At 74.2% G+C, this 57,671-nt stretch carries 25 protein-coding genes (2 of these 25 running past the window's edge); 7 read left to right on the top strand and 18 right to left on the bottom strand.

Annotated elements, in window-relative coordinates; translation table 11 throughout:
• The 6 genes from ACE4Q9_RS01340 to ACE4Q9_RS01365 form a co-directional block, all read left to right on the top strand.
• Positions 1 to 287 carry the 3' end of an ABC transporter substrate-binding protein gene (locus tag ACE4Q9_RS01340; protein WP_397982327.1) on the top strand. It extends 1,000 nt beyond the left edge of the window, so only the last 287 of its 1,287 coding nucleotides appear in the window; its start codon lies beyond the left edge, outside the window; the stop codon is at positions 285 to 287.
• Positions 288 to 293: 6 nt separating this feature from the next.
• On the top strand, positions 294 to 1,238 hold the full coding sequence (locus ACE4Q9_RS01345) for a carbohydrate ABC transporter permease (protein WP_397982328.1): 945 nt from the start codon (positions 294 to 296) through the stop codon (positions 1,236 to 1,238).
• Complete coding sequence (locus tag ACE4Q9_RS01350) at positions 1,235 to 2,149, top strand: carbohydrate ABC transporter permease (RefSeq protein WP_397982329.1); 915 nt, start codon at positions 1,235 to 1,237, stop codon at positions 2,147 to 2,149. Before ACE4Q9_RS01345 ends, ACE4Q9_RS01350 begins: the two co-directional genes overlap by 4 nt.
• 67 nt (positions 2,150 to 2,216) lie before the next feature.
• Positions 2,217 to 3,473 carry a glycosyl hydrolase gene (locus ACE4Q9_RS01355; RefSeq protein ID WP_397982330.1) on the top strand — a complete coding sequence of 419 codons (1,257 nt, stop codon included), beginning with the start codon at positions 2,217 to 2,219 and terminating at the stop codon, positions 3,471 to 3,473.
• Positions 3,470 to 5,479 (top strand): endo-beta-N-acetylglucosaminidase, encoded by a 2,010-nt coding sequence (locus ACE4Q9_RS01360; RefSeq protein WP_397982331.1) that lies wholly within the window; start codon positions 3,470 to 3,472, stop codon positions 5,477 to 5,479. The genes ACE4Q9_RS01355 and ACE4Q9_RS01360 overlap by 4 nt, the downstream gene beginning before the upstream one ends.
• A gap of 47 nt (positions 5,480 to 5,526) precedes the next feature.
• Positions 5,527 to 8,556, top strand: coding sequence for an alpha-mannosidase (locus tag ACE4Q9_RS01365; protein ID WP_397982332.1), 3,030 nt, complete (start codon positions 5,527 to 5,529; stop codon positions 8,554 to 8,556).
• Between the two features lie 105 nt (positions 8,557 to 8,661).
• Here ACE4Q9_RS01365 and ACE4Q9_RS01370 read toward each other — a convergent pair whose 3' ends face one another.
• The 10 genes from ACE4Q9_RS01370 to ACE4Q9_RS01415 all read right to left on the bottom strand — a co-directional run bounded on the left by ACE4Q9_RS01370 (position 8,662) and on the right by ACE4Q9_RS01415 (position 20,995).
• Positions 8,662 to 10,386, bottom strand: coding sequence for an acyl-CoA dehydrogenase family protein (locus tag ACE4Q9_RS01370; protein ID WP_397982333.1), 1,725 nt, complete (start codon positions 10,384 to 10,386; stop codon positions 8,662 to 8,664).
• Between the two features lie 99 nt (positions 10,387 to 10,485).
• Entirely contained in the window at positions 10,486 to 11,058 is a 573-nt protein-coding gene (locus ACE4Q9_RS01375) for a PadR family transcriptional regulator (protein ID WP_397982334.1), read from the bottom strand.
• 170 nt (positions 11,059 to 11,228) lie between these two features.
• Entirely contained in the window at positions 11,229 to 13,412 is a 2,184-nt protein-coding gene (locus tag ACE4Q9_RS01380) for a discoidin domain-containing protein (RefSeq protein ID WP_397982335.1), read from the bottom strand.
• 50 nt (positions 13,413 to 13,462) lie between these two features.
• Complete coding sequence (locus ACE4Q9_RS01385) at positions 13,463 to 15,106, bottom strand: glycoside hydrolase family 13 protein (RefSeq protein ID WP_397982336.1); 1,644 nt, start codon at positions 15,104 to 15,106, stop codon at positions 13,463 to 13,465.
• 49 nt (positions 15,107 to 15,155) lie between these two features.
• Positions 15,156 to 16,034 (bottom strand): carbohydrate ABC transporter permease, encoded by an 879-nt coding sequence (locus tag ACE4Q9_RS01390; protein WP_397982337.1) that lies wholly within the window; start codon positions 16,032 to 16,034, stop codon positions 15,156 to 15,158.
• A complete protein-coding gene (locus ACE4Q9_RS01395) occupies positions 16,031 to 16,984 on the bottom strand; it encodes a carbohydrate ABC transporter permease (protein WP_397982338.1) in 954 nt (317 codons plus the stop codon). The genes ACE4Q9_RS01390 and ACE4Q9_RS01395 overlap by 4 nt, the downstream gene beginning before the upstream one ends.
• 5 nt (positions 16,985 to 16,989) lie before the next feature.
• Positions 16,990 to 18,342, bottom strand: coding sequence for an ABC transporter substrate-binding protein (locus ACE4Q9_RS01400; RefSeq protein WP_397982339.1), 1,353 nt, complete (start codon positions 18,340 to 18,342; stop codon positions 16,990 to 16,992).
• 131 nt (positions 18,343 to 18,473) lie between these two features.
• Positions 18,474 to 19,472 carry a LacI family DNA-binding transcriptional regulator gene (locus ACE4Q9_RS01405; protein ID WP_397982340.1) on the bottom strand — a complete coding sequence of 333 codons (999 nt, stop codon included), beginning with the start codon at positions 19,470 to 19,472 and terminating at the stop codon, positions 18,474 to 18,476.
• A gap of 98 nt (positions 19,473 to 19,570) precedes the next feature.
• The gene (locus tag ACE4Q9_RS01410; protein ID WP_397982341.1) at positions 19,571 to 20,338 is read right to left on the bottom strand and encodes a dienelactone hydrolase family protein; all 768 of its coding nucleotides are present in this window, start codon (positions 20,336 to 20,338) and stop codon (positions 19,571 to 19,573) included.
• A gap of 189 nt (positions 20,339 to 20,527) precedes the next feature.
• Complete coding sequence (locus ACE4Q9_RS01415; RefSeq protein ID WP_397987083.1) at positions 20,528 to 20,995, bottom strand: alpha/beta fold hydrolase; 468 nt, start codon at positions 20,993 to 20,995, stop codon at positions 20,528 to 20,530.
• A gap of 66 nt (positions 20,996 to 21,061) precedes the next feature.
• On the opposite strand from ACE4Q9_RS01415, the gene ACE4Q9_RS01420 reads away from it, so the two are divergent.
• Positions 21,062 to 22,576: a class I adenylate-forming enzyme family protein gene (locus ACE4Q9_RS01420; protein ID WP_397982342.1), complete on the top strand. Its 1,515-nt coding sequence runs from the start codon at positions 21,062 to 21,064 to the stop codon at positions 22,574 to 22,576.
• Positions 22,577 to 22,664: 88 nt separating this feature from the next.
• Here the strand turns inward: ACE4Q9_RS01420 and ACE4Q9_RS01425 are convergent, their stop codons facing one another.
• From ACE4Q9_RS01425 to ACE4Q9_RS01460, 8 genes are all read right to left on the bottom strand, one after another.
• Entirely contained in the window at positions 22,665 to 23,090 is a 426-nt protein-coding gene (locus ACE4Q9_RS01425; protein ID WP_397982343.1) for a PaaI family thioesterase, read from the bottom strand.
• Positions 23,087 to 24,259, bottom strand: coding sequence for an aromatic ring-hydroxylating dioxygenase subunit alpha (locus tag ACE4Q9_RS01430; RefSeq protein ID WP_397982344.1), 1,173 nt, complete (start codon positions 24,257 to 24,259; stop codon positions 23,087 to 23,089). The genes ACE4Q9_RS01425 and ACE4Q9_RS01430 overlap by 4 nt, the downstream gene beginning before the upstream one ends.
• A 123-nt stretch (positions 24,260 to 24,382) precedes the next feature.
• On the bottom strand, positions 24,383 to 25,006 hold the full coding sequence (locus ACE4Q9_RS01435) for a TetR/AcrR family transcriptional regulator (protein WP_397982345.1): 624 nt from the start codon (positions 25,004 to 25,006) through the stop codon (positions 24,383 to 24,385).
• A 102-nt stretch (positions 25,007 to 25,108) separates the two neighbouring features.
• Positions 25,109 to 26,365 (bottom strand): MFS transporter, encoded by a 1,257-nt coding sequence (locus tag ACE4Q9_RS01440; RefSeq protein ID WP_397982346.1) that lies wholly within the window; start codon positions 26,363 to 26,365, stop codon positions 25,109 to 25,111.
• A complete protein-coding gene (locus ACE4Q9_RS01445) occupies positions 26,362 to 27,180 on the bottom strand; it encodes a GNAT family N-acetyltransferase (RefSeq protein ID WP_397982347.1) in 819 nt (272 codons plus the stop codon). Before ACE4Q9_RS01445 ends, ACE4Q9_RS01440 begins: the two co-directional genes overlap by 4 nt.
• Before the next feature lie 163 nt (positions 27,181 to 27,343).
• The gene (locus tag ACE4Q9_RS01450) at positions 27,344 to 27,547 is read right to left on the bottom strand and encodes an MbtH family protein (RefSeq protein ID WP_397982348.1); all 204 of its coding nucleotides are present in this window, start codon (positions 27,545 to 27,547) and stop codon (positions 27,344 to 27,346) included.
• 125 nt (positions 27,548 to 27,672) lie between these two features.
• Entirely contained in the window at positions 27,673 to 47,682 is a 20,010-nt protein-coding gene (locus ACE4Q9_RS01455; RefSeq protein ID WP_397982349.1) for a non-ribosomal peptide synthase/polyketide synthase, read from the bottom strand.
• A gap of 13 nt (positions 47,683 to 47,695) precedes the next feature.
• Positions 47,696 to 57,671: the 3' portion of a non-ribosomal peptide synthase/polyketide synthase gene (locus ACE4Q9_RS01460; RefSeq protein WP_397982350.1), read on the bottom strand. The gene runs 8,897 nt beyond the window's last position; the window shows 9,976 of its 18,873 coding nt (coding positions 8,898–18,873); the start codon falls outside the window, past its right edge — the gene reads right to left on this strand; its stop codon occupies positions 47,696 to 47,698.

Genomic DNA, 57,671 nt, shown 5'->3' on the forward strand with positions numbered 1-57,671 from the left:
ACCAGATGTCCTTCGCCAGGAAGGTCGCCATCTTCCCGTCCACCGCCGGTTCGCTCGACGACCCGTACTTCACCAAGGAGGACGGCACCGACGAGACGCGGGTGCGCGTCGCCGCCGCCAAGTCGCTGAAGACCGCCATCAATTACACACCCGTCCTGTTCAGCGACCAGATGAAGACCGCGCTGCGCAACGAGGTCGGCAAGGCGCTCCAGGGCAAGCAGAGCCCCAAGACGGCGCTCGACAACGCTGTCAGGGCGTGTGACCGGCTGCTGAAGCAGCAGGGGTGACGCGTCATGGCCACCCCGGCCGTCGCCCGGACGCGCCCGGCGCGTCCGGCGCGCCGCCCGCAGCGGCACCCGGCGATCCGGATCCGCCGCCAACTGCCCACCAGCCCCTGGCTGTTCGCCGCGCCGGGACTGGTGATCACCGGCGCCTTCGTCCTCTACCCGTTCGTCTCCACGGTGGTCAACGCCTTCACCGACCGCCGCACCCTGATCCCCGGCCGGTTCGTGGGCCTCGCCAACTTCCGTGAGCTGCTGCACGACGACATGTTCTGGATCGGCCTGCGCAACAGCGCGCTGTACGTCCTCGGCGTCGTCCCGGCACTGGTGCTCCTGCCGCTGCTGCTCGCCCTGCTGGTGCACAAGGACATCCCCGGCATCGCCTTCTTCCGGTCCGCCTTCTACACCCCGGTCGTCGCCTCCATCGTGGTGGTCGGCCTGATCTGGGTGTGGCTGCTGGACGAGCGCGGCCTGGTGAACTCGCTCCTGGAGACGATCGGGGTGGGCAAGGTCGGCTTCCTCAGCGACCAGTGGCTGCTCCTGCTGAGCGCCATGGCCGTCACGGTCTGGAAGGGGCTCGGCTACTACATGATCATCTACCTGGCGGCACTCGCCAACGTGCCGCGGGAGCTGCACGAGGCCGCCGCCGTGGACGGCGCGGGCCCCATCCGCCGCTTCTGGAGCGTCACCGTGCCGGCCCTCCGCTCCACCATGGTCCTGGTCGCCGCGCTCTCCTCGGTCTCCGCCTTCAAGGTGTTCTCCGAGGTGTACCTGCTGGCCTCGCCGAGCGGCGGCCCCGCGGGCGAGGACACCACCCTGGTGATGCTCGTCCAGCGCACCGGCACCGGCCTGACCGGCCGGGTCGGCTACGCCTCCGCGATCTCCCTGGTCGTCTTCGCCGTCACCGTGGTCCTGATGCTGCTCGTGCTGCGCGCCGACCGGAGGGAGGACTCGTGAGCGTCGCCGGGAAGGTGCCGGAGACCGGTGCACGGCCGGCCAGGGCCCGCGCGCCCCGCTTCCGCTTCACCGACGAGAACGGCCGTCGTATCCGGGTGTGGGAGCTGGTCCTGCGCTACGTGCTGCTGATCGCCGTACTCGCCCTGACCGTCGGCCCGTTCGTGTGGCAGCTGTCCACCTCGTTCAAGGGCCCCACCGAGGACATCTTCAGCTCGCCGCCGGAGTTCCTGCCCAGCCATCCCACCCTGCACAACTACGAGCGGGTGACCGAGACCATCCCGGTGTGGGACTACGCCCTCAACTCGCTGAAGGTCGCCGCCGCCAGCGTCGTCACCAACTGCGTGGGTTCCGCCCTCGCCGGGTACGCCCTGGCCCGGCTGCGCTACCGGGGACGCCGGGTGGCCGCCCTGGTGTTCGTCCTCGCGATGCTCGTGCCCGCGGAGGGCATCATCATCGCCCAGTTCACGACCATGCGGGAAATCGGCCTCAACAACACGCTCATCGGGGTCATGCTGCCCGGCTCCATCGGCGCGCTGAACGTCCTGCTCATGCGCAACGCCTTCCGCAATCTGCCCTACGAGATCGAGGAGGCCGCCTACGTCGACGGCGCCCACGTCTGGCAGCGGTTCCTGCGGATCGCGCTGCCCTCGGTCAGGGGCACCCTCACCGTGGTGGCGATCTTCGCCTTCATGGGCGCCTGGGACGACTTCCTGTGGCCGCTCGTCGTGCTCAGCGACCCGTCCAAGTTCACCCTGACCATCGGCCTCGACTACCTGCACGGCACCTTCGCCAATGACGAACGCCTCGTCGCCGCCGGCACGATCATCGCCGTCGCACCGCTGATCGCCCTCTTCGCCTGCCTCCAGCGCTTCTTCTTCCGCGGGGTCGGCGAGGGTGCGGTCAAGGGCTGAACCCGGCGAGGCCGGCCCAGCCGGTCCCCGGCCCCGTCCCGTATCCGACTTCCGCGAGGACCCCCGTATGCCTTCCGCCGTGCGCTTCGGCGTCAACTACACCCCGAGCCAGGGGTGGTTCCACCACTGGCTCGACTTCGACCTCGACGCCGTACGCGCCGACCTGGACTCCGTCCACGCGCTCGGCCTGGACCACATCCGGGTCTTCCCGCTGTGGCCCTACTTCCAGCCCGACCGGGCGCTGATCCGCCCCCGCGCCGTGGAGCAGCTGGTGCAACTGGTCGACGCCGCCGCCGAACGCGGGCTCGACGTGAGCGTGGACGGTCTCCAAGGGCACCTGTCCAGCTTCGACTTCCTGCCCGCGTGGACCCGCACCTGGCACCGGCGCAACCTCTTCACCGACCCCGAGGTGCTCGACGGCCAGGCCGCCTACCTGCGCACCCTCGCCGCCGCCCTCGCGGGCCGGCCGGGCTTTCTCGGCATGACCCTCGGCAACGAGGTCAACCAGTTCTCCGCCGGCCCCCACCCCGACCCCGACCGGGCCACCACCGGCCAGATCGACGCCTGGCTGGAGCGGATGCTCGCCGCCTGCGAGCAGGGCGCCCCCGGCAAGCTGCACCTGCACGCCGGGTACGACGCCACCTGGTACCAGGACGACATGCCCTTCACCCCGGCCCAGGCGGCCCGGCGCGGCGCGGTCACCGCCGTGCACTCCTGGGTCTTCAACGGCACCGCCCAGCGCCACGGCCGCACCTCGGTGGCCACCGAGCACCACGCCGCGTACCTGATCGAGCTGAGCAAGGCCTGGGCCGGGGACCCGCACCGCCCGGTCTGGCTCCAGGAGGTCGGCGCCCCGGCCCCGCTCATCCCGGCCGGGCACGCCGCCGCCTTCGCCGAGGCCACCGTCGCGAACGCGCTGGACTGCCCCGATCTGTGGGGCATCACCTGGTGGTGCTCCCACGACGTCTCCCGCGACCTCGCCGACTTCCCCGAACTCGAATACGACCTCGGCCTGCTGACCAACGACCGGCGCCCCAAGGACCTCGCCCGCGCGCTGTCCCGCGCCGCCCGCCACCACAGCTACGCGCCGGCCCCGCGCACCACCGCCCTCACCGTCCCCGCCGGCCCGGCCGCCCGGTCCCGCTGCGCGCCCGGCGGCGACGTCTTCGAAGCTTTCTTCCAGCTCACCGCCGACGGCGCCCGCCCCACCACCGTCCTCGACACCCTCGCGGCCGACCCGGACCACCTGGCCGCCCGCGCCGTCACCGAAGTCGTCACGCCCGATCAGGTACTCCGCACTTCCCGAGGAGGCACCCGTCCGTGAACCCCACCCGACGCGCCGTCCTGCTCGCCGGCGCCGCCGCCGCGTTCCTGCCCGCGGGTGCCGCCGGCGCGGTCCCGAAGCCGACGGCCGCGCTCCAGCCGTACGCCTCCTACTGGTACCCGGACTCCCTGCCCTCGGGCAGCCCCGGCCCCGGCGTCACCTGGCGCAGCCTGAAGACCTGGCGGGCCGCCACCGACACCGATCTGCCCTTCAACGCCGCCTCCGTCCCGCTCGCGGCCCGTTTCACGCCGGCCCCCGCGAACTCCACCGCCCGCGCCGGGCAGGCCCGCGTCCAGGCCCTGGTCTCCTTCGGACCCACATCCTCCCACCCCGCCCAGGGCTCGGCCACCGCCGACTCCTACGCCCTCACCCACTGGGCGTACCTGGACGAGCTGGTGTTCTGGGGCGGCTCGTCCGGGGAGGGCCTGATCCTCGCCCCGAACGCCCCGGTCGTGGACGCGGCGCACCGGCACGGCGTGCCCGTCCTCGGCACCGTCTTCCTGCCGCCCGCCGCCTTTGGCGGACAGCTCCGGTGGACCCGCGACCTGGTGCAGCGGGACGCGTCCGGCCACTACCCGCTCGCCGCACAGCTCGTCGCGGTGGCGTCGGCGTACGGCTTCGACGGCTGGTTCGTCAACGCCGAGACGGGCGGCGGCGACAGCGTCCTCGGCACCGCCATGCTCGGCTTCGTCACGGAGCTGAAGCGGCTCGCCTCGGCCGCCGGGCAGCGGATCACCTGGTACGACGCGATGACCGTGAACGGCTCGGTGAGCTGGCAGGGCGCGCTGAACGGGCAGAACCAGGCCCTCTTCCAGGCTGCCGACGACATGTTCCTCGACTTCCGCTGGACCGCGTCCTCGCTCGCCGCCTCCGGAGAGAAGGCCAGCCAACTGGGCCGTGACCGCCACGAGTTGTGGGCCGGTGTCGATGTCGAGTCGGACGGCTGGGAAACCCCGGTGGACTGGGACGCGATCGTGCCCGCCGACCGCCCGCATGTCGCCTCACTCGGGCTGTACCGGCCCGAGTGGACCCACGGCCACCTGCCCGCCGGTCACACCCCGGAGGACTTCCACACCGCCGACGACCGGTTCTGGACCGGCCGCTCCCTCGACCCGTCCCGACCCGACCCCGCCGACGGCTGGCGGGCCCCCGCCGTGTCCGTCGCCGACCGCTCGACCGTCACCGCGCTGCCGTTCGCGAGCGTCTTCAACACCGGGCACGGTCTGCGCTGGTACGAGGACGGCGAGATCGTCTCCGACACGCCCTGGACCCACCTCGGTCTCCAGGACCGGCTGCCCTCCCGGCGCTGGGTGGTGCGCGGCGACGGCCAACGGCCCGCCGTCGGCTTCGACTTCGCGGACGCCTGGCGGGGCGGCAGCAGCGTCCTCGTGGACGGCGCGCTCGACGATCCCGCCGTACTGGACCTGTACGCGACCCGGCTGCCGCTCTCCCCCGGCACCGTGGTCGAACTGACCCACCGCACGGACGCCGGGGCCGTCCGCGTCGAACTGGGCGTGGCGACCGCCGAGCCGGACAGGGCCGGGGCGGCGCCGCCGTACACCTTCCTGCCCGTGCCGGACGCGGCCGGCGGCGGCTGGCGCACCTCGGCCGTCCGGCTCACCGGGCTGTCCGGGACCGTGCACGCGCTCGGCGTCCGGCTGACCGCCACCGGCGGCGGTCCGGTGCGCTGGCGGCTCGGCGGTCTCGCCGTCCACGCCGGCACCGGCACCCCGGCCGCCCCCACCGGCCCGCGTGTCACCGCCGCCTCCGGCGGCGATCTGCGGCTCGCCTGGCACCACCCGGCGCCCGGCACGGTACGCCACTACACCCTGCACCGCGTGCTGCCCGACGGCACCCGCCGCTTCCTGGGCGCGACCGGCCAGCGCGCGTACTTCGCCGGCGGCCAGACGCCCGCACCGGGCGAGCGCGCCGGACGGTTCGAGGTCAGGGCGGTTGGGGAGTTGTACACCTCGTCCGCACCGTCGATCGTCACCCATCCCTGGTGACCGCCCGCCGATCCACCCGCTGACGTACGACCTACGGAGCTTCCCGCATGCATGACGACCGCAGTCTGATCGAGGCGCGCCTCAAGCGTGTCCTGGACGAGCGCATCCGCCCCGCCGTGCACCCCGAGTCCGTCCCCCTCCAGGTCGCCGTGTGGCACGCGCCCGGTGAGCCGGTGCCGGTCGCCGAGGGACTGGCCGCCGAGCCGGAGCCGATCCTGGTGGGCACCCGGTGGGGCGCTCCGTGGGGCACCAGCTGGTTCCGGGTGACCGGCACCGTGCCGCAGGAGTGGGCCGGGCGGACCGTGGAGGCGCTGCTCGACCTCGGGTTCGACGAGAACATGCCCGGATTCCAGTGCGAGGGCCTGGTCTACCGGCCCGACGGCACCCCGGTGAAGGGCCTGAACCCGCGCAACCAATGGGTGCGGATCGGCGCGCCCGTCGCGGGCGGCGAGGAGGTGCGGCTGCACATCGAGGCCGCCTCCAACCCGGTCATCCTCGACTACCACCCCTTCCAGCCGACCCGGCTCGGCGACCGGGAGACCGCGGGCGACGAGCCGCAGTACACCCTGGCCCGCATGGAACTCGCGGTGTTCGACACCACCGTGTGGCAGCTGGTGATCGACCTGGAGGTGCTCGGCGAGCTGATGGCCGAGCTGCCGGTGGACTCCCCGCGCCGGTACGAGATCCTGCGCGCCGTGGACCGGGCGCTGGACGCCGTGGACCTCCAGGACGTGGGCGGCACCGCCGGCCGCGCCCGCGCGCAGCTCAGCGGTGTGCTCTCCGAGCCGGCCGTGCCCTCCGCGCACCGGATCAGCGCCGTCGGGCACGCGCACATCGACTCCGCCTGGCTGTGGCCGCTGCGCGAGACCGTGCGCAAGGTGGCCCGGACCACCTCCAACATGACCGCCCTGCTGGAGGACGAACCGGAGTTCGTGTTCGCCATGTCGCAGGCGCAGCAGTGGGCGTGGGTGAAGGAGCACCGGCCCGAGGTGTGGGCGCGGGTGAAGAAGGCGGTGGCGGAGGGGCGGTTCGTGCCGGCCGGCGGAATGTGGGTGGAGTCGGACACCAACATGCCCGGCTCGGAGGCGATGGCCCGGCAGTTCGTGCACGGAAAGCGGTTCTTCCTCGACGAGTTCGGCATCGAGAACGACGAGGCGTGGCTGCCGGACACCTTCGGCTTCGCCGCCGGGCTGCCGCAGATCATCAAGGCGGCGGGCTCCTCCCGGCTGCTGACGCAGAAGATCTCCTGGTCGCGGACGAACACGTTCCCGCACCACACCTTCCTGTGGGAGGGCATCGACGGCACCCGCGTCTTCACGCACTTCCCGCCCGTCGACACCTACAACTGCTCCATGAAGGGCAGCGAGATCGCGCACGCGGCCCGCAACTTCAAGGACAAGGGCGTCGCCCGGCAGTCGCTCGCCCCGACCGGCTGGGGCGACGGAGGCGGCGGCACCACCCGCGAGATGGTCGCCAAGGCCGCCCGGCTGCGTGATCTGGAGGGCTCGGCGCGGGTGGTGTGGGAGACCCCGCGGGCCTTCTTCGACAAGGCCGAGGCCGAGTACCCGGAACCCCCGGTCTGGGTCGGCGAGTTGTACCTGGAGTTGCACCGCGCCACCCTCACCAGCCAGGCGGGGACCAAGCAGGGCAACCGGCGCAGCGAACACCTGTTGCGCGAGGCCGAGTTGTGGGCGGCGACGGCGGCCTTGCGGACCGGGTTCCGCTACCCGTACGAGGAGTTGGACCGGATCTGGAAGACGGTGCTGCTGCACCAGTTCCACGACATCCTGCCCGGCTCGTCCATCGCCTGGGTGCACCGCGAGGCACGGGCGACCTACGCGCGGGTCGCCGAGGAGCTGAACGGGATCGTCGAGGCCGCGCAGCGCGCGCTGGCGGGCGAGGGCGGCACGCCGCTGGTCTTCAACGCGGCCCCGCACGCCCGCGCCGGCGTCCCGGCCGGTGCCGCCGCCACCCCCGTCACCTCCGTCACCGAAGGCCGCACCCGGCTGATGCCCCGCGAGGGCGGCGGGCACGTCCTGGACAACGGCCTGCTGCGCGTCGGGATCGACGACCGGGGCCTCGTCGTCTCGGCGTACGACATCGAGGCCGACCGGGAGACGATCGCACCCGGCGCGGCCGCGAACCTCCTCCAACTGCACCCGGACTTCCCGAACATGTGGGACGCCTGGGACGTGGACGAGTTCTACCGCAACACCGTCACCGACCTCACCGGCACGGAGTCGGTCACGCCCGGCGAGGACGGCGCGTCGGTGCGGATCGTCCGGTCCTTCGGGTCCTCCCGCGTGACCCAGGTGCTCTCACTGGCGGCGGGTGAACGGCGGCTGCTGCTGGACACGGAGGTCGACTGGCACGAGACGGAGAAGTTCCTCAAGCTCGCCTTCCCCCTGGACGTGCACGCCGAACGGTACGCGTCCGAGACCCAGTTCGGGCATGTCCACCGGCCCACCCACACCAACACCTCGTGGGAGGCCGCCAGGTTCGAGGCGTGCAACCACCGCTTCGTCCACCTGGCGGAGCCGGGCTGGGGTGTGGCGGTCGTCAACGACTCGACATACGGCCACGATGTGACCCGGACCGTCCGCGCCGACGGCGACCGCGGCACCACCACCACGGTCCGGGTCTCGCTGCTGCGCGCCCCCCGCTTCCCCGACCCGGAGACGGACCAGGGCGTGCACCGCTTCCGGCACGCGCTGGTGCCGGGCGCGGAGATCGCCGACGCGGTGCGCGAGGGCTGGCGGATCAACGTGCCCGAGCGGCGCACGACCGGCGCCGGTGCGGTCGCGCCGCTGGTGTCGGTGGACACGGACGCGGTGGTCGTGACCGCGGTCAAGCTGGCCGACGACGGCAGCGGCGATGTGGTGGTGCGCTTCCACGAGGCGCACGGCGGCCGGGTCCGGGCCACGCTGACCGCCGGGTTCGAGGTCGCCGGGGCCACGGTGACCGACCTGCTGGAGCGGCCGCTGGCCGACGCGGCGCCACCGCGGCGGGACGGTGACCGGATCGCGGTGCGCCTGCGCCCGTTCGAGCTGATGACGCTGCGGCTGCGGCGGCCCTGAGTTCCCTGCCGCTTCCTGGAGTCGGGCCGCGAGCCCGGTGCCGCGACGGTGGCGGTGCCAGGCTCACGCCGGTCGCATGCGGAGCCCCCCGCGTCGGCGGAGGGCCTACGGGGCCATCTCGTACGACCCGGACAGCGCCTCGACCCGCTGCCAGACCCGGTCGGTGCGGGCCTGGTCCGGGACCGGCCGGCGGATCGCGGCGAGGGCCCACTCACGCTGCGCCTCGGTCGCCGAGTCCTTGCCGTGCAGTTCGACGGCCTGTGCGGAGAAGTCCCGGACGAGGACGGCGAAGAGTTCGTCGAGCACGTCCGTGTCGAGCCCGGTCAGGGCGGCCTGCTCCAGGACGAGCTGACCGTGCACCACGAGGGCGAAGAGGTGTCCGACCGCGAGGACGAGGTCGAGGTCACGGCTCTGCTCGGCGTCGGGAGCGGCGGTGGCGACGAACGCGCAGAGGGCGTCGGCCTGTTCGCGCAGACGGCTCACGTTGGGCAGGTGCGCGTACGCGTCGAAGGCGGGGCGCCAGTCGTGGAAGCGGACCGCGCCGAGGCCGCGGGCCGGTCCCTGCCGGAACAGGAAGTCGTCGTCCGCGGCGTCGTGGCGGGTCGGCACGGCGGGGTACTCGGCGGGGTCGAGGAGGTGGTTGCGCAGGAACTTCAGGATCAGCGCCAGGTTGACGTGGACGGTGCCCTCCAGCTTGGGCAGGCTCCGGATCTCCACGGCCGCCTGGGCGAAGTAGTTGTCCTTCTCGAAGCCCTTGGCGGCGATGACGTCCCACATCAGGTCGATGACCTTCTCGCCCTCCGTGGTCACCTTCATCTTCGTCATCGGGTTGAAGAGGAGGTAGCGGCGGTCGTCGGGACCCGCGCAGCGGAAGTAGTCGACCGCGCGGTCGCTGAACGCCTTCATGCCGACGAGGCGGACGTACGCGTCGGTCAACTCGCGCCGTACGTGCGGGAACGCGGTGACGGGGCGGCCGTATAGGACGCGGTTGTGGGCGTGGGTGACGGCCTCGTACATCGCGTGCTCGCAGATGCCGATCGAGGCGGTGCACAGGTTGAACTTGCCGACGTTGACGGTGTTCAGGGCGGCGTCGAAGGCGGCGCGGCCCGTGTGCAGGACGTCCTCGGCCGCGACCGGGTAGTCCTCCAGGCGGAACTCGCTGACGAACTTCGAGGAGTCGACGACGTTCTTGACCAGGTGGTAGGCGGGGTGGCGGCTGTCGGCGGCGAAGAACACGTAGCCGTCGGGGCCTTCGACGTCGGTGCGGCGGCCGAAGACGGAGACGAGTCCGGCGGTGTTGCCGTTGCCGATGTAGTACTTGGAGCCGGTGGCCCGGAAGCCGCCGTCGCCGTCGGGTTCGAGCAGCATGTCGGTGGAGTAGATGTCGGCGCCGTGGGCCTTCTCGGAGAGTCCGAACGCGAACACCTCGCCCTGGTCGAGGAGTTCGGCGGCGCGGGCACGGGCGGCGGCGTTGTCGCTCTGCCAGACCGGGCCGAGGCCGAGGATGGTGACCTGCCAGGCGTACCAGTAGTCCAGGCCGTAGAAGCCGAGGATCTCGTTGAGCGCCGCGATGCGGGCGGTGTCCCACCGCTTGTCCGGCTCGTCCGCGCCCGCGGCGCAGGACGGGGTGAGGAAAGTGGCGAACAGGTTCTCCTTCGCCGCGAAGGCGAGGAAGTCGCCGAGCCAGGCGCGGCTGCGGTAGTCCTCGATCAGCCGCCGCTTCCCGCGCTCCTCGAACCAGTCGACGGTGGCGCGCAGCAGGCGGCGCGTCTCGGGGTCGAAGTGCGCGGGGTCGTAGGTGTGCGGGTTGAACAGCAGCTGGTCAGCCATGGGTGAGGGCGCCTTTCGGCTGGGGGGCGGGTGGGAATCGGGTGGCCTGAGGGCTGGACGGGCGGGACCGGTCGGACAGGGGCCGGGGCCGGCCGGAGGTCAGCTGGACGGACCGAATCGGGCCAGCGTGGCGAGCACGTCGTCCAGCCAGCCGATCATCATCCGCTCGTACGCGATGCCGCCGCGCAGTACGGCGTGCTGGAGCTCGCGCTCCGCGTCGGGCGGTGCCTGCGGCCCGGCCGGGCCGGGCTCGGGTGCCGGGAAGTCGCGCGCCTCGCCCGCGAGATAGTGCGCCAGCCGGTCCCGGTGGGCCTGGCGGTGCCGCCGTACCTCGCGGATCAGGGCGGCCGGGTCGTCGAAGGCGGCGCCCCGGATCTTGACGGCCAGGTCGTGGCGGACGCTCTCCGGCTCGATCGGGTCGTGCAGCCAGGAGGAGAGCGCGGCACGGCCGAGGTCGGCGACGCGGAACTCCTTCTTGTCCGGCCGGCCCTGCTGCGGGACGTCCCGCGCCTCGACCCAGCCGTCGTTCTCCATGCGCTTGAGCACGCGGTAGATCTGCTGGTGGGTCGCGGTCCAGAAGTAGCCGATGGAACGCTCGAAACGCCGGGCCAGCTCGTAGCCGGAGCCCGGCTTCTCCAGGAGCGACACGAGGATCGCGTGTTCGAGCGCCATGCCGTCGATCCTGCTATGCAACTCGTTGCATAGCAAGCCCGCCCGCCCCGATGCGACGCGGGTCACCCTCCGGCCGCCGAAGGCGCGTTCCGCAGGTGGGCCAGAGGGCTCGTACGGCGCCGGCGCTCCGGGGACTCCCCCGCGGGCGCCGGCGCCTGTGGTGGACGCGGTCAGGAGGTGAGATAGGCCTCCACCTCGCTGAACTGGCCGGCCGGCCAGCCCGTGTTGGCGCTGACGGACAGGCGCAGGTAGCGCAGGTTCGTGCCGGCCGGCAGGGACACCGTGGCGGTGTTGCCGGTGGCCGGGTCGAAGCGGTAGCCCTGGGCGCCGGCCACGGTGGAGTAGGACGAGCCGTCGGTGCTGCCGAGCACGGTGACGGTCTGGGTGCGGGCGCCCCACGCCGAGGACGGCGGGAGCTTCAGGACCAGCCGGCGTACCGCGTACGACGAGCCGAGGTCGACCGTCAGGGACTGCGGGAAGGCGTTGTTGGTGGACTCCCAGTACGAGTTGGCGTCGCCGTCGACCGCCTTGCCGGGCGTGTAGACGTCCTGGGAGCCGGTCGCGGTGGCCGGGCGGCCCTTGGCGAGGTTGCGGTTGGGGTCGGGCGCCGGGTTGCCCTGGCCGGGCTGGGGCCAGCTGGAGCAGTCCGACCAGGTGCTGGACCAGCCTGAGTTGCCGCCGCCGTCGGTGAGGGCGAAGGAGCCGGAGTTCGCCGGGTAGGGGCAGTTGTACACCCCGGCCGCGCCGACACCGGTGGCGGTGACGTTCTTGAACGTGGCCGCTCCCTGCGCCTCCGCCTGGACCACGACCGTGCCGGTGTTCCGCACCGTCGCGCCGGTCACGTTGACGTTGCGCACCGGGTAGCCCTGCCCGCCGCCGGAGACGAACTCGAAGGCGCTGTACGGGCTGTCGGTGATCGTGGTGTTGGTGATGTTCACGGTGGCGTTGATGGCGCTGTCGTACGAGTCGACGCGCAGCGCGCCCATCGGGTGGTTCCAGTTGGGGTTGAGCGCGCCGGTGCGCACCAGCGTGTTGCCGTCGACCGTGATGGTGCCGGCCAGCGGTGAGAACGGGTCCATGAACTTCTGGTTGGAGATGGCGATGCCGCTGCCGAGGGCGTTGGTGTCGGAGACCAGGTTGCCGCGCACGGTGATGTCGGTGCCGCCGTAGATCGCGATGCCGTTGGCGAGGTTGGGCTGGGAGATGGTGTTGTTCTCGAAGCTGGAGTCGGTGTCCGGGGAGTACAGCGACCACATGGCGAGGGAGTCGTCGCCCTGGTTGCGCAGGAAGTTGTTGCTGACCCGGACGCCCTTGGCGGTGCCGTTGAGGTTGATGCCGTCGGCGGTGGTGTCGAGGATGCGGTTGTTCTCCACGACCAGGTTGTCGTCGGTGCCGGTCAGCCACAGGCCGCACTTGAGGTGCTGGATCCACATGCCGGAGACGGACGAATTCGGTCCGAGGGAGCCGTTGACGAAGTTGTCCGGGCTGGAGTCGACGCGTTCGGTGACCTCGCCGATCACCGCGAAGTCCTTGATGTGGACGTTCCCGGCGGAGCTGGACTGGTCGATGAACCGGGAGGTGTGCACGACGGAGTACCAGCTGCCCGCGCCTTGCAGGGTGACGTTCTGTACGCCGCTGAGGGAGGAGGTGATCTTGTAGTCGCCCGGCGGTATCCACACCGTGCCGCCCTGGGCGGCGGCGATGGCGTCCCGGAAGGCCTGGGTGGAGTCGCCGTTGCCGCTGGGGTCGGCGCCCTTGGAGACGACGGACACCGATCCGGACGGCTGGGTGGCGGCCCCGGCGACCTGCTCGAAGTCGGCTACGTCCACGGTGACTTGGGTGTTGGTCGCCACGAACGCGACCTTGTCGCCGGCCTGGAGGTTCTGCCCGAGCAGCAGCCGGGAGTCATCGAAGAAGTGGTGCGTCTTGCTGCCGGTGATCCAGCCGGTGTCGACGTAGGAGTACTTGGACGTCACCGGGAGGGTCTTGGCCAGCTTGGTGCCGTTGACGTACACGTCGAGCGAGCCGGACTGGCCGTCCGGGACGCTGTAGGAGACGTTCACCGCGTTGGCCGCGCGCGGCACGGTGAACTCCACCCGCTGGCCCGAGGTCAGCTGGACGGCCTGCCGGCCGGACGCCTCCGAGGCGAGGGTGCCCTGGGTGTAGTCCGGGCCGATCTTCGTGCCGGTGGTGGCGGCCGACTCGGCCTCGACCGAGGTGAACGGCAGGGTGGCCCCCGCGGTCGTGGCCGCGTGCGCGGCGGGGGCCAGCGTGACGAGCATGCCGGCGGCGAGGGCGACGACGGCCCCGATCGCCGGCATGCGCCTGGCATATCGGACGGTGCTGGTGTGCATGAGCTGTTCCCTTCCTGGTGGGGGTGCGCGGGACAGCGGTGCGCCGCGGCTCAGGCGCGCAGCCAGGCCGCGGTGTCCTGCGGCAGCCGGCCCGCCTCGTCCAGGGGGCCGCTGCTGAGCAGGAGTTCGGAGTGCGCGGGGAGGTCGGCGGGGGTGGCCGAGAAGTTCACCACGCAGATCACCCGGCTCGCGCCGCTCGGATCGTTAGGGCCGCCCGCGTCGCTCGGGCGGGAGAAGGCGAGGACGTCGTCGGGGGTGGGCAGCCAGTTGAGGGGACCGGTGCCGAAGCGGGGGCGCAGGGCGATGGCCTTGCGGTAGAGGGTGAGCATGGAGCCGGGGTCGTACTCCTGGCGGTCGGCGGCGTACGACGGCCAGTCGGGCGGCTGCGGCAGCCACGGTTCGCCCCGTGAACCGAAGCCCGCGTACGGCAGGTCCGCGGCCCACGGCAGCGGCACCCGGCAGCCGTCGCGGCCGGGGTCGGTGCCGCCCGAGCGGTGGTACATCGGGTCCTGGATGCGGTCGGGCGGGATCTCGGCCTCCGGCAGCCCCAGTTCCTCCCCCTGGTAGAGGTACACCGAGCCGGGCAGCGCGAGGGAGAGCAGGGCGGCCGCCCGCGCCCTGCGGGTGCCGAGGGCCAGATCGGTCGGGGTGCCGAAGGCCTTGGTGGCGAAGTCGAACGCGGTGTCCGCGCGGCCGTAGCGGGTGACCGTGCGGGTGACGTCGTGGTTGCACAGCACCCAGGTGGCGGGGGCGCCGACCGGGGCGTGTTCGGCGAGGGTGGTGTCGATGGCGGTGCGCAGCCGTCCGGGGTGCCAGGGGCAGGACAGGAAGGCGAAGTTGAAGGCGGTGTGGAGTTCGTCGGGGCGCAGATAGCGGGCGAAGCGTTCGGCGTCGGGGAGCCAGACCTCGCCGACGAAGACCCCGCCGTAGGCGTCGGCGACGGCGCGCCAGGAGCGGTAGATGTCGTGGAGTTCGTCGCGGTCGACGAACGGGTGCGGCTGCGGGCGCGTCGCGAGGTCCGGGAGGTCCGGGTCCTTGGCGAGCAGGGCCGCGGAGTCGATGCGGACACCGGCGACGCCCCGGTCGAACCAGAAGCGCAGGACGTCCTCGTGTTCCCGGCGGACGGCCGGGTGGGCCCAGTTGAGGTCGGGCTGTTCGGGGGTGAACAGGTGCAGGTACCAGTCGCCGTCGGGCAGCCGGGTCCACACCGGTTCGGTGGTGCCGGCGAACTGGGACGGCCAGTCGTTGGGCGGGAGTTCACCGTGTGCGCCGCGGCCGGGCCGGAAGTGGAACAGGTCCCGCTCGGGGCCCCCGGGGCCGGCGGCGAGGGCGGCCCGGAACCACGGGTGCCGGTCGGAGACGTGGTTGGGGACGATGTCGATGATGGTGCGGATGCCGAGTGAGCGGGCCTCGGCGATGAGCTTCTCCGCCTCGGCAAGGGTGCCGAACGCCGGGTCGATGGCGCGGTAGTCGGCGACGTCGTAACCGCCGTCCTTCATCGGTGACCGGTACCAGGGGTTGAACCACAGCGCGTCCACGCCGAGTTCGGCCAGGTAGGGCAGCCGGGAGCGGACGCCCGCGAGGTCGCCGGTGCCGTCGCCGTCGCCGTCGGCGAAGCTGCGGACGTAGACCTGGTAGATGACGGCGGAGCGCCACCACTCGTGGTCGCTGAAGGCAGGGGTGGGCTGTCCCACGGGGCTGTGCCTTTCTGTAGACGGGCGGTCGGCTCGGGTGCGGTCGGCGTCAGCCCTTGGTGCTGCCCGCGCTGATCCCGGCGATGATGTGCCGCTGGAAGACGAGGAACAGCGCCACCATCGGGATGCCGGCGATCACCATCGCGGCGAGCAGCACGGTGAGCTGGATGTTCTGCGACAGCTGGACCAGGGCCACGCTGATCGGCTGCTTGTCGGTGTCGGAGAAGACCATCAGCGGCCACAGGAAGTCCTGCCAGACGGCGACCAGCGCGAAGATGGACACGACACCGAGGACCGGCCGGGACATGGGCAGGACGACGGACCACAGGGTGCGCAGCCTGCCCGCGCCGTCGACCTCGGCGGCCTCCAGCACATCGCGGGGCAGCTGGTCGAAGAACCGCTTGAGCAGATAGAGGTTGAAGGCGTTGGCGACGGCCGGGAGCCAGATGGCGAGGGGGTCGTTGAGCAGGCTGGTGTGCAGCAGCGGCAGGTCGGCGACGGTGAGGTACTTGGGTACGACGAGTGCCTGGGCCGGCACCATGAGGGTGGCGAGGATGCCGCCGAGGATCACCTTGCCGAAGGCGGGCCGCAGTTGGGACAGGGCGTAGGCGGCGGCCGTGCAGAACACCAGCTGGAAGGCCCAGGCGCCGGCCGCCTGGACGACGGTGTTCCACAGGTGCTGCGGGAGTTGCATCAGGTCCCAGGCGTCGGTGTAGGCGCCGGTGTGCCAGTGCTCGGGCACGAGGGTCGGCGGGGTCCGTGCCACCTCGTCGGGGGACTTCATCGCGCCGGTGACCATCCAGTAGACCGGGAAGAGGAAGGCGAGCGCGAAGAGGACGACGACGGCGGTGAACACCGTCCAGTAGATCGCCCGGCCGCGGGGGCGGGCGAGGGTGGCCGGGGAGATCAGGGTGCGGGTGGCGGTCATGCGGTGTCCCCCTCCTCGCGGGTGAGCCGCAGGTAGAGGGCGGAGAAGGCGCCGAGCAGCAGCAGGAGCAGGACGCTGAGGGCGCAGGCGCCGCCGAAGTCGTTGTAGAGGAAGGCGTATTTGTAGATGAGGTAGAGGACGGTGACGGTGGCGCTCTCCGGTCCGCCGCCGGTGATGACGAACGGTTCGGTGAACACCTGCATGGTGGCAATGATCTGAAGGAGCATCAGCATCAGGATCACGAAGCGGGTCCCCGGGATCGTGATGTGCCGGATGCGCTGGAGGAGGCTCGCGCCGTCGAGTTCGGCGGCCTCGTACAGCTCGCCGGGGATGGACTGGAGGGCGGCCAGGTAGATGAGGACGGTGCCGCCGAGGTTGGCCCAGGTCGCCACGATCACCAGGGAGACGAGCGCGGTGTGGGTGCCGTTGGACCAGTTGGAGGTGGGCAGGTGGAGGAAGCGCAGCGCCTCGTTGGCGAGGCCGGCTCCGGGGTCGTAGAACCACTTCCACAGCAGGGCGCTGACCACCGGCGGGATCATCACCGGCAAGTAGACCACGACCCTGAAGAAGGCTTTGGCGTGCCGCAGTTCGTTGAGGACGAGGGCGAGCAGGAAGGGCACGGCGAAGCCGATGAGCAGGGCGAGCAGGGTGAAGGTGAAGGTGTTGCGCCAGGCGGCGGCGAATTCCGGGTCGTGCCAGACGCGGGTGAAGTTGGCGGTGCCGACCCACTGGGGCGGGGAGCCGGGGGTGTACTTCTGGAAGGCGATCACGACGGCGCGGATCGCCGGGTACCAGGAGAACAGGACGAAGCAGAGCAGGCCGCCGAGGAGGAAGGCGTAGGCGCGGAGCTGGTCGGTCAGGCGGCGCCGGCCCCGGTCCCCTGCCGGGGCCGGCGCCGGGGCCGTGGGGGCGGGGGCCGCCGCCGGCCGCCGCTCGGCCGTCTTGGTCATGGCGGTCAGCTCCGGGCCAGGATGCTGTCGATCTTGCTGGAGGCGTCCTTGAGGAGCCCGTCGATGTCGGCGTCCTTCTGGGTGAGGACGGCGGAGACGGCGGCGTCGAGGACGGAGTAGATCTGCTGCGCGTCCGGCGGCTCGATCTTCATCCGGAGTTTGGCGTTGCCGTCGAGGAAGCTCTGGTAGTTCTCCACCGGGACGTTGGCGTTGGCCCTCTTGATCTTCTGGTCCTCGGCGTCGGCGGCCCCGGTGAACAGGCGCGGTTCGGGCAGGCCGACGGGGGCGTTGTTGCGCTTGGCGCGGGCGTAGTCGCCGAGGAAGCCCTTGCCGGGGGTGAGGTACGTGTACTCCAGCCACTTGAGGCCGGCGCGGATCTGGGCGGGCGAGTCGTGCTTGCTGAACATGTAGCCGTCGCCGCCGATCAGGGTGGCCTGGCCGCCGGGCATGGGGCCGATGGCGATGTCGTCGTAGCTGGCGCCCTTCTCCTTTACGAGGATCGGGATGTTGTCGGGGGCGGCGAGGTACATGCCGAGCTTGCCGGCGCCCAACATCTGCTGCACGTCGTTGATGACGAGGAGCTGCTTGCTGCCCATGGAGTCGTCGTTCCAGCGCATGTCGTGCAGGTTCTGCAGGACGGCGCGGCCCTCGGGGGTGTCGACGGTGGCCTTCTTGCCGTCGGCGCTGACGACGTCGCCGCCCTGGGAGTACAGCTCGGCGGTGAAGTGCCAGCCGCCCTGGTTCTGGGCGCTGTAGTCGGCGTACCCGACGGTGCCGTTGCCGAGGGCGGCGATCTTCCTGGCGTCGGCGCGGACCTCCGCCCAGGTGGTGGGGGGCTGGTCGGGGTCGAGGCCGGCCTTGCGGAACAGGGCGCGGTTGTAGATCAGGCCCATGCTGTATCCGGTGCGCGGTATGCCGTAGACCTTGCCGTTCACCGTGTAGATGTCCCGCAGCTGCTTCTGGAGGGTGCCGTAACTCTTCATCTCCTTGAGGTACGGCGTGAGGTCGGCGGCCTGGTTGATGCCCACGACGTGCCGGGCGTCGGTGAAGTACGTGTAGAACACGTCTTCCATCTGGCCGCCGGCGAGCTTGGCGTCGAAGGTCTTGGGGTCCTCGCAGGGGAAGGCGTCGTGGGTGACGACGTCGATGTCCGGGTTCTGCTTCTCGAAGGAGGCGACGTCCGCGTCGAAGAACTTCCGGTCGGTTCTGGAACTCTTCGGTGGTTCGCAGTTGACGGTGATGCGTGTCCTGCCGTTCGCCGCGCCGTCGCCGCCCGAACCGCAGGCGGTGGCGGCGAGGGCGAGGGAGGAGCAGACGCCGATCGCGACGAAGGTGCGGCGGAACCCGGTGCTTGTCATTCGTTGGACCCCTCGGTGGCACTCATGGCGGGAGCTGCGGGCGCGGCACACTCAAGCACCGCCGACAAGGGTCCGCAAGATGTCGCGCGAATTCTGTAATTATTTGACAGCGCACCGGGACGCGGCGGGCCTCAGTCGTGCGGTGCCCCTCCGGTCGATCCGCGCACCACCAGTTCGGGCTCGAACAGAAGCTCCTCGACGGGTACGGCGGTGCCGCCGATCTGCGCGTTCAGCAGCTCCACGGCCGCGCGGCCCATGGCCTCGATGGGCTGGCGGACGGTGGTGAGCGGGGGTTCGGTGCAGTTCATGAACGCCGAGTCGTCGTAGCCGACGACGGAGATGCGGCCCGGTACGTCGTGGCCCTTGCGGCGGGCGGCCCGGATCGCGCCGAGGGCGAGGGGGTCACTGGCGCAGATGATGCCGGTGACGCCCCGGTCGATCAGCCGGGAGGCGGCGGCGTGGCCGCCCTCGATGGAGAAGATGGCCCGCGCGACGCGCTCCTCCGGCAGGCCCCCGGTCAGGGCGTGCGCGGCGGCCAGTTTGCGGGCGGAGGGCATGTGGTCGCCGGGGCCGAGGACCAGTCCGATGCGCTCGTGGCCGAGTGAGGCGAGGTGCCGCCAGGCCTGCTGGACGGCGACCGCGTCGTCACAGGACACGGCCGGGAAGCCGAGGTGTTCGATGGCCGCGTTGACCAGGACGACGGGGATGTTGCGGTCGGCGAGCAGCCGGTAGTGGTCGTGCGGGGCGTCGGCCTGGGCGTAGAGGCCGCCGGCGAAGACGACGCCGGACACCTGCTGCTGGAGCAGCAGTTCGACGTAGTCCGCCTCGGAGACGCCGCCCTTGGTCTGGGTGCACAGCACCGGGGTGAGCCCGAGTTGGGCGAGCGCGCCGCCGATGACTTCGGCGAACGCCGGGAAGATGGGGTTCTGAAGCTCGGGCAGGACCAGGCCGACGAGCCGGGCGCGTTCACCGCGCAGCTGGGTGGGGCGCTCGTAGCCGAGGACGTCGAGAGCCGTCAACACCGCCTGCCGGGTGGCGTCGGAGACTCCCGGCCGGCCGTTGAGCACCCGGCTGACGGTGGCCTCGCTGACTCCGACCTTCTTCGCCACTTCCGCAAGTCGTCGCGTCATGCGCGCAAGAATAGCGCGGGATGTGTAAGTGGCTTGCGTGGAGTGATGGAGGTTGAAGACAGCGGTTCCGCCGTGCGGACTTGAGAGAGAGGGGGCTGTCAGTGCCCGGCGTCAGCGTGCTCGCCGGGGTCATGTCCCAGGTCCTCCGTCAGGGGCAGGCACTCGGCGAGCAGGTCGAGGATGTCGCGCCAGGCTCGCCGCGCGTGCCGCGGGTGGTAGCCGACGCCGGGGCGCACGGTGTGGTCGACCGTCGGGTGGTGGAAGGCGTGCAGGGCTCCGCCGTAGACCACGAGGCGCCAGTCGACACCGGCGGCCTGCATCTCGGCGGTGAACGCGTCCCGTTGCGCGGGCGACATGATCGGGTCTTCCGACCCGACCCCGGCCCACACCGGGCAGCGGATGCGCGCCGCCTCGCCCGGCCGGCCCGTGATCAGCCCGTTGACCGTCCCGATCGCGCGCAGGTCGACGCCGGCGCGCCCGAGTTCCAGCCCGACGGCGCCCCCGGTGCCGTAGCCGACGGCGGCGATCCGGTGGGGGTCGGTCCGCGGTTCGGCGCGCAACACGTCGAGGGCCGCGTGGCCGATGTCCCGCATCCGGTCGGGATCATCGAGCAGCGGCAGGCAGCGGGCCAGCATCTCCTCGGGGTCGCCCAGATAGCGCCCGCCGTGGAGGTCGAAGGCCAGCACTACGTATCCCAGTTCGGCGAGCGCGTCGGCCCGGCGGCGCTCGACATCGCTGAGCCCCGTGCCCTCCGGTCCGAGCAGCACCGCGGGCCGGCGGTCGACACCGGCCGGGAGCGCGAGGTGCCCGATCATCGTCAGACCGTCGGCCGGGTACTCGACCGTGCGCGTCGCAATCGTCGTCATGAGACCGAACTGTAGTGATCGTCGAGCCCCGTCCGGCTGGTGTTCCGCCGCCGGCAGAACAGCGCGCGGGTGCCCCGACCTGTGGGCGCCAATGATGCGGCCGGGAAGGTTCGCACCGCCCCGGCTATGCCTGTCGGTCCTCCGCACCGAGGAATGCGCGGGTGATGGTGTTGAAGGCGTGCGGGACCGTCAGGGGCAGGAGATGACCGGCGTGCGAAACCACGCACAGGTGGGCATCCATCCGTGGCGATCGGGCAGGTCGGAGAGCGCGCGGACCAGCCAGCCGGGGCGGTGCCGTTCGGTCCGCAGCCGCCGCTGTGACGTCGTGCCGGCTGCGATCTCAGGTCCCCCGGACAGAATCAGCCGGGCGACGAGGTCCGGGTTCTCGGCCGCGACCCGCGCGGCCACGATCGCCCCGATAGAGTGGCCGCACAGGTGAACCGGCCGCAGTCCTCGGGCGATCTCCGCCATGGACTCGACCGCCGCCGGCAAGCCGAACGGGCCCGGCGTACCACCGAACCCCGGCAGATCAGGCGCGACGACGTGAACGTCATCGGACAACGCTGCCGGCTGACACCGCCACGCCCGACCACCCCGGCCCGCACCATGCAGCAAGACCAGCGCAGTTGCGGCTTCCCCCCGGTTTTGAACGATGATTCAATTCTTGGCGTGGCCGGGTACGGTCGGTGCGGCGGCACCCACGAGGATGCGGAGGTCCCTGCGGTGAACCTGACGTGGATGCTGGAGGCGTCGGCGCGCGGTTGCGGCGGGAAGCCGGCCCTCGTGTCCGATCTGGGGTCGATGACGTACGCCGAATTGCTCGCGGCGTCGAAGCGGGCCGCCGCCGTGCTGCGGGAGCGCGGGGTGCGGCCGGGGGACCGCGTGGGCGTGATGACGTACAACACCCCCGCCTTCGCCGTGGCGGCGTTCGGGATCTGGCGGGTCGGGGCGGCGCTGGTGCCGGTCAACCACAAGCTGACCGCGCGCGAACTGACGTACCTGGTACGGCACTCGAAGCTGCGGGTGGCCGTCGTCGCGGAGGAACTGTCCGGTCGTCTGCGCGAGGGCGCCCCCGAGGTCGATGCGCTGACCACCGACGACACCGGTGGCGGGGAGTTCGACAGGCTGGTCGCGGGGGCGCCGGAATGGGACGGGGTGGAGGTCGGGCCCGAGGCCGTCGCACAGGTGCTGTACACCTCCGGGACGACCGGCGCGCCCAAGGGCTGCCTGCACTCGCACCGCGGGCTGTCCGCCGTGCCCGCGTACACCGCGGCCGCCGCGGGACTGCGCCGCGAGGACCGGTTCCTGCTGGCCATGCCGATCTGGCACGCCTCGCCCCTGAACAACTGGTTCCTGTCGATGATCCACCTGGGCGGCACCGTCGTGCTGCTGAAGGAGTACCAGCCGCTCGCCTTCCTGGAGGCCGTGCGCAAGCACCGGGTGACGGCCTTCTTCGGCGCCCCCATCGCCTATCTCGCCCCGCTGAAGGCGCTGCCCGCGACGGGAGCCGAGCTGTCCGGCTTCGGTCTGTCCGGCGTGCGGCTGTGGGCCTACGGCGGGGCGCCGCTGGGCGCCGAGACGCTACGGACGCTGGAGGCGGCGTACGGCCGGGGCCGCTTCTGCCAGGTGTACGGCATGAGCGAGATGGGGCCGGTCGGTGCCGTGCTCCGCCCGCGGGAGCACCTCGCCAAGGCCGGGTCGATCGGGGCGGGCGGCATGCCGGGCGTGGACATCCGCGTGGTCCGGGACGACGGTGTGGACGCCGGGCCCGGCGAGATCGGGGAACTGTGGCTGCGGTCGGGGACCCGGATGCTGGGGTATCTCGACGATCCGGAGGCGACGGAGCGCGCCTTCGCGGGCGACTGGTACCGGTCGGGGGATCTCGCGCGGGTGGACGAGGACGGCTACCTGTTCATCGTCGGCCGGGTCAAGGACGTCGTCGTCACCGGCGGGGAGAACGTCTACTCCCCCGAGGTGGAGGAGGCGATCCTGGGGCATCCGGCGATCCGGGACGCGGCCGTCGTGGGGCGGCCGCATCCGGACTGGGGCGAGACCGTCGTCGCCGTGGTGGAGGCCGATGCGGCGGTGACGCTGGAGGAGTTGCGCGGGTTCCTCTCCACCAGGCTAGCGAAGTACAAGATCCCGCGGGATCTGGTGGTGGTCCCGGCGCTGCCGCGCACGCCCTCCGGCAAGGTGCAGAAGCACGTGCTGCGCGAGCAGGTGCGCACCGGCCCCTGAGGCGCCCCGCGCCTGGGGCCGACCAACGGTCAGGGGCCGACCAACGGTCAGGGGCCGACCGCTGGGCGGCGGCCGGCCCCCGTACCGCTCAGTCCTCCTGCTTGCCCGCGCGCACGATCGTGCCCTGCGCCACGGCGACCAGGTGCTCCTCGCCCTGCTCCGAGACGACGTAGACCGAGCACTGGCACACGGCCTGACGCCGGGTCGTGGCGGTCGCCTCGGCGCGGGCGAGCACGATGTCGCCCACGGCCGGCCGCACATAGTTGATCTTGTACTCGGCGGTGAGCGCGTCGCCGCCGAGGGCGAGTCCGCCGGCGAAGGTCAGTGCGTTGTCGGCCAGGTAGCTGAGGACCCCGCCGTGGACGAAGCCGTGCTGCTGCTGGATCTCGGGCCGGTTGACGACGCGGATCTCGGCCGAGCCGGGCCCCACGGAGGTGAGTTCGGCGCCCAGGAACATGCTGAACGGCTGGGCCTTGAAGATGCCCTGTGCGAATTCGGTGAGGTCCGTGGTCATGCGTGCCGTCCTGTGGCTCGGGGGGTGGTGGGGGTGGCCGCGTCCGGGTCGGTGAGCCGCTCGTCGATGGTCTGCTGGAACATCGCGAGCAGGCCCTCCGCCAGTCCCAGGACGTGGTGGTCGCTGCCTCCGTGCGGCAGATGGCGCTGCACGTCCTCGGCGATGGCGAAGTCCTCCTGGTCGAAGACCGTGTCATTGGTGAACTCGAAGCGCTTGGCCAGCGCGCTCTGCCCGGCGGAACCGGCGAAGTCGCCGTCGCGGTAGAGCATTTCGTGGGTCCATATCGTGCGGTCCGGCGCCAGGGGCCAGAAGGTGTTGATGGACACGTAGTCGGGGTGCAGGATGAAGAAGGTGTTGGGGAAGAGGGTGTAGTACACCGAGGCGTAGTCCAGGATGCGCCACTCCTCCTCGGGTTTCAGGGCGGTCTCGCCGATGTTGGTGCGCGCCGCCGACAAGCGGATGTGCGGGCCGTCCTCGTCGTGCGCGATCACGCCCTTCTTGAAGGCGAAGGCGAGGGTGTCCCGGTGCAGGTAGGGGACGTGGTAGCCCTCCAGGTACGTCTTGATCAGCAGCTTCCAGTTGGCCTCCTTGACCACCTTGGTCTTCTTGTACCGCACGAGCGAGGCCACGTCGAAGTTCACCAGGTCGTCGTGGAACGTGCCGAGGAAGGCGGGGATGTCGAGCGTCTCGCCGGGGGTGCGGCCGACCCAGATCAGGCCCCCGGACTCCGCGGCGGGCAGTTCGACCAGGCCGTAGTCGCAGGTCTTGACGCCGGGGAAGTCATGGGCGCGGGTGATGCCCTTCAGGGTGCCGTCGAGTCCGTAGACCCAGCCGTGGAAGGGGCAGATGAAGTTCTGCACCGTTCCGGACGGCTGGTCGGCGAGGCGGGCCCCGCGGTGGCGGCACTGGTTGTAGAAGGCGCGGACCCGCCCGTCCTCGCCCCTGACGACGACGTAGGGGAACCGGTCCCAGTCGCTGGTGAGGTAGGCACCGGGCTCGCCGAGCGCGGAGGAGTGGCCCGCGACCAGCGGGTAGCGGGAGAAGGCCGAGGCGATCTCCCGCTCCAGGAGCGCTTCGTCGGTGTACTTGGTGACCGGGATGGTGACGACCTCGTCGAGCATCTTCTCGTCGCGCCGCGTTTCGCGCAGGGCGAGAAGACGCTTGATCATCGCCACTTGTTCACTGTGTCGCATGGGGCCCCCGTCGCAGTTCAAGTTCTGAATCCTCGTTCACTTCATGGTACGGAGGGCACGGCGGGCCTGGCAATGAACGTTCCGGAGTACGAGGGGCGGTCAGGACCGTACACAGCCGAGGGCACGCAGGCAGAAGTCCCGGATTTCCAAGACCAGTTGCCCGTCCGGCACCTGCGGCTGCTGCGCGACCTCCGGCGAGAGTCTGCCGACCAGCGCCTCGGAGATGGCACCGATGACGGCGCCGGCCGCGACCGCCGCGTTCTGCCGGGCGAACAGGCCGGCCGCGATGCCGTCCCGGATGACGCCCTCGCACAGCTGCGCGTACTCGCGCCGGTACACCAGCCGCTCGCGCTCCACCACCGGGGAGACGGGTTCGAACAGCAGGGACCACGCCAGCCGCCGTCCGCGCAGGGCGCGCCGGATGAACGTGTCCGCGAACGCTTCGAGCCGGGCGTCGGGTTGAGCGGGAGCGGCGGCCACCGCCTCGCGTACAGCGGTCAGTTCGCGTCCGGCGGCGCGCCGGAAGACGTGGGCCAGCAGCTCGTCCCTGCCGCCGAAGTACGAGTAGAGCGAGCCCGCGCTCACCCCGCACGCCCCGGCCACCGCGGCGACCTTCGCCCCGGCGAAGCCCTCCCGCGCCACCAGTTCGTGCGCGGCACGGACGAAGGCCTCCTCCTTCGTGCGAGCGTGCCGCTTCGTACGTTCCGTACGCCGATACACCATGGCGGAGCTGGGCCTTCCGTGTTGCTGCCGGGGGCCCCAGTGAATCAGGAAACGGGAGCGGGGCACATGGACGCGTGTCACCAACGTCCCGGGACGACACACCTAGGTCGGCATCGTGCGGATGCCCTTGCTGAAGGTGGCCGTCAGGGCGGCGAGGAGGACCAGGGCAGGGAAGACCAGCATGGCCGGTGCCGGGGGCCAGCGGGACAGCAGGGCGCCGGCCAGGGCGGGGGCCAGGGCGGCGGCCGAGCCGGCGGCGAGCAGGACGCCGCTGACCACGCGGCCCTGCAAGTGGTCGGGGGTGACGGCGGCCTGGTGGCCGAAGAGGGCGGCGTTGGCGGTGGGGCCGAGGAAGACGGCGGCGGCCAGCGGTACGGCGGCCAGCACGGTGCCGGAGAGCAGCGTGCTGACCGCCATCAGCGCGGCGGTCGTCCAGCACAGCAGCGTGATCAGGACGGGCAGCCGCAGCCGCCGCTGAAGTGCCGGAGCGGCGAAGGCGCCGAGGAGACCGCCGAGCGCGAAGACCGTGCCGGCGAGGCCCACCGTGACCGGGGCGACACCGGCCCGGCGCAACGCGAGGGTCATCGCGAAGATCATGCCGGTGAAGGCCATGTTCAGCGGAGCCGCGATCACCAGCAGCGCCCGCAGGAACGGATGCCCCAGCAGGAAGCGAAGGCCCTCCGCGGTGGACGCGCCGACGGGTGCGGCCGGCTCCGCGCGTGGTTGCTGGAGGGGCCGTCCGATGCAGCGGACGGCCACCAGGGACACCAGGAAGCTCAGCGCGTTGCCCAGGAAGGGCAGGGACCGGCCGAGCCCGAACAGCAGGCCGCCCAGCGGCGGTCCGGCCAGCGAGGTGCCGTAGGTCCGCGCCTCGTTGCGGGCGACGGCAAAGGCCAGTTGGTCCGGGCGGACCAGGCTGCGCACCGAGGCGTGCTCGGCGGTGCTGAAGACGGCGGTGGCGGCGGCGCCGGCGATCACGACCACGAGGATCACCGGCAGGCCGGCGGCGCCCTTCAGGACCGCCCAGCCGAGCAGCGCGTACACGGCGAGCCTCAGCAGGTCGCAGACGATCATCAGGCGGCGCCGGTCGAACCGGTCGGCGAGGACACCGGCCGGCAGCCGGCACACCAGGGTGGTGATGAGCCCGGCGGTGCCGACGACCCCGGCCCGTGTCGGGGAACCGGTCTGCTGAAGCACCAGCAGCGGCAGGGCCAGGTCGGCCATGGCGCCGCCCAGGTCGGACAGGCACTGGCCGGTCCACAGCAGGTTGAAGTCACGGTTGCGCCACAGTCCCGGCGGTGCGGGGGCGGCGGTGTCCACGGCCCCGGTCTCCTCCCCCGCGAGCGGCGGCCGGCTCACACCGCCTCCCCGGCACCCGCCACCGCGGCCGCGTCCTCGGCAGCCGGTGAGGGGGACGGGGACGGGATGGAGGAGGCGGATGACGGGGACGGGATCTGCGCGGTGGCCTCGGCGGGCGTCCGCTCCGTGCCGTCCGTCTGTTTCACGACGCCCGTGCCGCCGCGGTTCTGTCCAACGCCGAACGCACCGTCGGCCCCGCCGGCACCTCCCACGCCGCCCGAGCCGTGTCCGGCACCACCAGCACCCCACGTCTCGTCCACGGGCCCCGCGACGCCCACGACGTCCGCGCCCCCCGTACCTCCCACCCCTCCCGCCGCCGTCGGGATGACCAGCAGCTTCGTCACCGAGCCGTCGTCGCCGACGACATCGCGCACGTGGCGGAAGCCCAGGCGGCGGCACATGGCGAGGCTGGCGGTGTTCTCGGCGCCGACCATGCCGTACGCCTCGGTGAGGCCGAGGTTGTCGGCGGCGTGCCGGAGCAGGCCGCGGACCGCCTCGCCGCCCAGTCCCCTTCCCCAGTGGCCGGGGGCGAGGGCGGTGACGAGTTCGTGGCCCTCGACGTTGCCGGTCGGTTTCACCTCGGCGTGGCCGACGTAGCGGCCCGCCAGCCACAGGCCCCAGACGTCGAACCGCCGCTGGGGGTAGACGTCGGTGAGGATGGCGCGGAACACCTCGCGGATCTGGGGTTCGGGCACGAGGTCCTGGCCCATCCAGCGGCACACCTGCGCGTCGCGCAGCAGTTCGACGAAGACGTCCTCGTGCTCGGGCCGGTAGGGGAGGAACTCCAGGCGTTCGGTGCGCAGGACGGGGGTCATGACGGGCTCCTCGGGAGTGATGCGGTGGGGTGAGGGCCGGGGCGGTGGGGCGCCGGTGCGGCGGCGGACCAGTGCGTGGGGGCGTGGGGGGAGCCCTGGGTGGGGCGTGACCGCCGGGCCGGCGCGGGTGCGGCCGGCCCGGCGTGCGGTGCGGGGCGGCCGGTCAGGCGCCGGCGTTCTCCATGCGCTCGCGCAGGCTCTTGGGCCGCATGTCGGTCCACACCTCGTTGACGTAGGCGGTGCACTCGGCCTCGGTGCCCTCCTTGCCGACGGGCTGCCAGCCGGCGGGCATCTCGATGTCGAGGGGCCAGAGGGAGTACTGCTCCTCGTCGTTGCGCAGCACCTGGTAGCGGGTGTTCTCGTCCATGTCGGTCTCCTTCGTGTGCGGTTCGGTCCGGGTGGGTCGGCGATGCGCCGCGGGGGTCGGGGCGCGGGGAGCGCGAGGACCGTGCCGGGCGGGACGCCGGGGCGGTGCCTCGTGGGGGGACGCCGTCATCGGCCTCCCCTGGCGTGCCGGGCGAGGTGGCGCAGGGCCTCGGCGAAGTCCTCCGCGACCCGGCGCACGGTCGCCGTGTCGTGGACGGCGGGCCGGTGGTGCCAGGTGAAGGCGAGCCGGCCGTGCTGGACGGCGCCCACCACCTCCACCAGGTGCGAGCCGGGGTCGCGGGGGTCGTGGTCCTGGCCGAACGAGCCGTGCTCCGCGCGGACCAGGCCGCCGTCCGCGGTCTCGGGGCGGGCGTCCCACTGGCCGAGGTAGTTGAACACCACCTGGCCGTGGGCGTGGGCGCCGAGGCGTTCGCGGACCTCGGGCGGACCGAAGGTGCGCAGCGCGCCGAAGCCGATGCCGTTGCCGGGTACGGCGCGCAGCTGGCGCCGTACCGACTTCACCAGGGACCGCCAGTCGCGGTCGGGGCCGAGGGTGCCGGGGTCGGGCACCTGGAGGGCGACCGGGTAGACGGTGGTGAACCAGCCGACGGTGCGGGACAGGTCGACGCCGTCGAGCAGGTCCTCGCGGCCGTGGCCCTCCAGGTCCAGGCGGATGCGGTCGTGCCCGGTCCAGCGGGCCAGTGCGAGGGCGAGGGCGGAGAGCAGCACGTCGTTGACGCGGGTGCGGTAGGCGGTGGGCGCGGAGCGGAGCAGGGCCGTGGTGTCCTCCTCACCGAGTTCCACGCTCACGGTGGCGGCCGGCCCCGCGTCGGCCGCGGGGGCGGGGTCGGCGGGGGCGGGGGCGGATCGTACGGCCTCTTCCCAGTAGGGCAGTTCGTGGTCGAGGCCGCCCTCGGCGACGTGCGCGGACAGCCGTGTGGACCACTCCCGGAAGCTGGTGCCGCGCTCCCCCAGGGTGACCGGGCCGCCCTCGCGGGCCTGCCGGTAGGCGCTCTCCAGGTCGTCCCGCAGGACGCGCCAGGAGACGGCGTCCACCACGAGGTGGTGGGCGACCAGCAGCAGGAACACGGGCCGGTCCGGGTCGCCGGTGAACAGGGCCGCGCGCAGCTGCGGGCCGTGGGCGAGGTCGAAGCCGGCGTGCAGTTCGTCGGCGGCCTTCGCCATGGCGGCGTCCGCGTCCTCGGCGGACAGCCCGCTCAGGTCGTACCGGACGAGGATGTCCTGGCCGGGGGCGGGCGGCGGGTTGAACTGCCGCCAGCCGTGCTCGTCCCTGGTGAACCGCATGCGCAGCGCGTCGTGGTGGTCGAGCAGCGCGTCGAGCGCGGTGCGCAGCGCCGCCGGGTCGGGGGCGCCGTCGAGTTCGAGCAGCGCCGACTGGTTGAAGTGGTGGTGGGCGGCGCGGGGGGTGCCGAGGAACCAGTCCTGGATCGGGGTGAGCGGCACCTCGCCGGTCACCGGGCCGTCGTCGGACCGCCGGGGCGCGGTGCGCACGACGGCGGCGAGTTCGGCGACGGTCTGGTGGGTGAACAGGTCGCGGGTGGCCACGTGCAGTCCGTCGCGGCGCAGCCGTGAGACGACCTGCATGCTGAGGATGGAGTCGCCGCCGAGCGCGAAGAAGTTGTCGTCGGCGCCGACCTCCTCGATGCCGAGGACGTCCGCCCAGATACGGGCGACGCGGCGTTCGGTGTCGGTGCGGGGCGCGGTGCGCGGTCCGCCGGCTGCCTGGGCAGGGCCGGGGGCCGGCAGGGCGCGCCGGTCGGTCTTGCCGTTCGGGGTGAGCGGCAGCCGGTCGAGCGGGACGAACACCGAGGGCACCATGTGCGGCGGCAGCAGCCCGGCGAGGTGCAGCCGCAGCTCGCCGACGGGCAGGGCGGCGCCGGGGGTGCCGCCGTCGGCGGGGGGCTCGGCCGGTACGACGTAGGCGACGAGCCGGTCCGGTGCGCCGGGCGCCTCGCCCGCGCGTACGGCCACCACCGCGTCCCGCACCAGGGGGCTGGTGCGCAGCGCGCTCTCGATCTCGCCGGGCTCGATGCGGAAGCCGCGCAGCTTGACCTGGTCGTCGGCGCGTCCGGCGAACCGGAGCAGGCCGTCGGCGGTCCAGCGGACCAGGTCCCCGGTGCGGTACATCCGCTCCCCCGGCCCGCCGAACGGGTCGGCCACGAACTGCCGGGCGGTGAGCCCGGGCCGGCCCAGGTAGCCGCGGGCGAGGCCGGGTCCGGCGATGTACAGCTCCCCGGTGACGCCGGGCGGTACGGGGCGCAGGGCGGCGTCGAGCACGCGGACGCGGGTGTGTCCGGACGGGCGGCCGATGGGGGGCGCGCCGGTGCCGGGGGTGAGCGGTCCGGTCCAGGTGGCGACGACGGTCGCCTCGGTGGGGCCGTACGAGTTGATCATGCGGCGGCCGGGTGCCCAGGCGGCGACGAGGTCGGCCGGGCACGCCTCCGCGCCCACGATGAGGGTGCGCAGGCCGGGCAGGGCGGCGGCGGTCTCCGGCCCGACGGTGGCGAGCGCGGCGGGCGGGATCAGGGCGTGGCTGACGCGCCGTACGGCGAGCACCTCGGCCAGCCGCTCCCCGACCAGCGGGCCTTCCTCGCCGGTCACCAGCGCGGCCCCGGCGAGCAGGGAGACGCACAGCTCCAGCACGGAGGCATCGAAGCTGGGCGAGGCGAACTGGAGCACCCGGTCGCCGGGCCCGGCTTCGTACTGCTCGGCGGCCGCGGCGGCGAAGGAGGCCAGTCCCCGGTGGGTGACGACGACGCCCTTGGGTGTGCCGGTGGAGCCGGAGGTGTAGATGACGTAGGCGGGGTGGGCGGGGGTCAGCGCGCGGGCGCGGTCGGCGTCCGTGGGTGCCGTGTCCGGCCCGTCGGCCGTCCAGACCTCGGCCGGGTCGTCGAGGACCAGGTGGGCGCCCGCGTCCCGGAGCATGAACTCCCGGCGCTCTTCGGGGTAGTTCGGATCGACGGGGAGGAAGGCGCCGCCGGCCTTGGTGACGGCGAGCTGGGCCACGACGGTCGCCGCCGAGCGGGGCAGCGCCAGGGCCACCACCCGCTCGGGTCCGACGCCGTCCCGGATCAGCCGGTGGGCGAGCCGGTTGGCCGCCCGGTCCACCTCGGCATAGCTCAGCTCCCGGTCGCCGTCCAGCAGCGCGACCGCGTCCGGGGTGCGGGCCGCCTGCCGTTCGAACAGCTCGGGCAGGGTCCGCTCGGGCACCGGCCGGAAGGTGCCCCGGCCCTGGTCCAGGAGCGCCGTCAGCTCGGCGTCGGAGGCCAGCGGCAGGGCGCCCAGCGGGCGGTCCGGGTCGGCGGCGACGGCGTGCAGCAGGGTGCCGAGCTGGCGGGCCATCCGCTCGGCCGTCGCCGGGTCGAACAGGTCGGTGTTGTAGGTGAGCAGGCCGTGCAGTTCCCCGGAGCCGGTCTCGGCGAACTCCAGGGTGAGGTCGAACGCGGCCTGGTCCGAGTCGGGTTCGACGTCGGTGACGTCCAGTCCCGGCAGGTCGAGGCCTGCGGCGGGGGTGTTCTGGAGGACGACCATGACCTGGAACAGCGGGCTGCGGCTAGTGTCCCGGACCGGCTGCACCTCGTCGACGACCCGCTCGAAGGGCACGTCCTGGTGGGCGAAGGCGTCCAGGACGGTCTCCCGTACGGCGATGAGGAACCCGGAGAAGGGCGCCCCCGCCTCGGCCCGTGAGCGCAGCACCAGGGTGTTCACGAAGAACCCGACGAGGGCCTGCGTCTCGGGCCGGTCGCGGCCGGAGGTGACGGTGCCGACGGCGATGTCCTCGGCGCCGGAGAGCCGGGCCAGGTAGGCCTGGGCGGCGGCGACGAGCGTGGTGAAGAGGGTGGTCCCGTGGTCGCGGGCGAGCCGGGTCAGGCCGTGGACGGTCGGGGCGGGCACCACCAGCCGGGCGGTGGCGCCGGCGCTGGTGCGCACCGGCGGCCGGGGCCGGTCGGTGGGCAGCTCCAGCGGCGCGGTGCCGGCCAGGTGCTCCTTCCAGTAGGCGAGGTGCTCGTCCGCGCCGGCGTCCCCGGTGGTGCGCTGCCAGTGCGCGTAGTCGGCGTACTGCACCGGCAGTGGCGGCAACGGCGGCTGCGGGGCGCCGAGTTCGGCCCGGTAGTAGTGGGCGAGGTCGCCGAGCAGGACGGAGGTGGACCAGCCGTCGGTGACGATGTGGTGCAGGGCGAGGGTGAGCACGTGGTCGTCGTCGGCGAACCGGACCAGGGCGGTGCGCAGCAGCGGGCCCTCGCGCAGGTCGAACGGGCGGGCGCGGTCGGCGGCGAGCAGGCGGCGCAGCTCGGGTTCCCGCGCGTTTGCGGCGAGCCCGGTCAGGTCGTGCACCGGCAGCGGGACCTGACGCGGCGGGTGGACGCGTTGGATGCCGTGTCCGTCGACGCTGTCGAAGGTGGTGCGCAGCGACTCGTGCCGGGCCGTCACGGCGGCGAGGGCCGCGCGGAGCGCGCCGGTGTCCAGGGTGCCGCGCAGCCGCAGGGCGAGCGCGGTGACGTACTCGGCGCCGCCGGGCTCGAACTCGTGCAGGAACCACAGGCGTTGCTGGGCGTGGGACATCGGTGCCACGGCGTCCCTGGTCACGGGGACGAGGGCCGGGCGGCCGGAGCCCTGCCGTTGGCCGAGCAGGCGGGCCAGCGCGGCCGGGGTGGGGTGGGTGAACACCGCGCGGGGGGTGACCTCGGTGTCGAAGACCTCGGCGAGGCGGGAGGCGAGGCGGATGCTGAGGATCGAGTCGCCGCCCAGCTGGAAGAAGTCGTCCTCCGCGCCGGGGGGTTCGCTGCCCAGCACCTCGCCGAAGACGGCCGCCGTGCGGCGTTCGGCCTCGGTGCGGGGTGCCACCCGCGCGCCGTCCGGCCGGGCCTCGGGCGCGGGCAGGGCGGCCCGGTCGACCTTGCCGTTGCGGCTCAGCGGGAGGGCGGCGAGCGGCACGAAGGCGGCGGGGACGAGGTAGTCGGGCAGGGACCGGGCGGCGAAGGCCCGCAGCTCCTCCGGGTCGTGTGCGGCCGGTCCGACGACGTAGGCCACGAGCCGCTTGACGCCCGGCCGGTCCTCGCGGGCCACCACGGTGACGTCGGTGACGTCCGGGTGGGCGGCGAGCGCGGCCTCGGCCTCGCCGGGTTCCACCCGGAAGCCCCGGATCTTGACCTGGTCGTCGGCGCGGCCGAGGAATTCGACGGTGCCGTCCGGGCGCCTGCGGGCCAGGTCGCCGGTGCGGTACATCCGTTCGCCCGGCGCGCCGGACGGGTCGGCGAGGAACCGGGCCGCGGTGTCGCCGGGGCGGCCCAGGTAGCCGCGGGCGACGCCTTCCCCGGCCAGGTACAGCTCGCCCGCGCAGCCCGGCGGTACGGGCCGCAGCCGGGCGTCGAGTATGTGGACGCGCAGGTCGTCCAGCGGGCGGCCGATGGGCACGGTGCCGGGCACCGCATCCGGGTCGGCGAGCGCGAACGACGTCGCGAACGTCGTCGTCTCGGTGGGGCCGTAGCCGTCGACCACGGTCAGGCCGGGGCAGGCGCCGAGGACCCGGCGCACGGCCGTGGCGGGCACCACGTCACCGCCGGTCCACACCTGCCGCAGGCCGCGGAAGCAGTCGGGGGCGTCCTGGGCGAGCAGCCGGAACAGTCCGGCGGTCAGCCACAGCGCGGTCAGCCCGCCGTCGCCGGCGAGCCGGCGCAGCAGGGTGGCGTCCACGCCCTGGGCCGGGGCGACGACCACCCGGCCGCCGTTGAGGAGCGGCGCCCACACCTCGAAGGTGGCGGCGTCGAAGGCGACCGGCGAGTGCAGCAGCACCCGGTCGCACACGCCGTCGGCGAACCGGCTGTCGGTGGCCAGCGCGGCCACGTCCCGGTGCCGTACCGCCACCGCCTTGGGCCGGCCGGTGGACCCGGAGGTGAACATCACGTAGGCCAGCCGATCGGGGTCGGCGTCCGGGAGCGGGTTCGTGGCGGGGCCGGTGCCAGTGAGGCCGGCGGCCGGGGCCGTGGCCGTGGGGTTGGGGTAGGCGGCGGTCACGTCGGTGGTGGTGAGGCGGGACGTCGCGCCGGCCTGCGCGAGCAGGGCCCGGCGGCGGTCCTCGGGGGCGCGGCCGTCGAGGGGCAGGTAGGCGCCGCCGGCCATGAGCACGGCGAGCTGGGCGACGACGAGTTCGGCGGAGCGGTCCAGCAGCAGTGCCACCCGGTCCTCGGCCGCCAGGCCGTCGGCGCGCAGCCGGCCGGCCAGCGCTGCGGCCCAGTCGTGCAGCTGCCGGTAGGTCAGTTCCCGGTCGCCGTCCTGCACCGCGATCGCGTCGGGGCTGCGGCGGGCCTGCTCGGTGAACAGGTCGACCGGGCTGCGCGGGGCGGCCGGGCGGGCGGTGGTGTTCCAGGCGGCGAGCAGTTCGCGGTCGGCCGGGGTGAGCAGGTCGAGGCCGGCCAGGTCGCTGTCGAACCCGTCGGCGAGTTCCGCCAGCAGCGTGGCCAGGCGGTCCGCGGCGCGCTCGGCGGTGCCGGGGTCGAACAGGGCGGGGTCGTAGGCGAGATCGAAGGCGAGCCGTTCGCCGAGGTGGGCGCGCAGGCACCAGGGGAAGGTGGTGGCGTCGTCCGCGCGCACCTCCTCCACCCGGACGCCGGTACGGGCCGTCGCCGACTCGTCCACGGGGTAGTTCTCGAACACCACCATGCTGTCGAACAGCGGCTCGCCGGGCGGGACCTCGCTCACCGCCTGGATGCGCGGCAGCGCGAGGAAGTCGAAGCGGCGGGCGTCGCTCCCCCGCTCCTGGATGGCGCGCAGCCACGGCAGGACCGGCCCGGCGGGCACGCGGACGCGGGTCGGCACGGTGTTGATGAACATGCCGATCATGCCTTCGACGCCGGGCAGTTCGGCCGGGCGGCCGGAGACGGTCGTGCCGAACACCACGTCGTCCCGGCCGCTGGAGCGGGCCAGCAGCAGCGCCCAGGCGCCCTCCAGGACGGTGTTGACGGTGAGTCCGGCGCGTGCGGCGCTCTCCCGCAGCCGGCGCGAGACGTCCGCGTCCAGCTCGTGGTGGACGGCGGCGGCCGAGCGGGCGCGGTGGGCCTCGGCGGGCGTGCGGTCGTACGGCAGCGGGGTGCGGCCGGTGAACCCGGCCAGCGCCTCGGCCCAGTGCCGTTCGGCCGCCGGCTCGTCCTGGGCGGCGAGCCAGTGCAGGAAGTCCGCGAACGGCCGCCTGACCGGGGGCGCTTGGTCCGGGCCGCCGGTGAGGGCCGCGTACCGTTCGCACACCTCGGTGAGGAGCTGCCCGGTGCTCCACCCGTCGAGGACGATGTGGTGGGTGGACCACACCAGCAGCACCTCGTCGCCGGGCAGGGCCGCGAGGGTGAGCCGGGTGAGCGGGGCGGTGGTGAGGTCCATGCCGGCCGCGCGGTCCTCGGCGAGCAGCCGCTCGGTGGCCTCGGCGCGCTGTGCGGGTGTCAGGGCGCGCCAGTCGAGCCGGGTGACGGGCAGTTCGGCGTGCCGGTGGACCACCTGCACCGGGTGGGGCAGGCCGTGCCAGTGCACGGAGGTGCGCAGGGCCGGGGTGCGGTCCGCGACCTGCTGCCAGGCGGCGGCGAAGGCCCGCGGGTCGGCCACGCCGGCCAGGCGTACGGCCGTGCGGTCGGCGTAGGCGTGCTCGGTGTCCACGAGGCCGTGGAACAGCATGCCGGACTGGAGCGGGGTGAGCGGCAGGACGTCCTCGATGTCGCGTCCGGTGCCGACCAGCCGGTCCAGCCGGTCCTGGTCGAGGCCGGCGAGCGGGAAGTCGGAGGGGGTGCGGCCGCCCGCGGTGGGCAGGGCGCAGTGCGCCACGATGTCCCGCAGGGCGGCCAGTGTCTCCTCGGCGAGCCCGCGGACGGTGTCCTCGTCGTAGACCGCCGCCGGGTAGGTCCAGCCGAACTCCAGCCGGCCGTCCTGGACGACTCCGGTGATGTCCAGCAGGTAGGGGCGGGGTTCGTCCGGGTCGGTGTCCCGGCCGGCCGGGGGCAGGGCGCCGCGGACCAGGCCGCCGGAGCCGGTGCCGGTGTCCCATTGGCCGTGGTAGTTGAAGCCGACCTGCGGGGCCGGGGCTGCGGTCAGCGGGCTGCCGGGGACGAGGTGGCGCAGGGCGCCGTGGCTCAGCCCGTGCCGCGGGACCGCGCGCAGTTGCTCCTTGACCGCGCGGAGGGTGTCGTGCCATCCGGCGTCCGGGGCGGCGGTGAGGGCGAGCGGGTACTCGGCGGTGAACCAGCCGACGGTCCGCGACAGGTCGACGTCCTCGAACAGGTCCTCCCGGCCGTGTCCCTCCACGCCGAGCAGCACGGTGTCGCGCCCGCACCAGCGGGCCAGGGTGCGGCCGAGGGCGCTGAGCAGGACGTCGTTGACCTGGGTGCGGTAGCACTCGGGGACCTTGCGCAGCAGCGCGTCGGTGGTCGCGGCGTCCAGGGTGACCGTGAGGGTGGCGGCGGTGCCGTGGGTGTTGGCGCCGGGCCGGCCCGCGGGCAGGGCGGCGGGGGCGGCGGCGGTACGGGTCCAGTAGTCCAGGTCGCCGTCCAGCGCGCCGGAGCGGGTGTGCTCCGCGAGCCGGGTGGCCCAGTGCCCGAAGGAGGTGCCGGTGGCGGGGAGTTCGACGGGGCGTCCGGCCGCCGTCGCACGGTGGGCGGTCTCCAGGTCGGCCAGCAGGATGCGCCAGGAGACGCCGTCGATCACCAAGTGGTGCGCGGTGATGATGAGTTGCGGAGCCCGGCGCGGTCCCCGGTCGAAGAACAGGACGCGCAGCACGCGGCCTTCGCGGGGGTCGAGTCCGGACTGCGCCTCGTCGGTGAGCCGCTGGACCTCGGCCTCCAGCGCGGCGCCGGTGAGCCGGGCCGCGTCGTGGCGGCTGAAGACGCCGTCGGGTGCCTGCGGCAGGGCTTCCTGGCGCCAGCCGTCCGCGGTGTTGCGGAACCGGGTGCGCAGCGCCGCGTGGTGGCGTACGAGGGCGTCGACGGCCGCGCGGACGGTCTCTTCGGCGGTGTCCGGGGCGAGTTCGAGGCGCTGGGTCATGGTGAAACGGAGGGACCCGCCGGGGTCGCGGCCGTCCAGGTACCAGCGCTGGATCGGGGTGAGGGGTGCCTCCCCGGTCAGCTCGGCGGCGGCCGGGCGGGGCGCCGACTCCTCGGTGCGCAGGGCGAGTTCGGCGACGGTCTGGTGGCGGAAGACGTCCTTGGTGGTGAGGGCGAGTCCGGCCTGCCGGGCGCGGGCGACGATCTGGATGCTGAGGATGGAGTCGCCGCCGAGCGCGAAGAAGTTGTCGCGGGCGCCGACCCGTTCGACTCCGAGCACCTGCGCCCAGATCGCGGCCAGGCGCTGCTCAGTGCCGGGCCGGGGGGCGACGTAGGGGGTGGTGCTGTCGGGCTGCGCGGGCGGGGCCGGCAGGGCGCGCCGGTCTGTCTTGCCGCTGGTGGTGCGCGGGATGCGGGCCAGCGGGACGAACGCGGTGGGCACCATGTGGTCGGGCAGGGTGCGGCGCAGCGCGAGGCGCAGGTCGTCGGCGGACGGGACGCGGTCGCCGGCCGGCACCACGTAGCCGACGAGCACGGTGCGTCCGGCGTGTTCGCGGGCGGCGACCGCGGCGTCGGCGATGTCCGGGTGACCGAGGAGGGCGGCCTCCACCTCGCCGGGCTCGATGCGGAACCCGCGGATCTTGACCTGTTCGTCCACCCGGCCGAGGAACTCCAGCAGCCCGTCCCGGTCCCAGCGGGCCCGGTCCCCGGTGCGGTACATCCGCTCGCCGGGCGCCCCGAACGGGTCGGCGAGGAAGCGGGCGGCGGTGAGTCCGGGCCGGTTCAGGTAGCCGCGGGCCACCTGGGCGCCGGCCAGGTACAGCTCGCCGGGCACGCCGGGCGGCACCGGCCGCAGGGCGCCGTCGAGCACGTAGGCGCGCAGGTTGCCGCCGGGGCGGCCGATGACGGGCCGGTCGGGGCGGTCCGCGCAGCGGCCGTAGACGGCGTCGACGGTGCACTCGGTGGGCCCGTACATGTTGTACACCGCGATGTCCAACTCGCGTTCCAGCCGCACGAGTTCGCGCCAGTCGGCCGGGGTGACGGCCTCGCCGCCGACGAGCAGCAGCTCCGGGTGGTGGCGGTCGGCGGCCAGCAGGCCGGCGGAGGTCAGCTCGCGCAGGAAGGACGGGGTGACGTTGACCAGGTCGAGGCGGCGCTCGGCGACGTGGGCGCAGAAGGCCTCGGGGTCCAGGCGTACGTCCTCGTCGATGAGGTGCACCTCGTGGCCGAGGGCGAGCAGCAGCGGCCCTTCCCAGGAGGTGTCGAAGGAGAAGGAGGCACTGAGCGCGGCCCGCAGCCGGCGGCCGTCCGCGGTGTGCGGGGCGAGCAGACCTCTCTCGTGGTCGTGGCACAGGTTGACCAGCTGCCGGTGTTCGACGGCGACGCCCTTGGGGCGGCCGGTGGAGCCGGAGGTGTAGATGACGTAGGCGGTGTGGCGGGGCAGCAGGGGCCGGACGCGGTCAGCGTCGGTCGGGTCGTGGGCGGGCAGCCGGTCCCAGGGCACCGCGCCGAGGTCGGTGAGCAGGGTGTGCGGGCGGGCGTCGGACAGCAGGAACTCAGCGCGGTCCGGCGGGAGTTCGGGGTCGAGGCTGAGCAGGGCGGCACCGGCCTTGGCGACCGCGAGCAGTGCCACCACCTGTTCGGAGGTCCGTGGCAGCCGGGCGGCGACGACGTCCTCGGGGCCGGCGCCCCGCTCGATGAGGTGGTGGGCGAGCCGGTTGGCGCGCTCGTTCAGCGTGGCGAAGTCCAGGGTGGTGTCGCGGGCGACCAGCGCGGTGTGGTGCGGGGTGCGGGCGGCCCGTGCCTCGAACAGGGCGGGGAAGGTGGTGTCCGGGTCGGGCAGCCGGGCGCCCTCGCCCTGCCGGAGCACCTGCTCGCGTTCGGCGGCGGTCATCAAGGGCAGCGCGCCGGCGGGCTGTTCCGGGGACGCGGCGGCGGCCTCCAGCAGGACGCGCAGCCGGCCGGCGAGGCGCTCGGCGGTGTCGCGGTCGAAGAGTTGGGTGTTGTACTCCAGGTAGCCGGTCAGGCCGCCGTCGCTCTCCACGAAGTCGAAGGCCAGGTCGAAGGTGGCGGTGCGGACCGGCGGGGTGACGGGCTCGGCGGTCAGGCCGGGCAGCCGGGGCGGCTCGGCGTCCAGGTTGTGCAGGGCGACCATGACCTGGAACAGCGGGGTGCGGCTGGTGTCCCGCTCGGGCTGTACGGCGTCCACCACCCTCTCGAAGGGCACCTCCTGGTGGGCGAAGGCGTCCAGGACGGTCGCGCGGACCTCGGACAGCAGCTCGCGGAAGGGCAGTTCGGGCCGGATCCGGGAGCGCAGCACCAGGGTGTTGACGAACATGCCGACCACGTCGTGCAGTTCGGGCCGGTCGCGCCCCGCGGTCACGGTGCCGACGGTGACGTCCTCCTGCCCGGCCCAGCGCGCGAGCAGTACCTGACAGGCCGTCACCAGGGTCATGTACAGGGTGGCGTCGGCCTGCCGTCCGCGTTCGCGCAGCCGCTCGGTGAGCGCGGCCGGCAGGGTGAAGGTCACCAGGTCGCCGTCGCGGGTGCGGACGGCCGGGCGCGGGCGGTCGGTGGGCAGCTCCAGCGGGGTGACGCCGTCCAGGACCGCCCGCCAGTGGGCGAGTTCGGCCTCGGCCCGGTCGGCGCGGGCCCGCTGCCAGGCGGCGTGCTCGGCGTAGCGGACGGGCAGCGCGGGCAGGTGGGGCCCGCGGTTCTCCAGGGCCGCCGCGTACAGCTCGCCCAGGTCCCGGCCGAGCACGCCGACGGACCAGCCGTCGGTGACGATGTGGTGCACGGCCAGGACGAGTACGTGGTCGTCGGCGGCCAGCCGGGCCAGGCGGGCGCGCAGCAGCGGCCCGGAGGCCAGGTCGAAGGGGGCGGCGGCCACGCGCTCCAGGAAGCCGTCCAGGGCCGTGGGGTCCGGGAGGTCGGTCACCGGCAGGTCGACGGGCCGCGCCGGGTGGACGATCTGCCGTGCCTGGCCGTCGACTTCGGCGAACGTGGTGCGCAGGGCCTCGTGCCGGGCGACGAGGCCGTCCAGGGCGGCGCCGAGGGCGGCGGTGTCGAGCGGGCCGCGCAGCCGCAGCGCGGACAGGGTGGTGTATTCGGTGCTGCCGGGTTCGAACCGGTCGAGGAACCAGAGGCGTTGCTGCGCGTACGACAGGGGTGCGGGGGCGTCCGGGGCGAGGGCCGGGATGGCGTCGGCGCGGTGCGCGCCGTCCGGTTCGCCGAGCGCGGCGGCGAGGCGGGACAGCGTGGGGTGGGTGAACAGCAGCCGGGGTGAGACATCCGTGCCGAAGGCGGCGCGCAGCCGGGAGGTGACCCGTACGGCGAGGATGGAGTCGCCGCCGAGGGCGAAGAAGTCGTCGTCGGCGCCGACCTCGTCGGTGTCCAGGACGTCCGTCCAGGCGGCGGCGACCAGTTGTTCGGCGCGGGTGCGCAGGGGGGTGCGGGCGCGGTCCGCGGCGAAGCCGTCGGGGCCGGGCGCGGGCAGGGCGCGCCGGTCGAGCTTGCCGTTCACGGTGAGCGGCAGCGCGGCCATCGGCACGTAGGCCGCCGGCACCATGTGCGCGGGCAGCAACGACTCCAGGTGGGCGCGGAGTTCGGCGGCGGGCGGGGGCGGGGCGGTGCGCTCGCCGGTGCCGGTGCCGACGACGTGGGCGACCAGGCGGCGGGTGCCGGCGGTGTCCTCGTACACGCCGACGGCGGCGGCGCCCACCCGCGGGTGGCGGTGCAGGGCGGCCTCGATCTCGCCGGGCTCGATGCGGTAGCCGCGGATCTTCACCTGCTGGTCGGCGCGGCCGAGGTACTCAAGCGAGCCGTCGGCGCGCCGCCGGGCCCGGTCCCCGGTGCGGTACATGCGGGTGCCGGGCCGCCCGAACGGGTCGGCGAGGAACCGGGTGGCCGTGAGGCCGGGCCGGTTCAGGTAGCCGCGCGCCAGGCCCTCGCCGGCGACGAACAGCTCCCCGACAGCGCCGGGCGGCACGGGCCGCAGCAGCTCGTCCAGCACGTGGACCCGCAGGTCCGGGATGCCGGTGCCGATGGGGCTGGCGGCACCGGTGCGGGCGGTCGAGCGGTCCAGCGGGGCGTAGGTGACGTGCACGGTGGTCTCGGTGATGCCGTACATGTTCACCAGGCGCGGCGCGGTGTCCGGGTGGCGGGTGTACCAGTCGGCGAGCCGGTCCACGTCCAGCGCCTCACCGCCGAAGATCACCGTGCGCAGGGCCAAGCGGGCGCTGACGTCAGGGAGTTCGGCGTCGGCCCGCGCCAGCGGGTAGAACGCGGAGGGGGTCTGGTTGAGGACGGTGACCCGTTCGTCGGCGAGCAGCCGCAGGAAGTCCTCCGGGGAGCGGGCGGTGTCCTCGGGGACGATCACCAGCCGGCCGCCGTGCAGCAGCGGGCCCCACAGCTCCCACACGGAGAAGTCGAAGGCGTAGGAGTGGAACAGCGTCCACACGTCGTCGGGGCCGAAGCCGAACCAGTGCCGGGTGCGGGTGAACAGCCGGACCACGTTGGCGTGCGGCACGACGACGCCCTTGGGGCGGCCGGTGGAGCCGGAGGTGTAGATGGCGTAGGCGGGGCTCTCGGGCAGCGCGCGGCGGGCGGGGCCCGCGGCGGGGCGGCGGGCGAGGTCGGCGCGGACGCCGGGGTCGTCCAGCGGCAGGAGGGGTACGGCCGGTTCGTCCCCGTACCCGGTGGTGGTCACCAGGGCCACCGGAGCGGCGTCGGCGAGGAGTTGGCGGGTCCGCTCGGCGGGCTGCCGGGGGTCGACGGGCAGGTAGGCGGCGCCGGTCTTGAGCACGGCGAGGACGGCCACGACCAGGTCGGTGGAGCGGGGCAGTGCCAGGGCGACGAACGTCTCGGGTCCGGCGCCGAGTTCGACGAGCCGGTGGGCGAGCTGTCCGGAACGCGCGTCGAGGGTGGCGTAGTCGAGCCGGTCGGCGCCGCAGCAGACGGCCTCCGCGCCGGGGGTGCGGGCGGCCTGGGCGGAGAAGAGGGCGTCCAGGGTGTCGGCGGGCCGGCCCTCCTCGGGGCCGTTCCACTCGACGGGTATCCGCCGTCGTTCAGCGGCGGTGGTCCAGGCGAGGTCGCGCACCGGCCGCTCGGGGTCGTCGGCCAGTTCGGTGAGCAGCAGGCACAGCCGGTCGGCGAGGTCCCGTGCGGTCGCGGGTTCGAACAGCCGCGGGTCGTACGCGAGGTCGAAGCCGAACCGGTCGCCCTGGTAGGCGCGGAGCACGAGGGCGTAGTTGGTGGCGTCGCGGGCGGACACGTCCGCCAGGCGTATTCCGGCGCCGGCCGAACGGGCCTCGTCGAAGGGGTAGTTCTCGAAGGCCACCATGCTGTCGAACAGCGGGCTGCCGGACGGCACGTCGCTCAGCGCGGTCAGTTCGGCCAGCGACACCGCGGCGAACCGGCGTGCGTCCGCCTGTGCTTCCTGGAGTTCCCGGAGCCATGCGGTGGCGGTACGGCGGCCGTCCACGCGGACACGGGTGGGCAGGGTGTTGATGAACATGCCGACCATCGACTCGACGCCGGGCAGGTCGTCGGGACGCCCGGAGACGGTGGTGCCGAACAGCACGTCCGGTTCGGCGCTGTAGCGGGACAGCAGCAGCGCCCAGGCGCCCTGCACCACGGTGGAGAGGGTGAGTCCGGCGGCGCGGGCGGTGCGGGCGAGGCGCGCGGAGACCTCGGCGGAGAGTCCGGCGGTGTGCAGGCCCGCGGAGCGGGTCTCGTGGCCGGGGCGCCGGGGGCGGTCGGCGGGCAGCGGGGTGGGCGTGGCGAACCCGGCGAGGACGTCCCGCCAGTGCGCGCGGGCCGCCGCGCCGTCCTGTCCGGCGAGCCAGCGCACGTAGTCGCCGAACGGGCGGCGGGCCGGGGGCCGGTGCGGGGTGCCGGTGGTCAGCGCCGTGTACTCGGCGAACACGTCGGTGAGGACCTGGGCGAGGCTCCAGCCGTCCAGGATGAGGTGGTGGGAGGTCCACAGCAGGTGCAGCCGGTCGCCGGGCAGTCGGACGAGGGTGAGCCGCATCAGCGGGGCGGCCGTAAGGTCGAGTCCGCGCGCGAGGTCGTCGGCGCGCAGCCGCTCCCACCGCGTGTCCCGCTCCGCCGCGGCCGGCTCCCGCCAGTCCACCTGCTCGACGGGCACGGTGACCCGGCGGTGCACGACCTGGAGCGGGACGGGTACGTCCTCCCACACCACGCTGGTGCGCAGGGCGGGGGTGCGGTCGGTGACCCGCTGCCAGGCCAGGGCGAGGGCGCCGGGGTCGGTGACGCCCTCCAGGAGCAGCGCGGCCTGGTCGAGGTACACGTCGTCCGGTCCGCCGACCAGCCGGTGGAAGAGCATGCCCTCCTGGAGCGGGGTGAGCGGCAGCAGGTCCTCGATGTCCCGGCCGTCACCGGCGAGGCGGTCCACACCGGCCTGGTCGAGGCGGGCCAGCGGGAAGTCGGAGGGGGTACGGCCGCCCGCGCCGGGCCGCGCGCAGTGGTCGGCGATGGCGCCGAGGGCCCGGACCATGCCGTCGGCCAGCCGCTCGACGGTGGCGGCCCGGTGCACCTGGTCGCTGTAGTGCCAGGTGATCTCCAGCTCGCCGTCGGCGACCAGCGCGGACACGTCCAGCAGGTGGTCGAGCGGCTCACCGGGGTCGGTGTCCGGGCCGGGTACGTCGGCGGTGGGCGCGAAGTCGCCGCCGCCGGGCGCCTCCCACTGACCGTGGTAGGTGAAGCACACCTGGGGCAGCGGGAGTTCGCCCAGGGCGCGGGCTTCCGGCCGGGGTGAGCCGAGGTGGGCGAGGGCCTGGTAGCCGAGGCCGCGGCGGGGCACGGACCGCAGCCGCTCCTTGACGGCCTTGAGGGTGCTCCCCCAGTCGTCCGGTCCGGCCGGGGTCAGGGTGACCGGGTACTGGGTGGTGAACCAGCCCACCGTGCGGGACAGGTCGGCGCCCTCGGCCAGGTCCTCCTCGCGGCCGTGGCCCTCCAGCGCGACGGTCACCCGGTCCGTGCCCGTCCAGTCGGCGAGCACCCGGCCCAGCGCGCTCAGCAACACGTCGTTGACCTGGGTGCGGTAGGCCGCCGGCACCCGTCGCAGCAGCGCCTCGGTGGTGGTGCGGTCCAGCCGGGTGCGGACGGTGCGCACGGACCCGGCGAGCGGGGTGCCGGGCAGGTCGACGGGGAGCGGGGTGCGGGGCTCGGCCACCTCCCGCGTCCAGTGGGGCAGGTCGTCGTCCAGGCCGCCGGCCCGTACCCGGTCGGCGAGTTCGCGCGCCCAGTCGGCGAACGCGGTGTGCTCGGGCTCCGGCCGGGGCTCCTCCCCCGCCGCCGCCTGCCGGTAGGCGTCCGCCAGGCCGGAGAGCAGGATGCGCCAGGAGACGCTGTCGACGGCCAGATGGTGGGCGGTGAGGAAGAGGCGGGGGCGTTCTGTGCCGGTGAGCAGGGCGGCGCGCAGCAGGGTGCCGGTGGTCGGGTCGAGGGCCGCGCGGGCCGCCGCCGCGGCCTCGGCGGGCCGGGTGCCGGGGGCGTGCCGGGTCAGCAGCGGGCCGTCCGGGGCGGGGCCGGGGTGCTGGAGCCAGGTGTCGCCGGAGCGGGTGAAGCGGGTACGCAGGGCGGGGTGTTGGGCCACCAGGGCGGCCAGTGCCTCCTCCAGGGCCCGCTCGTCGAGGTCGTGCGGCAGGTCGAGCAGCATCGACATGCTGAAGTGCCGCAGCGGGCCGTGCGTGGCGAAGAACCACTCCTGGACGGGGGTGAGCGGGGCGGGCCCCTCCCGGTGCGGGCGCCGGGGTGCCCGGGCGACGTCGGTGCGAGGGGTCGCGGCGGCGGCCAGGTCGGCGACCGTCTGGTGCCGGAAGACGTCCTGGGAGCCGATCCGCAGCCCGGCGGCGCGGGCACGGGAGACGGCCTGGATGCTCAGGATGGAGTCGCCGCCCAGCTCGAAGAAGTTGTCGGTGACGCCCACCCGGTCCACGCCGAGCACCTCGGCCCACACGGCCGCCAGGGTCTCCTCCTCGGGGGTGCGGGGGGCAACGAACTCCCTTTCCGTCTCCAGGGTTTCGGGGGCGGGCAGGGCGCGGCGGTCCAGCTTGCCGCTGGTGGTCAGCGGCAGCGCGGCCAGGGCAGTGAAGGAGGACGGCACCCAGGCGTCCGGCAGCACGCGGCGCAGGGCGGCCCGCAGCTCGGCGGGGGCGGGCCGGGGGGCGCCGGGCGCGGGGACGACGTAGGCGGCGAGGCGGGTGTGGCCGTGCGCGTCGGGTGCGGCCACGACCGCGGCGGCGGCGATGCCGTCCAGCGCCAGCAGGGCGGCCTCGATCTCGCCGGGCTCGATGCGGTGGCCGCGCACCTTGACCTGGTCGTCGGCGCGCCCCAGGTAGTCGACGCGGCCGTCGGCGGTCCAGCGGGCGAGGTCGCCGGTGCGGTACATGCGGGTGCCCGCCGGGCCGTACGGGTCGGGCAGGAACCGGGCGGCGGTCAGGCCCGGCCGGCCGGTGTAGCCGCGGGCGAGCTGGGGGCCCGCGAGGTACAGCTCGCCGCCGACGCCGGGCGGCACCGGCTGGAGCCGGTCGTCCAGGACGTAGGCCCGCACGCCGGGCAGCGGCCGGCCCACCAGCGGGCGGTCCCCGCCGTCGATGCGGCAGGACAGCGCGTCGACGGTGCACTCGGTGGGGCCGTAGAAGTTGTGGGCGGTCACGTCGGGGTGGGCGGCCAGCTCCCGCCACAGCGCGGGGCCGACCGCCTCGCCGCCGAGCATGAGGACGCGGGGGTGGTGCCGGGGGTCGGTGAGCAGTCCGGCGGGAAGCAGCTGCCGCAGGTAGGAGGGGGTGACGTCGAGGAAGTCGACGCGGTGCTCGACGACGTACTCGACCAGGGCGGCCGGGTCCATCCGGGTCACCTCGTCGACCAGGTGCAGCGGGTGGCCGTCGGCCATCAGCAGCACGCCCTCCAGGGAGGTGTCGAAGGAGAACGACGCGGTGAGCGCGACGCGCAGCGGGCCGCCGCCCGCCTCGGCGACGAAGCCCGCCCGGTGCGCGGCGAGCAGGTGCGCCGCCGCGCGGTGTGACACGGCGACCCCCTTGGGGCGGCCGGTGGAGCCGGAGGTGTGGATGACGTACGCGGTGTGCTCCCCGTCCAGCGGGGCGCGCCGGTCGGCGTCGGTCGGGTCGGTGTCCGGGGCGGTCGCGGGTACGGCGCGCAGGGCGTCTTCGTCCAGCAGCAGGGCGGGACGGGTGTCGTCCAGCAGGTACCGGACGCGTTCCTCGGGCAGGGCGGGGTCGAGCGGGAGGTAGCCGGCGCCGGACTTCCACACGGCGAGGATCGCGGTGATCATGTCGGCGGTGCGCGGCAGCCGCAGCGCGACCAGCCGCTCGGGGCCGGCGCCGCGGGCGATGAGGTGGTGGGCGAGCCGGTTGGCGCGCGCGTTGAGGGTGGCGTAGTCGAGCCGTTCGCCGCCCGCGACGAGGGCGAGGGCGCCCGGGGTGCGGGCGGCGCGGCGCTCGAACAGCCGCGGGTGCAGGGCGTCGGGCTCGGGGTGGTGCGTCCCCGCGTTCCCGTGGGCGAGGACCTGGCGGGTCTCCGCCTCGGACAGCAGGGGCAGGGTGCCCAGCGGCCGGTCCGGGGCGGCGGTCGCGCCCTCCAGCAGGCGGAGCCACTGCCCGGCCAGCCGCTCGGCCGTGGCCGCGTCGAACAGGTCGGTGCGGTACTCCAGCAGCCCGGTCAGGCCCTCGCCCTCGGGGACGAACTCCACGCTCAGGTCGAAGGTGGCCGCCTGCCGGGGCACGCCGACCGGGGTGGTGGCGAGTCCGTGCGGGGCGGTCGCGGCGGGCGGGTCGGGGTGCAGCAGGACGAGGACGTCGAACAGCGGGTTCCGGCCGGCCTCGCGGGGGGCGCCGACCGCCTCCACGACCCGTTCGAACGGTGTGTCGCCTTGCGCGAAGGCGTCGTTGACCGTGTCGGCGGCCCGCGCCAGCAGCTCGCGGAACGAGCCGGAACGGTCCACCGCGGTGCGCAGCACGACGGTGTTCACGAAGAAACCGACGGTGCGTTCCAGCTCGGTGCGGGAGCGGCCGGGGGTGAGGGAGCCGACGGTGATGTCGTCCTGTCCCGACCAGCGGGCCAGCAGGGCCTGGGTGGCCGCGACCAGGGCGGTGTGCAGGGTGCTGTGCTGCTCACGGGCGAGGTCGCGCAGCCGGGTGGCGAGCGCGGCGGGGACGGTGAAGGTGTGGACGGCGCCGGTGCCCGCCTCCTCGCCGCGCCGCGGCCGGTCCAGGGGCAGCTCCGGTGCCACGGCGCCGGTCAACCGCTCCTTCCAGTGCGCGAGTTGGCGCTCCAGGCGGAGGCCCGAGAGCTGTTCGCGCTGCCACACCGCGAAGTCCGGGTACTGCGTGGCCACCGGCGGCAGTTCGGGTGCGGCGCCCCGGGCGAGGGCGTCGTAGGCGGTGCACAGCTCGTCCAGGACGACGCCCATGGACCAGCCGTCGGTGACGATGTGATGGGCCGTCAGCAGCAGGACGTGCGCGTCGGCGGACTCGCGCAGCAGCAGGGCGCGCAGCAGCGGCCCGTGCCGCAGGTCGAAGGGGCGGGCGTACTCCGTCCGCAGGTCCGTGTCCAGGTCGGTGGTGTCCCGGACGGGCAGCGGCACCGGGGCCGCCGGGTGCACCCGCTGTGCCGGGCGGCCGTCGGTCTCCTCGAAGGTGGTGCGCAGGGCCTCGTGCCGGGCGACGACGGCGGCCAGGGCGGAACCCAGCGCCGCCTGGTCCAGCGGGCCGGTGAAGCGGACCGCGACCGCGCTGTTGTAGCGGGGGTCGCCGGGCCGCAGCCGGTCCAGGAACCACAGGCGCTGCTGGGCGAAGGACAGCGGCAGCGGGCGGTCCCGGTCGGCGCGCGGGATGCCCTGCCGGGCGGCCGGGGCGGTGCCGCCGGCCCGGCCGGCGAGCCGCCGCCGCAGCGCCTCGCGCATCTGCTCGGGCAGCGCCTCGGCGCGGTCCCGCCGGGAGGTCCGGGCGGAGCGGGCGGGCCGGGCGGCACCGGAGGAGTTCGCGGGGTCCGAGGAGTTCGCGGAGTCCGCGGAGTCGGAAGGGTTCGAGGGGGTCGAAGGGGTCGAAGACGTCATGGTCGTCGGGTCCTCACCGTTCGTGGTCGTTGCCGCCGAGCGCGGCGTCTTCGTCGTCGGGGCCGGTGCCGTCGGGGCCGGTGCCGAGGTCGTCGGCGTCGCCGGACGCGGCGCTGCCGAATCCGGTGTCGCCGTACGCGGCGTCCTCCAGTTCGCTCAGGATCTGGTCCTCCACCACTTCCGCGAGGGCGGCGACGGTGCGGGAGACCAGGACATCGCGGGGGGTGAGCGCGGTGGCGAACGCGTCGTTGGCGCGGGAGGCGATGAGCAGGGCGCGCATGGAGTCGCCGCCGAGCAGGAAGTAGTCGTCCTCGGCGCCCACGGCCGTCTGGAGGGTCTCCTCCCAGATGGCCGCCAGCGCCTCCTCGGTGGGCGTGCGCGGTGCCACGTACTCGGCCCTGTCCCGCTCCTCGTCCGGCGCCGGTGCGGGCAGGGCCGCCCGGTCGGTCTTGCCGTTCTCGGTGAGCGGGAACCGGTCGAGCGCCACGAACGCCGCCGGGACCATGTGGCCCGGCAGGAACCGGGCGGCCAGGGCCCGCAGCTCGGTCGCGGCGGGCGGCTCGGCGCCGGGGGCGGTGAGCAGGTGGGCGACCAGCCGCGGCAGGCCGGGTTCGTCCTCGCGTACGGTCACCACCGCGTCCAGCACGTCCGGGTGGCGCACGAGGGCCGCCTCGACCTCGCCCGCCTCGATGCGGTGGCCGCGCAGCGTGAGCTGGTGGTCGGTGCGCCCCAGGTAGCGCAGTTCGCCCCCGCTGTCGCGGCGCACCAGGTCGCCGGTGCGGTACATGCGGGTGCCGGGCGGCCCGAACGGGTCGGCGGTGAACCGGGCGGCGGTCAGTCCGGGACGGCCGAGGTAGCCGCGGGCCAGCGCCGGCCCCGACAGCCAGAGTTCACCCGCGACCCCGTCGGGCACCGGCCGCAGCCGGGCGTCCAGGACGTAGGCGCCGGTGGCGGGCAGCGGGCGCCCGATGGGAGGTGCGCCGCCGTCCGCGGCCAGCGGCGCCGACCAGGTGGCGACGACGGTGGCCTCGGTGGGGCCGTAGGAGTTGACCATGCGGTGGTGCGGCGCCCAGCGGGCCACGAGGTCGGCCCCGCACGCCTCGGCGCCGACGATCAGGGTCTTCAGGTCCGGCAGGGTGCCCGGTGTGCCGGGCGGCAGGGTGGCGAGCGCGGCCGGCGGCAGCAGGGTGTGGGTGATGCGCTCGGCCCGCAGGACGTCGGCCAGTTCGGCGCCGAGCAGCGGTCCGGGGCGGGGGACGACGAGCCGGGCGCCGTGCGGCAGGGACATGCACAGCTCCAGCACGGACGCGTCGAAGCTGGGGGTGGCGAACGCCAGCACCCGGTCGCCCTCGGTCACCTGGTAGTGGGCGGCCTCGGCGGCGGAGAACGCGGCGAGCCCGCGATGGGTGACGACGACGCCCTTCGGGGTGCCGGTGGAGCCGGAGGTGTAGATGACGTAGGCCGCGTCGTCCAGGTCCAGCGGGCGCCTGCGGTCGGCGTCGCCGGGCCGGTGTCCGGGGACCTCGTCCGGGTCCGCGGCGAGCAGCGCGGCGATCTCCTTGGCGTCGAGGGTCAGGGCGGGGGCCGCGTCGCGCAGCATCAGCGCGATCCGCTCCTCGGGGTAGGCGGGGTCCACGGGCAGGAACGCGGCGCCCGCCTTGGCCACCGCGAGCTGGGCCAGCACCATGTCCACGGAGCGGGGCAGCAGCAGCGCGACGAGGTCGCCGGGGCCGGCGCCGCGGGCGATGAGCCGGTGCGCCAGCCGGTTGGCCCGCGCCTCCGCCTCGGCGAAGGTGAGCAGCAGGCCGGGCGCGGCGAGCGCGGGGGCGTCCGGGTGGCGGTCGGCGGCGGCCTCCACGAGGGCGGGCAGGGTGACGGCGGGCACCTCGTCCGTCTCCGGGCGGCTGGGCCCGCGCAGCAGCCGCTCGCGCTGTGCGGGCGGCAGCACGTCGAGGTCGTCGAGGCGGGCGGTGCCGTCCGTGCCGGCCAGGGTGTGCAGGGTGTGCAGCAGCTGCGCGGCCAGCGCGTCCGCCGTGTGCGTGTCGAAGTACCGCAGGTCGTAACCGAGTTCGACGGCCAGCCGGTCGCCGGGCGAGACCACCACGGTCAGCGGGTAGTTGGTGGCCTCGCGGGCGTCCAGGTCGCGCAGGGCGAGCCCGTGGGCGCCCGCGGTCGCGTCGCCGACGGGATAGTTCTCGAACACCACCAGGCTGTCGAACAGGCCGGTGCCGGGCGGTAGTTCGGTCAGGGCGTGCAGCGTGTTGAGCGGCAGGTGGTCGTGGCGGCGGTCCTCCGCCCGCGCCTGCTGCACCGCGCGCAGCCAGCCGGCCACGGGCGCGCCGCCGTCGACGCTGATGCGGGCCGGTAGCGTGGTGATGAACAGGCCGGTGATGGTGTCGGCGCCGGGCAGGTCGGCCGGCCGCCCGGAGACGGTGGTGCCGAAGCACACCTCCGCCTCCCCGCTCCACCGGGCCAGCAGCAGCGCCCAGGCGCCCTGCACCAGGGTGTTCAGGGTGAGCCGGTGCCGGCGGGCGAACTCCTGGAGCCGGCGCGTCTCCTCGGCGCCGAGGCGCTGCGACAGCCAGTTGCCCGAGCGGGCCGTGGTGCCGGGGGCGGGCCTGCGGTCGTACGGCAGCGGGGTCGGGGTGCGTAGGCCGGACAGGGCCCCGCGCCAGTGGTCCTCGGCGGGGCCGGTGGCGCGGGCGGCCAGCCAGGCGGCGTAGTCCGCGAACGGGCGGCGCTCGGGGAGCCGGGGCCGCTCGCCCCGGACCAGGGCCCGGTGGGCGGCCAGTACGTCGGACAGGACGTGGAAGACGCTCCAGCCGTCCAGCAGGACGTGGTGGAAGGTCCATACGACCCGTACCGCGTCCGGGCCGAGCCGCACCAGGGCGAGTCGCAGCAACGGGGCGCGCTCCAGGGCGAGGCCGCGGGCCCGCTCGCTCGCGAGCAGCCGCTCCAGTTCCGCCTCCCGCCGATCCTCGGGCAGGGCGCTCCAGTCGTGCTCGGTGACCGGCAGGGTCACGTCCCGGTGGACGACCTGGAGCGGGACGGGCACGCCGTGCAGGGCGACGGAGGTGCGCAGCACCGGGGTGTGGTCGACGACGTGCTGCCAGGCCGCGGCGAGCGTGCCCGGATCGCGGGCGCCGTCCGCCACGAAGGTGATCTGCTCGACGTACAGGCCGTGTTCGGCCTCGTCCAGGCCGTGCATCACCATGCCGGTCTGGGTGGGCGTGAGCGGGTACACGTCCGTGACGTCCGTCCCGTCGCCGGCGAGCCGGTCGACGGCGGCCTGGTTCAGGGGGGCGAGCGGGAAGTCGGAGGGGGTGCGGCCGCCGGTGCCGGGTTCGGCGCAGTGCCGGACGATCTCCCGCAGCTCGTCGGCGAGTTCGGCCGCGAGCCGGGCGACGGTCTCGCGCCGGTGCACCTCGCGGGAGTACGACCAGGTGAACTCCAGCCGGTCGCCGGTGACCCGGCCGAGGACGTCCAGCAGGTAGGGGCGGTCGGCGGCGCGGTCCATGCCGCCGCTGAGGCCGTCGCCGTGCGGGGCGCCCAGCAGGCCGCCGGGTGCGGGGTTCCGGTCCTGCCGGCCGAGGTAGTTGAAGCACACCGGCGGCAGCGCGGGCAGCGCGGCGCCCGCCGTGGGGTGCAGGTGGCGCAGCGCGCCGTAGCCGAGGCCGCCGTGCGGTACGGCCCGCAGGTTCTCCTTGACGGACTTCAGGACGGCGCCGGTGTCCGCGCCGCGGGGCACGTCCAGGGCGACCGGGTACACGGTGGTGAACCAGCCCACGGTGCGGGCGAGGTCGGTGCCGTCGAGGAGTTCCTCGCGGCCGTGGCCCTCCAGGGTGAGGGCCACCCGGTCCCGGCCCGTCCAGCGGGCCAGGACCCGGCCCAGGGCGGTGAGCAGGACGTCGTTGACGCGGGTGCGGTACGCGTCCGGGACGTCCTGGAGCAGGCGGCGGGTCTCCTCGGCGTCGAGTCCGGCGGTCACGCTCTCCTCGGTGCCGGCGGTGTTCGCGCCGCCGGTGCGGTCGGCCGGCAGGGTGATGCCGGTCTCCGTGCCCTGCCAGTGCGCGAGTTCGCTGTCGAAGCCGCCCGCCTCGGTGTGCGCGGCGAGCCGCCGGGCCCACGCCTGGAACGAGGTGCTCTTGGCGCCGAGTCCGGGCCGTGCGCCGTCCCGCAGGGCGCGGTAGGCCATCTCCAGGTCCTCCAGGAGGATCCGCCAGGACACGGCGTCCACGACGAGGTGGTGGGCGGCGAGCAGCAGCACCGGCCGTCCGGTGCCGCCCGGCCGGCACAGGGCGGCGCGCAGCAGCGGCCCGCGGGCCAGGTCGAAGGCGGCGCCGAGGGCGGCGGCCACCTCGCGCGGTTCCGCGTCCCGGTGCACCTCCAGGTGCGCGGCGGTGTCGCCGGGCGCGGTGCCGTACTGCCGCCACCGGCCGTCCCCGGCCTGCTCGAAGCGGTGCCGCAGCGCGTCGTGGTGTTCCAGTACGGCGGTGAGGGCGGCCCGCAGCAGGGTCTCGTCGGGGTCGGCGGCCAGTTCGAAGCAGACCGTCTGGCTGAAGTGCGCGGGGTCCCCGGTGAGCGTGTCGAGCAGCCAGTGCTGTACGGGGGTGAGCGGGGCGTCGCCGGTCACCGGGCCCTGCTCGGCGGTGGCGGTCGCGGGGCCGTCCGGCACCTGCTCGGCGGCGGCGGCGAGTTCGGCGAGGGTCTGGTGGGTGAACAGGTGCCGGGGGGTCAGGGCGAGACCGGCCCGGCGGGCGGCGGAGACGATCTGGATGCCGAGGATCGAGTCACCGCCGAGCGTGAAGTAGTTGTCGTCCGCGCCTACTTCGGGCACGCCCAGCACCTCGGTCCAGATGGCCGCGAGGGTGTGCTCCGCCGGGGTGCGCGGCGGTCGGCCCGCTCGGGTGCCGGTGGCGGACGCGGCCCGCTCGGGTGCGGGCAGGGCCCGCCGGTCGAGCTTGCCGGTGGCGCCGAGCGGCAGCCGCTCCAGCGGTACGACGAGGGCGGGGACCAGGTGGCCGGGGAGGCCGCGGGCGAGGAAGGCGCGCAGTTCGGCGGGGTCCGGCAGGCCGCCCGCGCGGGGCACCGCGTAGCCGACGAGCCGGCGGTGGCCGTCCTGCTCGATCACGCGGGCCGCTGCCGCCGCCACGTCCGGGTGGCGGGCCAGCGCGGCTTCCACCTCGCCGAGTTCGATGCGGAAGCCGCGCACCTTCACCTGGTCGTCACCGCGGCCGAGGTAGCGCAGGTCGCCGCCGGCCGTCCAGTGGACCCGGTCGCCGGTGCGGTACATGCGGCTGCCGGCCGGGCCGAACGGGTCGGGCAGGAACCGGGATGCGGTCAGGCCGGGGCGGCGCAGATAGCCGCGGGCGACACCGGTCCCGGCGAGGAACAGCTCACCGGGCGCGCCGACGGGTACCGGGCGCATCCGCTCGTCCAGCACGTAGGCGCGGGCGCCGCCGAGCGGCCGTCCGATCGGCGGGTCGCGGTCGGGGTCGGCGGGGTCGCAGGTGAAGGCGGTGGCGTAGACGGTGGCCTCGGTGGGCCCGTAGATGTTGCGTATCTCGCTGCCGGGGACGGCTTCCCGGACCCGGCGCACGGTCCGGGCGGGCAGCCCCTCCCCCGCGAGGACGACGGTGTCGGCGGTGATCCGTACGGCGTCCTCGGCGAGCAGCCGGTCCAGTGCCGAGGGCACTGCGCTGAGCAGTCCGGCACGCCAGGGTCCGGGGCGCTCGGCGAGGGCCAGCAGGTCGCGGACGACCTCGACGCAGCCGCCGGCCAGCAGCGGGGCGAAGATCTCGAAGACCGACACGTCGAAGTTGAGCGAGGTGGAGGCGATCACATGGGCGAGGCCGCGGCCGGTGAACTCGGCCGCCGCCCAGTCGGTCAGGGCGAGGACGGAGGCGTGGCTGACGACGACGCCCTTGGGGCGGCCGGTCGAGCCGGAGGTGTGGATCACGTAGGCGGGGTGGCCGGGCAGCAGGGCGGTGCGGCGTTCGCCGTCGCCGACCGGGGTGTCCGGCGTCCGGGGGTCCGGCTCCTCGTCCAGCAGGATCCGGGTGAACGGCCCCTCGGGCAGCCGGCCGGCGGTCGCGGCGGCGGTGATCACGGCGTCGGGCCGTACGTCCTCGAAGAGGAACGCGACGCGCTCGGCCGGGTACTGGGGGTCGACCGGCAGGTATCCGGCGCCGCTCTTGAGGACCGCGAGGAGCGCCACGACCAGGTCGGCGGTGCGGGGCAGGCACAGGGCGACGAAGCGCTCGGGTCCGGCGCCGACGGCGATGAGGCGGCGGGCCAGCCGGTTGGCGCGGGCGTCGAGTTCGGCGTAGGTGAGGCACTGCTCGCCGTGGCGGACGGCCGGGGCGTGCGGGGTGCGCGCGGCCTGCCGGGCGAACGCGTCGGGCAGAGTGTCCTGCGGGAGGGCGGCCACGGGTCCGCCGAGGCGGTCCACCAGCGCCCGTGCCCCGGCCGTATCGAGCAGGGGCAGTTCGGCGAGGGTGCGGCCGGCGTCGTCGGCCATGCCGGTCAGCAGGGTGCGCAGGCTCTCGCCGAGTGCCCGTACCGTCGGGGCGTCGAAGGCGGCCGGGTCGTAGTCCAGGTTCACGGCGAGGGTGTCACCGGGTGCGACGACGACGCTGAGCGGGTAGTTCGTCGGTTCCAGGTCGCGTTCCTGCTCCATGGACAGGCCGTGGCGGGACAGGGCGTGCTCGTCGAACGGGTAGTTCTCGAAGACCAGGATGGAGCCGAACAGGCCGGTGCCGCCGGGTACTTCGCTCCAGGACTGCAACTGGGCCAGCGAGACGAAGTCGTGGCGGCGGCCCTCGGACTGGGCGGCCTGGAGTTCGCGCAGCCACTCCAGCAGCGGGCGTTCGCCGTCGACGCGGGCGCGGGTGGGCAGGGTGTTGATGAACAGGCCCACCATCGAGGTGACGCCGGGCAGTTCGGCGGGCCGGCCGGAGACGGTCGTACCGAACACCACGTCGGTGCCGCCGCCGTAGCGGGACAGCAGCAGCGCCCAGGCGCCCTGGAGGACCGTGTTCAGGGTGAGGCCCGCGTGCTGGGCCGTCTCGCGCAGCCGTGCCGAGACGTCCGGGGCGAGGGTCATCCGCACGGTGTCGCAGGAGGAGGCGCGGTGGGCCTCGGCGGGCCGCCGGTCGCGGGGCAGTTCGGTGGGGGCCTGGAAGCCGGCGAGGGTGGTCCGCCAGTGCCGTTCGGCCCGCTCGGTGTCCTGCCCGGCGAGCCAGCGCAGGTAGTCGGCGAACGGCCTGCGTCCGGGCAGTTGGGGGCGGCGCCCGGAGGTCAGCGCGGCGTACCGCTCGCAGACCTCGTCGAAGACCTGGGCCGCGCTCCAGCCGTCGAGCAGGACGTGGTGGAACGTCCAGACCAGGCGGACCCGGTCGGGGGCCAGCCGGATCAGGGTGAGCCGCATCAGCGGCGCGGCGCCCAGGTCGATGCCCCGCTCCCGGTCCTCGGCGAGCAGCCGGTCCAGGTCGTCCGCGGTGCGGCCGGACCAGTCGTGGTGGGTGACGGGCACGGTGGCGCGGTGCCGGACGACCTGGAGCGGCTGCGGGGTCTCCTGCCACACCAGGTGGGTGCGCAGGACGGGGTTGGCGTCGGCGGTCTGCTGCCACGCCTCGGCGAGTGTCCGCGGGTCGGTGACTCCGTTCAGGACGAGCTGCACCTGGTTGACGTAGGTGCGGCCGGCCGGGTCGAGCAGGCTGTGGAACAGCATGCCGGCCTGCATCGGGGTGAGCGGGTAGATGTCCGCGACGTCCCGGCCGGTACCGGCGACGCGGTCGACGGCGGCCTGGTCCAGGCGGGCCAGCGGGAAGTCCGACGGGGTACGGCCGCCGGCGTCCGGGCCCGCGCAGTGCGCGACGATGTCGCCGAGCGCCCGCAGCACGCCCTCGGCGAGCGCGGTGACCGTCTCCTCGTGGTGCCGTGCGGCGCTGTAGTACCAGGTGATCTCCAGCCGGTCGGCCTCGACGCGGGCCACCACGTCCAGCAGGTGCGGGCGCTCGGTGCCGGGTGCCTCGGCGCCGCCCAGGCCGCCGGGCACCGCCCCGACCAGGGTGCCGCCGGCCCCGGACCAGTCGAAGCGGCCCAGGTAGTTGAAGCTGATGGCGGGCTCGGGTGTGCCGGTGAGCCGGGGCTCGCGGACGAGGTGGCGCAGGACGCCGTAGCCGAGGCCCCGGTCCGGTACGGCCCGCAGCTGTTCCTTGACGGCCTTCAGGGCGGTGCCCCAGTCGCCGGCCGGGACGGTGAGGGCGACCGGGTAGAGGGAGGTGAACCAGCCGACGGTGCGGGACAGGTCGACGTCCTCGAACAGCTGGTCCTCGCGGCCGTGGCCCTCCAGTCCGACGGCGACGGTCCCGCGGCCGGTCCAGTCGGCGAGGACCCGGCCCAGCGCGGTGAGCAGGACGTCGTCGACGCGGGTGCGGTAGACGCCGGGGACGCGGCGCAGCAGGGCGTCGGTGCGGTCGCCGTCCAGCCGTACGGTCACCTCGCGGACGTCGGCCATGGTGTTGCCGCCGGTGCCGTCCGCGGGCAGCGGGTCGGCGCAGTGCCGGGCGGTCCGCTCCCAGTGGTCGAGCCCGGCGGCGAAGGCACCGGCGTGGTCGCGCAGCCGCCGGGCCCACTCGTGCGCGGAGGTGGTGCGGGCGGGCAGTCGTACGGGCTCCCCGGACACGGCCTGCCGGTAGGCGGTCTCCAGGTCCTCCAGCAGGATGCGCCAGGAGACGCCGTCGACCAGCAGGTGGTGGGCGACCAGCAGCAGCCGGGCGGGCCGGGTGCCGTCGGCGGTGAACAGGCGGGCGGTGAACAGCGGTCCCGTCGCCAGCCGGAGTCCGGCGTGCGCGGCGGCGGTGACGAGTTCCTCGGCCCGCGGGTCGTGGACCTGGAGCAGGTCGGGCGCCGGGGCGTCGGCGGCGGGGACGTCCTGCCGCCAGGTGCCGTCGGGGGCGGTGGTGAAGCGGGCGCGCAGGGCGTCGTGGTGGGTCCACAGGGCGGTGAGGGCGCGGCGCAGGGCGTCCTCGTCCACCGGGCCCGCCGAATCGACGACGACGGACTGGTCGAAGAAGTCGGCGTGCGCGGGCCGCGGGTCGAGGAACCAGTGCTGGATCGGGGTGAGGTCCACCGCCCCGCTGACCGGTCCGCTGCCCGCGACGGCGGGCGCGGCGCTGCCGCCCGCGGCGGCGAGTCCGGCCACTGTGGGGTGCTTGAACAGGTCGCGCGGGGTGAGGGTGAGTCCGGCGGCGCGGGCGCGGGAGACGACCTGGATGCTGAGGATCGAGTCGCCGCCCAGCATGAAGAAGTTGTCGTCGGCGCCGACCCGTTCCACGCCCAGCAGTTCCGCCCAGATCCCGGCGAGGAGCCGCTCGGCGTCGGTGCGCGGGGCGCGGTGGGCGCGCTCGGAGCCGGCCGACCAGTCGGGTGCGGGCAGCCGGCGCCGGTCGACCTTGCCGTTGGCGGTCAGCGGCAGCTCGGGCACGGTGACGAACGCGGCGGGCAGCATGTAGTCGGGCAGGCCGTCGGCCAGGTGGGCGCGGAGTTCGGCGGCGCCCGGCGCCGCGTCACCGGCCGGCACGAGGTGGGCGGCCAGCCGTTTGCGCCCGGCGTCCGTGTAGAGGGAGACGACGGCCTCGGCGACGGCGGGGTGGGCGGTGAGCCTGGCCTCGATCTCGGCGGGTTCGACACGGAAGCCGCGGATCTTGATCTGGTCGTCCGCGCGGCCGACGAAGTGCAGTTCGCCGTCGGCGCTCCAGCGCACGATGTCGCCGGTGCGGTACATCCGCGTTCCGGGCGGCCCGAAGGGGTCGGCGAGGTAGCGGGCGGCGGTGGCGCCGGGCCGGCCGGCGTAGCCGCGGGCCAGGCCGGCGCCCGCGAGGTACAGCTCGCCGGGGATGCCCGGCGGCTGCGGCTGGAGGGCGGCGTCCAGGACGTAGCCGCGCATGTCGTCCAGCGGGCGGCCGATGGGCAGTACGGCGGGC

This window comes from Streptomyces sp. AM6-12 (assembly GCF_044327085.1).
Lineage (GTDB): Bacteria > Actinomycetota > Actinomycetes > Streptomycetales > Streptomycetaceae > Streptomyces.

Bases quoted from the DNA above. Each gene is read 5' to 3' on its own strand.
- ACE4Q9_RS01400 (WP_397982339.1), bottom strand. From the start codon at position 18,342: ATGACAAGCACCGGGTTCCGCCGCACCTTCGTCGCGATCGGCGTCTGC.
- ACE4Q9_RS01455 (WP_397982349.1), bottom strand. From the start codon at position 47,682: ATGACGTCTTCGACCCCTTCGACCCCCTCGAACCCTTCCGACTCCGCG.
- ACE4Q9_RS01405 (WP_397982340.1), bottom strand. From the start codon at position 19,472: ATGACGCGACGACTTGCGGAAGTGGCGAAGAAGGTCGGAGTCAGCGAG.
- ACE4Q9_RS01445 (WP_397982347.1), bottom strand. From the start codon at position 27,180: ATGACCCCCGTCCTGCGCACCGAACGCCTGGAGTTCCTCCCCTACCGG.
- ACE4Q9_RS01370 (WP_397982333.1), bottom strand. From the start codon at position 10,386: ATGGCTGACCAGCTGCTGTTCAACCCGCACACCTACGACCCCGCGCAC.
- ACE4Q9_RS01355 (WP_397982330.1), top strand. From the start codon at position 2,217: ATGCCTTCCGCCGTGCGCTTCGGCGTCAACTACACCCCGAGCCAGGGG.
- ACE4Q9_RS01435 (WP_397982345.1), bottom strand. From the start codon at position 25,006: ATGGTGTATCGGCGTACGGAACGTACGAAGCGGCACGCTCGCACGAAG.
- ACE4Q9_RS01345 (WP_397982328.1), top strand. From the start codon at position 294: ATGGCCACCCCGGCCGTCGCCCGGACGCGCCCGGCGCGTCCGGCGCGC.
- ACE4Q9_RS01410 (WP_397982341.1), bottom strand. From the start codon at position 20,338: ATGACGACGATTGCGACGCGCACGGTCGAGTACCCGGCCGACGGTCTG.
- ACE4Q9_RS01380 (WP_397982335.1), bottom strand. From the start codon at position 13,412: ATGCACACCAGCACCGTCCGATATGCCAGGCGCATGCCGGCGATCGGG.
- ACE4Q9_RS01365 (WP_397982332.1), top strand. From the start codon at position 5,527: ATGCATGACGACCGCAGTCTGATCGAGGCGCGCCTCAAGCGTGTCCTG.
- ACE4Q9_RS01375 (WP_397982334.1), bottom strand. From the start codon at position 11,058: ATGGCGCTCGAACACGCGATCCTCGTGTCGCTCCTGGAGAAGCCGGGC.
- ACE4Q9_RS01425 (WP_397982343.1), bottom strand. From the start codon at position 23,090: ATGACCACGGACCTCACCGAATTCGCACAGGGCATCTTCAAGGCCCAG.
- ACE4Q9_RS01395 (WP_397982338.1), bottom strand. From the start codon at position 16,984: ATGACCAAGACGGCCGAGCGGCGGCCGGCGGCGGCCCCCGCCCCCACG.
- ACE4Q9_RS01430 (WP_397982344.1), bottom strand. From the start codon at position 24,259: ATGATCAAGCGTCTTCTCGCCCTGCGCGAAACGCGGCGCGACGAGAAG.
- ACE4Q9_RS01390 (WP_397982337.1), bottom strand. From the start codon at position 16,034: ATGACCGCCACCCGCACCCTGATCTCCCCGGCCACCCTCGCCCGCCCC.
- ACE4Q9_RS01450 (WP_397982348.1), bottom strand. From the start codon at position 27,547: ATGGACGAGAACACCCGCTACCAGGTGCTGCGCAACGACGAGGAGCAG.